Origin of the sequence: Kitasatospora sp. NPDC101183 (assembly GCF_044767945.1) — a bacterium.
Classification (GTDB): domain Bacteria; phylum Actinomycetota; class Actinomycetes; order Streptomycetales; family Streptomycetaceae; genus Kitasatospora.
The window spans coordinates 282,653-340,323 of record NZ_JBIWOW010000001.1; the positions used below are offsets into that span (position 1 = coordinate 282,653).

Below are 57,671 nucleotides of genomic sequence, written 5' to 3' on the forward strand. Positions count from 1 at the left end.
CGGCATCCGTCCGCCGAAGCGCTCCTGACCCCCCGTCGGCGACCGTGTCGGTAAGCGGCCCTATCGTGACTCCCACCCGACCGACCGAGGGAGGACTCCCGGCGATGGCCCTTTCACGCGGCAGCGCGATCCGCGGCTTCTTCACCGACCTCGGCACGGCGCTCTCCTGCACCTTCGAGGTCACCTACCTGGACGGCAGCAGGCGGTGGGAGGCCGTCTGGCAGGACGGCCCCGTCCTGGCGCGGGTGCGCGAGAGCGTCGGGCGGGCCCTGCCGCAGTACACCGGCAGCATCGGGCTGCGCCGCGACTACACCCCGGTGGCCACGGCCCTCGGGGCGCTGCGCGCCTACAGGACGGGCGTGTTGGGGAAGCACCCCTCCGGGGCCGCGCCCTGGGTGCCCGCCGACCTCGGCCGCCGCCTGCTGATGCACGTCCCCGACCCGCTGTCGACCGCCACCGGCGAGGAGCTCGCCCTGATCGGGCACCTCCTCGCCGAGGGGGCCGACCTCGGGCGCGCGCTGGAACTCCTGGGCGGGCGGCCTTCCGACCGCTAGCGGCCTGCCTTCTGTGGAGCCGTGCGCCGGTGGATGGAGCCGCCGGGCGCGTACCAGCCCGCCTTCTTCCGGACGGCCGGGCTCGGGTCCTGGGCCCGGGCCGCCAGCAGCGCGGCTTCGGCGCGCGGGTCGGTGTGGGCGAACTTGCCGACGAGTTCGGCAGCCCTCATCCGCACCTGCGCGTCCGGGTCGGAGGCCAGGTGCTCCAGCGCGGGCTCCAGCACCCGGTCCGCGCCCGGGGCGCAGGCGTCGTCCTTGCAGCGGTCGCAGGCCAGGGCGTGGAACGCGGCGATCCTGACACTGGTGTCGGGGTCGTCGGCCATGGCGATCAGCTGCTCCATGGACTCCGTGTCGACGAGGTGGTCCAGCAGGCGGCAGCAGCCCTCGCGGACGGCCGCGTCCTCGTGGGACAGGCCCGCGCGGATGGCGCCCAGCGCGTCCCCGTCGCGCCGCAGCAGCTCACGGTAGGCGGCCACGGCGCGCTGAGGATCGCCCAGGCAGGAGACGAGGGCGTCGTTGTCGGTCCTGACGAATCCGAGCACGGCCCGAGTATCGGACCGCGAGTCGGCGGCGGGCAACGGGTTTTGCGCCATGGCCTCCCGTCAGGACCGGGCCTCGATCCTCTCCCTGAGACCCGTGATCTGCGGATCCCCGGGGCAGTGCCCGGCCGCCTTCCCGATGAGCACGCGGGCCTCCCCCAGCTCGTTGCGGTTGGCGCGGGCGATGGCGAACGAGGAGTAGACGACGCCGAGTTCCTGGTGCAGCCGCGCACGGGCCCTGTCCGACCGCGCCAGGTCCAAGGCCTCCTCCAGGAGCCGGACGGCCTCGGCGTACCGCCTGGCGCCGTAGTGCGCGGTGGCCTCCGACCGCCACAGGCTCACCATCACCTTGTGGAGGTCGTCGCCGTCCTCGTAGGAGAGGGCCCTGCGGAGCAGCTCCGCCCGTTCGGGGAAGGGGCGGCCGTCGAGGTCGTCCACCACGTGGTTGGCCAGCATCACCGCCACCCTGCGCGGCGCCTCCCGGCGGGCGTCACCGGTGAACTCCGGGTCCGCCCACAGCGCGACGGCCATCCGGCCGAGCGCCCGCTCGTGCTCGTCGGCCAGCGCGGAGGACCGGGCGAGGCGCCGCATGGCGTACGCGTAGCCGGAGGCGTGGTCGGGGGCGTGGTCCAGGCCGCCCTTGAGCGCGATCAGCTCCTTCCACAGCTCCACCGCCTCGGTCAGCTCCTCGTCCGAGGCGCCCGGTCCGCACAACTGGCCCGCCCGGTTGGAGAGGGCCGCGTCCAGGAACTCCGAGGCCGTCGGGTCGCCGGGAGCGAGGGCGAGGCTCCTGCGCAGCAGGCCGACGGCGCGGGCGTAGTCCCCGGTCTCGTTGCTGACCTTCCGGGCCCACTGCGCGTAGCTCGCGCCCAGGTCGCGGCGCAACCCGGCGTCCCCCGGGGCGAGTTCCAGCGCCCGCTCCAGCAGGCGGACCATGCCCTCCTGGTCGTCGGCCGCCACCTGCCCCGCTTTCCCCGGTTCCATCAACCGCTGGATCCGCCCGCGCAGGACGCGCAGCTCCCGGGTGACCTCGCCGAGGTCCGACCGGCTCTCGTCGAGCGCCTCCTCGACGACGCGCGTCCCCGGCGGGGCCGCCTCCGGCTGCCGGCCCGCCGGCTGCCGACCCGCCGGAATCCGGCCCGCCGCCTCGGCCTGCGCCTGGAGGGCGCTGCGCTCCGCCTCGGCAGCGGCGAGCAGGCCCGCGATCCGGGCGGCCTCCCGCGCCGCGAGCGTCTGCTCCGCCACGCGGACGTGCTGCTCGTCCTCCAGCCTGCCGGTCAAGTCCCCGACCATCAGCCGGAGTTCCTGGATCGTCTCCTCCAGGTGGACGATCCGCTCGGCGGGGAGCGGGCTGACGCGCTGCGCCTCGCGGCGCAGCACGTGCAGGGCGGCCCGCGCCTCCTCGTCCGGTCCGTGGCCCTCGGCGTCCAGCACGCCGAGGAAGCCGTCGAGGAACTCCCTGGGCGCCGTCCGCCACCCGAGGAGGTAGTCGGCGACCTCCGCGAGCGGGCGCCCGAGCGCCTCGGCGAGCCGGGCCGGGGCGTCCTCCCATCCGCAGGCCGCCGTGAGTTCGTTCAGCCGGACGACGTAGGGCGAGTCCGACGGGTGCGCGTACGCGGCGTTGCGGGTGAAGGGGAAGTGCTCCGCGGTCTCGGCGTTGCGCTGGTTCGGCTCGGGGAGCCCCAGGTCGTCGAGCCGGCCCCACAGGTGCGGGAACAGGCCGGTGAGGGTGAGCCGCTCCGGCCCGCCGGGCACACCGTCGCGTACGAGGCCCAGCAGTTCGCGGGTGAAGGAGGTGGCCGTCTCCGCCTGCTCCGCGAGCGGGACGACGTGCGCGGCCTGGTCGCTGGCGGTCAGGGTGTAGGTGCCGCGGACGCGGGTGGCGCTGGCCACGTCGGCGGGCGCCAGCGCCTCGATCGCCCGGCCCGAGTAGCAGCAGTCCAGGATGACGATCTTGACCCGGGCCCGGCTGTCGAGCAGCACCTCGCGAAGGCGCGAGTACTCCAGGCTGGTCACGTCCACGTTCTCGCCCAGCACCGTACCGGGCAGGGTCAGGCACAGCCCTCCGCTCGGCAGGGTGAGCCCGTGCCCGACGAAGTAGACGAGGAGCACGTCCTCGACCGTCCTCGCGAGGCGGCGCAGCTCCGGGACGAGGACCGGCACGGCCGGAGGGTCCAGGATCGTGGTGACCCGCTCCTCCGGCCATCCGCACAGCTCCGGGTCGGTCAGGACCTCGCGCATCGCCTTGAGGCTGTTGACCGCCGCCGGCAGATCCGCGAGGCCCTCGTCCTCGTAGGCGCCCGTGCCGATCAGGATCGCCCGGGACCGCCCGAGGGCGGGCTGCTCAGGCGTCACCGTCTCCTGCGTCACCGTCGCCCAGCACCTCCCGCAGCATCGGGACGACGTCCTCCGGCCGCAGGTTCTTGGCGTCCACCGTGACCGACCGGCCCTCGGCCTCCACCTTCACCGCGACGTTCGCGCGGCGCGTCCGCAGCCACGCGGTGAGCGACCCCGCCAGGACGGCAACCGGGCCACCGGCCTCCAGGGCCACCACGAGCGCGTCGGTGGCCCCGCCCATCTCCCCCTCAGCGGGGGGCCGCGCCTCCGCCCGCACCAGCCCGGTCAACCCCCGCTCCCCGCGCAGCCACCCCCACAGCTCCGCCGTCTCCCGCACCTCGTCGTCGCCCCCGGCGACCCGTATCCGGACGTCCATCCCCACACCCCCACGGCACCCCGACCGGGGCGCCAACTCGCTTTTGCCCGGGCGTCCTTCAGGACACCCCAGGGGGATGATGCCAAACACCACCCCCTCGGCGCGCCCCGACCCGCCCTCAGTTCGCCGCCGTTACTGCGCGCAGCCACTCGGAGGTGTGGGAGAAGGCGAAACCCAGGCGCTCGGCACGGGAGTTGTCCATGCCGTAGTACCGGTCGAAGGAGAACGGCGACGCCTCCTCCCCCGGCGCGGGCACGGCCGTCCGGTACGGGCGCCCGTCCGCCAGCAGCTCGCACAGGTCGGTGGCGGTCACCTCGCCGTGGGAGCAGGCGTTGACGACGCCGGTGAACTCCGCGCCGGCCGCCCACCGCAGGACCTCGGCCATCTCCGCCTCGTGCGTGTAGGAGGACGGCAGGTTCTCCGCGTGGACGAGCACGGGCAGCCCCGCCTCGATCCGCTCCCGGTAGGCGGCGAGCCGACCGGTGAAGTCCCCGGCCCCCAGCACGTGCCCGGCCCGTACGGCCACGAACGGGAACGCGCCGCTGCGCGTCAGCACCGCCTCCGCCTGCCGCTTCCTCTCCCCGTACGGGCCTTCCTCATCTTCCGTCACCGGCCAGTGCAGCGGATCGACCGCCTCCTCCGCGAGCGGCGTGGTCGCGGGCCGGCGCTCGCCCGTGTCGTACACCTCGATCGTGGACGTCATCACGTACCGCCCGGCCCGACCGGCGAACGCCCTGGCGGCGACCTGCGCGTCCCGACGGCTGTAACAGACCTGGTCGACCACCACGTCGAAGCTCCGCCCCGCCAGTGCGGCGCCCAGCGCCGCCTCGTCCCCCCGGTCCGCGACCAGATGCTCCACCCCGGGCGGCGGCGCCGACGACCCCCGGTTCAGCACGCTCACCTCCACGCCGGAGTCGCGCAGCAGCGACACCAGCCTCCGCCCGAAGTAGCGGTTACCCCCGATGACCAGCACGTTGTCCATGCCCACAAGTGTTACGGTGCGGGCTCATCCGCTGAAGGGGAGACCATGGGAGTTCCGGCCCTGCCACCGAAAGACCGACGGCAGATCGGCAACTCCGCCGACGATTCCACAGCGCGCCCCGCCAGCACCCTCGACGCCGTCGACCGACGCCTCCTGGAACTCCTCCAGACCGAAGGCCGCATCACCCTCAGCGAACTCGGCCGCCGCGTCAACCTCAGCCCCGCCGCCGTCGGCGAACGCGTCCGCCGCCTCGAATCCGACGGCACCGTCACCGGCTACACCGCCCAGGTCGACCCCACCCGCCTCGGCTACACCCTCCAGGCCTTCGTCCGCATCGCGCCGCACACCCGCATGACCGTCAAACACCTCCGCAGCCGGGAACTCCTCCACCGCCCGGAGATCCTGGAGGTCCACCACGTCATCGGCGAGGACTGCTGGATCTTCAAACTCGCCGCCCGCGACACCACCCACCTGGAGGAGCTCATCGACCTCCTCTCCACCCTCGGCCGCACCACCACCTCCCTCCTCCTCTCCTCCCCCCTCCCCCCTCCCCCACCGCCCCCTCTTGCCGCCACTACCGGCGGCCCGCTGAGGGCGCGGGCCGGCAATCGACCGAGCAAGGCGTCAGGTCAGCGCCTCGGCCCGCCGCTCAGCGGATCGAGCTTGTCACGCGACCTCTGCCGCCTCAGCCGCCAGTGAACGAAGCGGGGGGACTCACAGGCCCAGGCGTCGGTGATGCCGACAGGGCACGGATCGATCAGCTCCAGGAGCTGCCTGATGTCCAGCTCACATGTCATCAATCACTCTCACCGAAGCCCGAGGTTCTACCAGCGGTCTGACTTTGGCCCATATATCGGCTTCGGAGCGACCTCGGCCTTCGCAAACCGGGAACTCCGGCCCTGCTCCCCCAACCTCCCCCGGCCCCACCGCACGATCGGCCACCACCACCGCCACACCCCCTCCGGCGTTGGCCTCCCCGCAGTCGCATCCTCATGGCCCCAGCGCGCCGAGCGAAAGGCGGAGCATGCCATGGGAGTTGAGATCCAGGTCAAGCCATTTAGCGACCGCGAGCCGCCACCGCACCGAGCGGTAGCCCTGGTCTCCGATCCCCTCAACTCCCAGACCGCTCCTCCCCGCCCGGCGTGAATGCCGGACGGGGAGTGCCTGCTGATACGAGGGGGCGGGCCCTATTCGGCCCGCCAGTGGACGAAACGCGGCGGCCGCTCGCCCCAGGTGACGACGGCACCGACGGGGCCCGGGCTGATCTCCCCGGACACCACTCCGTGGAGGAACTCCACCATCCCCATGTCGAACAGCAGCGGAGCACCCCCGTTCCTGTCGAGCACCAGGACCGGCCAGGCATCCGGATCGTCACCGACCGTCAGCCAGGCGAGGGTGTCGGCGGTACAGGAGCCTCCCCAGGCAATGATCTGGTCGGCGGAGCGCACCTCTTCCGTGGGCTCGCCGTCCTCCTCGAACAGCCAGCGTGCTTCCTCCGTCATGCCCCGCATACCGGGCTGCGGAGCGTCCGGCGGCAGCAACTCATCGGGGGCGGCCACGGAAAGGGAGCGGTCGATCTCCCCCTGACCGTACCGGGTGATGAACTCGATGTAGTCGCTCGGGAAGCGCATTCCCCACGCCGCCTCGGCCGCCGCCCAGTTACCGGACTCGCCGCTGCCCTCATCCGGGGGCATGAGTTCGATGAGCCGCTTGATGTCAAATTGGCGCGCCATTGATCACCCCATCCGAACGCCACCGACGCGATTCGCTGCCGGCTGAACTCACCAACACGACAACGCCCCGGCTGAAGTCCTCCGAGCACCTCGGCACACCCATCCACCCTCTCCGTCAGCGCGGGCACGGCCGTGCTGGCCACACGGTCTCGCAGGTCGTCTCCATCACCACCAAGCTGACGCCCCAAGAGCTCCCTTGATCCTCTAAGCCATCTCGGGCCGCCACTCGGTCCTTGCAGCCCACCCTGCCTGCCGGACATTCTGGGAGCCGTCAGAGATCGTCGAAGATCACTAGCCCTCCGTCAGGCAGTCCTTCCTCTAGCTCATTCATTTCGTACAGTTCTTCCAAGTACTCCCACGGGGACTCCGCGGTGACCGGGGTACTCAAGTCCTCCCGCCAGTGGAGGAATCTGGAATTCGGCACCCCATAGAGACGAGGACTCTCCAGCGGCCGCTGTTTCCGCGGCCCGAGCATGCGAAGCAGGAATTCGGCCATGCCACACTCGAACCTGGTGAACTCACCCTCAGCGGACCTCACCACGACCGGCCATGCCTCAGCCTCCGCCCCGATGACGTCCCAATAAAAATCCGCCGCATCCGTACTTCCACCCCACCAGATCAGGCGGCCCGTATACGGCAAGGCGTCTGAGATTTCATCTCCCGTGCCAGTCGGCGCCAGATCCCGCAGACGGGCCGGCCCCCGCTTCGAAGCACTGTAGACCGGTGTCCCAATAACGATGTAGTTGTCGATCGTCCCGGCTCCGAAGAGTGTAGTGAAGTCCCTGAAGTCACCGGGAAATCCGACACCCCAGTCGACCGATACCTCACCCCAATCGACATTGTCCCCTGCAGAACCTATTACCGGCAGAACCCTCGCAAGCTCTTCAACGACCGGATGCATCAAGAAAAGAATCCCTTCCCGCGGTCCATTATCTCACCCCGGGTCGGGGCAACGCTTTTCCGCATTCAGTGACCGGACACGCTTCGATCCCTATGTTAACCCATCGGTCGTACAAAGGACTCCAAACCTCATTCAGGTAGCCTCTTGCCATGGACGTTCCACTGGAGCTCTGTGCGTACATATCGAACCGATAGGGCACAGTTCGATCTCCACGGTAGCGTGGAATGACTTCGTATCTGACAGAGTTTCCCGCATCCGCTTCATTAGCGACCCACGTCTCGACGGTCAACATACTTTCAGGCTTCCCCGGATCGGTAGGATCCTGCTCGAACGCGTTCGTGGAGCGACCGCAGGTAGCCAGGTTCGGTTTTCCGCCAAACCCGCCCAACTGCTTCCCGAAAAGGTGACACGCGTTGATCGAGAGCTTCTCGTCTTGCGCACCCAGATACACGGAGAACTTCTGCGCCCACTGGTATCCGGGCGGGTTCGACGCTGGCTCGTTCCCCGTCTTGCGCATTTTCTTCGTGACGCACGCAGTGATTCCTGTCGCGCGCGATCCGTTCTTCTTGTCCGGCGACCCGTATATGACCCATCCAGTCCCTCCGCAGTCGGGGTCCTGGGAGCCAGCGTCAGCCGGGAGCGAGTCGGGAGCAGAGCTCGGGGCGAATTGAGTGTCGGTGTCCTGGTCGGGGGTGACGTTCTGGTTGGTGGTCAGTTGGTTCTGCAGATCGGCGGCACTGTAGGCGACAGCAATGAGCCTGAGCATGTCGCCGAGGGTTGGTGCTGCCCAGTCGAGACGGGGAACGGGGCGTTCGGGCGCGGCCTTCGTGGGGTCCCAGAGCTTCTCGTTGGGCTTCTGGCCGTTCTTCTCTTCCTTCTTCTTCTGGGGCTCGGGCAAGCGCGGCGGACGTGGGGTCTTGCACCGGGGGCCCTGGCACTTGGGAGGGTCGGGGACGGGGTCCGGGTTGGGGTCGCCGAGGCGTGGGTGAGCGTACGCTGCCTTGTCTTTCAGGAGGTCGGTGAGGTCGGGGAGCGTGACGGGCGGGGCGTACGTCATCGTTCCTGATCCGCCCTGGGATGCCACGTACGCCTTGTAGCGCGCTTCTATGAAGGCCGCAGCGCCGAGTCCGGCGAGAATGCCCCCGAAGGCCTTCGCGGCGGTGGCGGCGCTCGGCAGCCCGGGGTTGATGACAATGGCGCTGCTGCCTCCGGGGCCGGAGCCGCCGCCTCCTTCCTTAGTCGACATGTGCCCAGTCGGGTCGATCCCGTTCATCGGGCTGCCGTTGGCGTAGGTGTAGCGGTTGGCCTGGGCGGAGGACGAGGGGGGCAGGAGGTAGGAGTCGCGGGAGGTGAATCCACCGGTGCCCGGGCGGTACCAGCGGGCGGCCATGTTGACGTCGCCGGTGGTGGGGTCGGTCCAGCCGCTCTGGTAGCCGAGGGTGGTGGAGGCGCCGGTGGTGGCGGTGGGTTTGCCGAAGGGGTCGTAGGTGGTGGTGCCGGTGACGGTGGCGCCGGTGGTGTCGAGGGTGGTGGTGACGTCGGTGTGCTGGTCGGTGCGCAGGCGGAGGCTGGTGGTGGTGTTGGCGGCGCCGAGGAGGTTGCCCTCGGTGTCGCGGGCGTAGGTCCAGGTGCCGTCGCTGGTGAGGTTGTTGGTGCCGCCGTCGTAGGTGAAGCGGGCGGCGTTTCGGGTGGTGACGCGGTCGAGGGCGTCGTAGGTGTAGGTGGTGGTGCCCTCGGTGATGAGGCGGCCGAAGGCGTCGTTGGCGAGGGGGTCCTCCTTGGTGCCGGTGGTGACTCCGGCCAGGGTGCCGCGGGCGGTGTAGCGGTAGGTGCTGGTGCCGTCGGCGAGGAGACGGTTGCGCTCGTCGTAGGTGGAGGAGGAAGTCCCGTTGCCGGTGCGGTTGCCGGCGGCGTCCCAGGTGTAGGCGGTGGCGGTGCCGTCGGCGGTCCAGGAGGTGAGGCGGCCGGCCTGGTCGTAGCCGTAGCGGTTGTCCTTGGCCGGGTCGGTGGCACCGCCGGTGACGGTCTTGCGGGTCATGCGGTTGTCGAGGTCGTACTCGTACGCGGTGCCGGCGAGCGGGGTGCCCGCGCCGCCGACGGCGATGAGCTGGTCGCCGGCGAGGCGGCCGAGCGGGTCGTAGGTGAGGCGCCGCTCGGACATGACCTTGTCCTTGCTGGTGTCCGCCGGGTCGGGCTGGATGTACCACTGCTTGCTGGGGCGGCCGTCGCCGTCGTAGCCGTACCAGTTCTTGGTCTTGAGCTTGGGGTTGTTGGCCCAGTCGAGCTGGCCGTCGGCCTTGTAGCCGAGGACGGTCAGGTCGGTGTCCGCGTCCCAGCGCTTGGTGATGCGCCCGTCGCCGTCGTACTCCCAGGTCTGGGTGGCCGGGGCGAGGGTGGTGCCGGTCTTGGTGAGCAGGCCGCGGTCGTTGTACGCGTAGTTCTGGGCGTTGCCCGCGGTGCCGGTCTGGACCAGGCGGCCGGCCTGGTCGTAGAGCAGGACGCGCGCGGCGGTCTCCTTCTCCGCGCCGCTGCCGGTCTCGCGGACCAGGCGCCCCGCCGGGTCGTACGAGCGCTTGCGGGTGACGCCGCCCGGCTCGGTGAGCGTCTCCGCCTGCCCGCCCGCGTCGTAGACGGTGGTCCAGGTGCGGTCGGCGGCGTTGGGGTGGGCCGTGGTGGCGGGCTCGACGGTGGATTCCGGCAGGCCCCAGGTGGTGAAGGTGTAGACGGTGGAGTTGCCCCGGCCGTCGGTCAGGCGGGTGCGGTGGCCCGCGGCGTCGTAGCCGAAGGTGGTGGTGATGGTCTGGCCCGTCGCGACCGGCTCGGTGAGCTTGACCGGGCGGCCGAGCACGTCGTAGGCGGTGCTGGTGACGGCACCGGTGGTCGGGCTGGTGCTGGTGAGGGGCCGGCCCTCCAGGTCGTACGTGGCCGTGGTGGTGCGCAGGACGGCCCCGGCCGGGTCGAGGGTGTCGGTGGCGGCGGGGTTGCCGAGGGCGTCGAAGCGGGTGCGCACGGATTCGCCGAGGGGGGCGATGGCGCGTACGGCGCGGCCGACGCCGTCGTACTCGGCCTTGCTGACGCGGCCGACGGGATCGGTGCTGGTGACGGTCTGTCCGGCGGCGTTGTAGGTGGCGCTGCTGGTGCTGCCGCCGGGGGTGGTGAGGGCGGTGCGGTTCCCTGCGTCGTCCCAGGTGAACCTGGTGGTCAGGTTCTGAGGGGCGGGCCGGCGTTCGACGACGGTGGCGGTGAGGGTGCGGCCGAGCTGGTCGTAGGTGGCCTCGGTGCGGGCGCCGAGCGGGTCGGTGCCGGAGAGCGGGAGGCCGGTGGGTGTGAACGTCGCGGACCAGGTGGGCGCGGTGTCCCACGTCGGGGTCTGGGGCAGGAGGCCGCCGGGGGTGTTGGGGTCGACGCGCTGGATCTGGTGGCCGAGGCGGTCGTAGGCGAAGGTCGTCCTGCGGTCCAGGCCGTCGGTGGTGGCGGTGACCCGGGAGAGCTTGTCGTACTCGACGGTGCTGGCCGGGGTCAGCGGGGTGTCGCTGCCGGGCCGGGTGTAGCCGGGCAGGCTGATCCGGGTGGTGCGTCCGAGGGCGTCGTACGCGCGGGTGGTCTGGTTGCCGAGCGGGTCCTTCGCCCTCACCGCCTCGCCGAAGGCGTTGTAGCCGACGCTGCTCGTCGGGCGGGCGGTGGTGGCCGCCGCTCCTCCGCTCTCGGTGGCGACCGCCGGGGCGGTGGTGCTGATGCCGCGCCCGAGGGCGTCGTACTGGTAGTTGGTGGTGTACGCGGCCGGGTCGGCCCCGGTGGCGTTGCCGTTGGGCGAGGTGGCGGCAGTGACGAGGCCGCGCTGGTCGTAGCTGAAGGTGCTGACGGCGGTGGCGCCGCCGGCGCTGGAGGCGAGCTGGCTGCGGGTCAGGCGGCCGGCGCCGTCGTAGGTGTTGGTCTGGACGCTGTTCTCGGTGGCGCCGACCTTGACGGTGCTGGTGGTGACGCGGTCGTCGGCGTCGTAGCCGAGGGTGGCGGTGCGGGCGAGGCCGGCCGGGTCGAGGACGGTCTGGGTGACGCGCCCGGACGGGTCGACGGTGCTCACGGTGGTGGTGCGGCCGCCGCCGGTGGTCTGCTTGACGAGGTGTCCGGCGCCGTCGTACTCGTCGGCTTCCAGGACGATCGAGCGGGTGCTGCCGTCGGCCTGGGTGACGTCCTGGGCGGTGGTGGTGGCCGACAGGCCGTCGTCGAAGTAGGTGTAGGCGGTGACGGCGCCCATGGCGTCGGTGCGGGAGGCGAGGCGGCCGGCCGGGTCGTAGGCGCGGGACTCGAGGGTCAGGTTGCGCACGCCCTTGCCGTCGCCGTTCCAGCCTTCGACGACGGTGGTCGCGGGCTGGCTGCGCGGGGTGTACGTGAAGCGGGTGACCTGGCCGAGCGCGTCGGTGACGGTGGTGCGGCGCCCGAGGGCGTCGTAGCCGTAGCGGGTGACGCCGCTCATCGCGTCGGTGTCCGCGTCGACCCGGCCCGCGCTGTCATAGCTGGTGCTGACGGTACGGCTTCCGTCGGTGCCGACGATGTCCGCCGTCGTGTTGCTCGTCACACGGCCGTCGGCGTCGAAGACGACGGTGGCCTTGGTCTGGTGGATGTCGCCGCTGACGGCGTCCGCGACCTTAGGACCGGTCTGGGCTGTCCGACGACCGAGGTTGTCGTATTCGTAGGTCGTCGTGACCCCGGCGGGCTGGGCGTCGGAGGTCTCGGTGGTCGAGGTCCTGCGCCCGGCCGCGTTGTAGCCGTAGGTGAGGGTGAGCCCGCTGGGCTGGGTGGTGCGGGCGAGGTCGCCGTTGGCGTTGTAGCCGTACGCGGTGACGGCTCCGGCGGCGGTGGTCTCGGAGGCGAGGAGGCCGGCCGGGGTGGTGCCGCCGCCGACGGCGGGTTCGGTGCCTGTGGTGTAGGCGGCGCGGGTGGTGCGGCCGTCGGGGCGGGTGGTGGACTCGGGCAGGCCGAGGGCGTTGTAGGCGACGGTGGTGCGGTAGGTGGTGTCGCCGGGCCCGGCGGAGCGGGCGTCGCGGGTCTCGGTGGGCTTGTCGTTGCGCGGGTCGCGGGGGTTGGCGGGGTTGAGGGAGTAGCTGGTGTAGGACGTCCAGCAGGAGTTGACGTCGCGGCAGGTGGTCACGGAGACGGTGTTGCCGCGGGCGTCCTGGCCGCTGACGGTGGAGTGGCCGTTGGGGTCGGTGACGGTGTGGACGAAGCCGCCGGTGTCGTAGGTGTAGCCGGTGGTGTTGCCCGCCTCGTCGGTGCGGGAGACGATCCGGTTGCCGCGGGTCGCGTCGTGGATGTCGGTGGTGGTGTTGCCCGCCGGGTCGGTGAGGGTGACGCGGGAGGCGAGTTCGGTGGCCGAGGAGGCGGAGCGGGCCTGGTAGTGGGCGCCGACGCGTTCGGCGCTCAACGGGTGCTGATAGAAGGCGACTTCGTCGATCTGGCCGGTCAGCCAGGACCACCCGCCGTTGCCGCCCGGCCAGTTGCCGACGTAGCCGCCGCCCAGGTAGGTGCGGGTCATGTTCAGGTGGTTGACGGTGCCGGAGGCCGTGCCGACGAGCACGCCGTCGAGGTAGAGCGACTGGGTTCCCTGGGCGGCGCTGATCGCCGCGTGGTGCCAGGAGCCGTCGGTGACGGAGGCGGCGGAGGTGATCGGGCCGCCGGTGATGCCGTTGAGGGCGCCGCGCAGCTTGCCGTCGCTGCCCGCGTAGAGCACGGGGACAGTGTTGCCGGGGGCCGCGCCCATCGGCTGGTTCTGGACGTTCAGCAGCACGCCGGGGCCGGTGGCGCGGAACCATAGTTCCGCCGCCAGTTCCGTGCCGGTCTGGAGGATAGGGGTGGGCAGTTCGACGTACGAGCTGCTGGTGCCGTTGAACTCGGCGGCGTGGCCGTCGCCGGGCCCGAACACCCCGGTGCCGCCCGGCTTGACGCCGCCCGCGTAGGTGCCGTTGCCCTTGATCGCGGCGACCTCGCTGGCGGCGGTGGTGCCGCCGGTCTCGTCCAGTCGCCAGTACCCGCCGGGCGAGTCGGCGACGACCGAGGCGCGGTAGCCGGTGCCCTGACCGCCGACCTGGGCGCCCCGGGCGCGGTAGTGGGCGACGACGTCGGTGTCGGCCAGCGGGTGCTGGTAGACGGCGACCTCGTCGATGCTGCCGGTGAAGTGGCTGACGTCGGCGGGGCTGGAGGGCCAGTTCCGGGAGAATCCGGCGCCGATGTAGGTGTGGGCATTGGACTGCCGGTCGACGGCCCCGCTCTGGACACCGACGACCTGGCCGTCGAGGTAGAGGGTCTGGGCCGTGCCCTTGGCGGAGAGCACGGCGTGGTGCCAGGCGCCGTCGTTGACGGGCTTGGCCGAGGCGGCGTTGTCCATCGGGCTGGCGAAGAACCGGCCGCGCAGCTTGCCGTCCGCCCCCACGTACAGCACCGGGGCGTAGGTGCCGCCCGGTCCGGCCTGGTCGTCGATGGCGCGGCTCTGGTCACCGAGGAGCACGCCCGGGGTGGTCGTGCTGAACCAGAGCTCGACGGCGAGGTCGGTCCTGCCCTGCAGGACGTCCTGGGGGATCTCGATCTGGGCCTTGGCGGAGCCGTCGAAGCGGGCGGCGGTGTCGTCGGTGGGGGCGAACACGCCGGGGGCCCTCTTGACGACACCGTCGCCGTACGTGCCGGCCAGGCCGGTGCCGACCTCGCTGGCGGCGGAGGCTCCCTCGCGCTCGCCCAGGCGCCAGTAGCCCACCGGGTCGGAGGCCTTGACGGCGTTGCTGTAGAGGAACGAGCCGCCGCTGTAGGTGGGTTCGGAGATCTTCCAGTCGCCGCCGGAGGCGTCGGTGACCTTGGTGACGCGCTCGGTGGTGGCGTCGTAGGCGACCTGGGCGCTGGTGCGGCCGGAGGGCAGGACCGTCTTCGTCAGCTGCGTGCTGCCGGTGCGAAGGGCGTAGTGCTCGGCGACGGTCTGCTCGCTCAGCGGGTAGTCGTAGACGGCCGCCTCGTCGATCTGACCGGTGAACCAGGACCAGCCGCCGTTCCCGGCAGGCCAGTTGGCGGTGTAGCCGCCGCCGAGGTAGGCCCGGTCCATGTTGAGGTGGTCGATGTCGCCGGCGGTGGTGCCGACCAGGGCGCCGTCGAGGAACATCGCGGTGTTGTCACGGGCCCCGGCGAGCACCACGTGGTGCCAGGCGTTGTCGGTGACGTCCTTGGTGGAGGTCACCGGCGGGTTCGGGCTGTTGAACTTGCCGCGCAGCTTGTTGTCCGAGCCCACGTAGAGGGCGGGGACGACGTTGTACGGGTTCTCCCCCATCGCGCGGTTCTGGTAGGTGAGCAGGACACCGGGCGCGGCGGTGCGGAACCACAGCTCGACGCTGCGGTTGGTGGAGGAGCTGATGGCCCGGTTGGGCAGCTCGACGTAGGAGGTGGAGCGTCCGTTGAAGGTGACGGCCTGGTTGCCGCTGCCGGCGAGCGCGCCGTCCGCACCGAAGGCGACGTCCTTCGCCGAGGCCGGGGAGCGGTCGCTGACCTGGGCGTCGTTGACGAGGGTGCTCCCGTCGGCCTGGCCCATGCGCCAGTAGCCGGAGGGGGCGGCGTCGCGCACGGCGGTGCGGTAGCGCGAGCCGGAGCCGTAGCTGTAGACGGTGCAGCCGGTGGCGGCGGCCGGGTCGGCGCCGGGCGGGCAGACCTTGGTGAGGCGGTCGCCGTCGTACTGGTACGTCCAGGTGGCTCCGGCGGCGCTCACCGAGGTGACGTGGGCACCGGTCCAGGTGAGGGCCAGGGTCCGGCCGGAGGCGGTGTCCTTGACCTGGACGGGGTGGCCGCCGTCGTAGACGAGGTCCTGGGTGTGGCCGGCGGTGTCGGTGACGCGGGTGAGGCGGCCGTCGGCGCCGAAGGTGTGGACCTTGCCGGCGCGGTCGGTGAGCGTCCAGCCGCCGCCGTCCGCCTTGCGCAGGTCGGCGGCCACGCCGCTGCCGGGCACGTACACGTTCTTGTTCGGGTCCCAGCCGAAGCGGGCGCGGGTGCCGTTGGAGGCGGTGAGCAGCACGTTGCCGGGCAGGGTGAGCCAGGTGCTGGACTCGACCTGCACGCGCATGTCGAGGCTGGTGGACCAGCCCGCGCCGAAGGCGCCGTCGGTGCGCGGGTCGAGGGAGTTGTAGCTGCGGGTGACGGCAAGTTCGGGGCCGACGACGGGCAGGGCGGCGTCGGTGGCGGCGGTGGTGTAGTTGCCGGCGGCGGTGTTGACGCTGCGTCCTGCGTCGGAGGCGGTGCTGTACTGGCTGGGCTGCGGCACGACGGTACGCAGGTAGGAGGGCGCCGTCCAGGGGCTGGAGCCCGCGCCGTCGCCGGCCTTGGCGTACCAGGCGTACTGCTCGTTCCAGGTCAGCCAGCCGGCCGGGACGACGAAGCGGCCCTGGCGCTTGAGGTAGTCGGTCTCCTTGCAGTCCACCTGCGCGTCGCCGCCGACCACGCGGCAGACCTTGAACTTGTAGTCCAGCTCGGGGTAGGGCGACCGGTCGGGGTCGATGCCCTCGGCGGTGAGGGTGGGCTGGAGCTGGTAGACGGCCGTGCCCGACGGCGGGGCGAGGCGGGTGATGTACGGGGGGACGTTGATCGAGGAGATCTGGATGTTGACGGTCGGTACGCCTGCGTCGTTCCAGAAATTGCTGACCTGGTACTGGTCCATGGTGAACGCGACGGTGTACGTGCCCAGTGGGAGGGTGTGGATGTGCGCGTCGATCACGACGCCGCCGCCCGGCGGGACGTCATAGGGCATCGAGGTCCAGGCGATGTTGTTGCCGTACTGGGTGATGTTGTTGCCCCACTGGTCGAACAGCAGGTACGACATCTTGTAGTTGTTGCCGGGGGTCCAGGTGTCCATGCCCCGGTTCCACGCCCGCAGGCGGACGATGCCCTCCTGGGTGGCGGTCACCGGCTGCTGGAGGCCGACCAGGTCGTAGTCGGCGCCGTAGCGCGACCAGGTGACGTCCAGGGAGGGCTGGCCGTCGCGGTTGTTGACGCTGCCGAACTGCTTCCAGGACATGTTGTCCCGGGTGTCGGTCTTGATGGCGAGGCCGTAGTTCGGCATCCAGTGGTGGGTCCAGTAGTTGACCAGGTTGCGGCCGTCGGCGCCGAGGTCGATCGGCTCCCAGGCCTGCGGGCAGGCCCAGGCGCTGGAGGAGTTGGGCCGCCAGCCGTGGGCGAAGGAGGGAGCGGCCAGGGGCGGGCCCGTGGAGGGGCCGGGCAGGCTGCGCGTGGAGCCGGGCGCCCAGTCCGAGGTGATCTGGTGGATGGTCACGGTGCGCGGGTTGCAGCTGTAGGACCAGCCGTTGAACAGGGAGAGCTTGGCGCCGAGGATGTTGGCGTTGCTGAGGGAGTCCTCGATGCCCCGGAAGCGGATGAACGAGGCAGCCTGGTGCGCGCCGCCGTCGTTGGTTCCGACCTTGAGGACGGTGTCGCCGGAGAAGTCCTGGTTGTACGGGGAGTAGGCGTAGGTGCTCTCGTTGGCCAGGACGCGGGAGACCGTCGGATCGACCTTGACCGGGTAGACGCGCTCGGGTGCGTGCAGCCAGGCCTCGTCCAGCTTGAGCTTGAGGGCCTGGCCGCCGCCGGGCAGCTGGATCAGCTCGTACACCACGCCGCCCGTGATCACGCCCTCCTCGGTGTTGGGCGCGAAGTTGGAGTCCTGCATCCAGCCGGCGGGCATGCGGCCGAGGAGGGCTCCGGCGGCGTCGGTGAAGTGGACGGAGCCGTCCGGGTCGAGGGAGGCGCTCGCGCCCTGGAGACGCAGCGGGAACACCCACTCGGTGGGCGCGGTGGCGTCCTTGAGGACCAGGGTCTCCTTGAAGGAGGAGTTTCCGGCCTGGATCGTCAGGTCGGCCTTGGGGCGGGCCTCGGGGTAGGTGACGACGCTGTCCTGCGCGGTGCCCTGGGCGGAGGAGGCGCCCTGGAGGCTGTAGCCGATGGAGACGCCGTCGGCGAGCTGGAGCTGGACGAGCGGGTCGGCGTCGGCGGTGAGGCCGAGTTTGAGCTGCTGCTCGGTGGAGGTGGTGGTCCAGGAGTTCTGGACGGGGGCGGCGCGGCCGGCGGTGGCGGTGCCGCCGGGTATCAGGGTCGTGTCGATGGCGGACCAGGAGCCGTCGGAGCGGCGGAAGTTGACGGGCTCCGGGTAGCTGCGGGTGGTGAAGGTGCCGTCGGCGTTCTGGAAGGTGCGCTGCTGGGCGGTCCGCTTCTCGGGGAGTTCCTTGCTGGTGGCCGGGTCGAAGCTCTTCGCCGGGTCGACCTTGCTGGCGGGCAGCGCGGAGGGCTTGTCGGCGGGCTTGGCCTCGGAGGGCGGCAGCTGCGCGGGCTTGGGGGTGAGGTCCTGCGCCGGGGGCGCGCCGCCCGTCGCCTCCTCGGGGAGCTCGCCGGGCGCGGGGGCGGCGCCGCCCCGGCCGGAGCCGTCCTTGGCGCTGGTGGATCCGGTGGTCGCGTCGTGGCCGCGACCCTCGGCGCTGCCCTGTTGCTGGTTCGGGCGCGGGCCCGGGTCGGCGGAGGCGGAGCCGGCGCCGCGTCGCGACACGGTTTCGGCGAAGGCGGTCCCTTCGACCGTTCCGAGGGCGACCAGGGTCATGGCGAGCAGCGCTGCCAGGGGGCGACGGAGCACTCCGAGTACCTCACAGAACAGTCAAGAAGTGGCAAATCACCGGGAGTTGGGATCTGTCCGACTTCCAGGGGACGGGGAGGGGGAAATCCCTCCCGGCCCGTGCCCCCACCGCTGGTGAGGCGTGGCAGGCGACGTGCAGGAATGACCGTAGGGGCGGCCGTCAGTGGCCGACAGTGTTTTCAGGACCAGGAGACGGAATCACCAGATCCGGAGACTCTGTGCGGATTTTCCGCGTTCCTGGTGTTCCCTTTAGACGTTCTCGCCCTTCGGCGGTCGGGCGCGGCGCCGGTGGTCGCTCGGGGAGAGGCCGTGGGCCGACTTGAAGGCGCGGCCGAATTCGGAGGCGCCGGGGATGCCGCAGCGGGCGCCGATGGCGTGGATGGGGAGGTCGTCGAGGGCGGGGTCGGCGAGGTCGCGGTGGGCCTTGGCGAGGCGTTGGCGGCGGATGTAGGCGGCGACGGTCTCGCCGTGGAAGTCGCGGGCGAAGAGGCGGTGGAGGTGGCTGACGGAGATGTGGTGGGCGGCGGCGACCACGGCCGGGGAGAGGGCGGGGTCGTGGAGGTTCCTGCGGATGAACTCCCGGATGCCCTCGACCTTGGCGCGCTGGCGGGCGCCCTGCGGGAGCGTCTCCTCGGCGTCGAGCGCCCCGGCGATCCAGACGGACACCAGGTCGGCCACGATCGTGCCGAGGCGGGCGGCCTCGGCGGGCCGCAGGACGTCGGCCTGCTGGTCCAGGCCGATCAGGAACTGGGCCAGCAGCGCCCCCGTACCCTCCCGGCCGGAGAGGCGGCGGCCGAGGAGGTCGCGCAGGCGGTCCGGGGGGACGGGCAGCAGGGAGACGGGCAGGTCGACGCCGACGCCGGAGACCTGGCCGCCGAAGGAGCACATGTCGTAGGGGTGGGAGCTGTCGAGGATGGAGAGGTCCCCGACGCCGAACGTCTCGGCCTGGTCGCGGCCGCGACGGAGTCCGAGGCCTCCGGTGGTCAGCAGCGTGAGGTGGTAGAGCTCCGCGTCGGAGGCGCGGATCATCCGCTCGGTGCGCCGGAAGCGGGCCGAGGGGAAGGACGTCCCGAACAGGATCGCCGGGCCCAGTTCGGCGCGCCGGAGCTGCGCGCGGAAATCGGCCGCGTGCGCGCTCGTCGCGTCGCAGACCCGGGTCTGGCCGACCGCATCGCGCCAGATCTCGAAGGGGAGTTCCCCCACCGCGCCTTGCGGGTCCACGAATTGCCCCACCCCTCAGAATGGGATTTCCCCACCGAAACCGACACCGTCGCCACCCATTATCTTCGGGGCCTGCGAACGCCTCGCCAAGGGGGTTCTCCGTCACACGCCGGCCCGTCCCGGCCTGTCGACGCCGACCCGCGTCGACCGGGCCCGCGCCGGCGGGTGGGACGCCGGCGCGGGCGGTCGTGGGGCGGTCGACGACCGGTCGTGGGACGGTCGTCAGGACCGCCGTGGATCGGTCAGAACTGGACGTCGGTGCAGGAGTAGAAGGCGTTGCCGGTGTCCGCGATCGTCCAGACGGAGACGATCACCTGGTGGCCCGTGCGGCCGCCGGGGAGCGTCCCGGTGTGGGTGGTGGTGGAGTCGGGCTGGCGGCCGTTGTAGGGGACGGTCAGGAACGGGTTGAGGTCGAGCGAGGCCCGGGTGATCGGCTGGGTCGCGTCGTAGCCGGCCTTGGTCAGGTAGTACTTGAAGTTCGTGGTGGAGTGCCGGGCCTCGATCTCCCAGGTGAAGGTGAGCTGCTGCCCCGCCGTCACCGGCGTGGTCGGCCAGGCGCCGTTGTGCGGGTCGTCCAGCGGCGCCCAGCGGCCGTCGGCCCCGGCGCAGATGGTGCCGTCCGCCGGGCCGCGGCTCGGGAAGCCCTTCGGCCCCTCGACGCTCTGCGGCTCCCACTGGATGTCGCCGCAGTCCCACGGGACGGCGTTGGCTCCGCAGAGTGCGGAGCGGCTCGGCGGGAGGTTGATGAAGCCGTGCGACTGGGCCGGTAGGGCCGCCGCGATCGGCAGGACGACCGCGGCCAGCGCGGCCGCGATCAGGTGACGCTTGCGCATGGTGCTCCTCCGTGGGGGTGGATGGAGTGTGTGCCCGGCGCGTTGCGTGCGCGTGGGGGTGCGCACGACGGCGGCCAGCCCGGGGCATGGCATGCCCACGCCAGAGCGGTTGCGGACACCGTAGGATCAGCGTTCCCTCCGCGTCAATGGTCTGAACCATTTGCGCCAAGCCCCGGCAAAGCGCGAACTCCCGGACGGCGCCGGGTGGATGGGGGCGGAACGCGGAAGCGGCCCCACCGCCGAGCGCGGTGGGGCCGCCTCCGTTCCGGGAGGAGCGCGGCGTCAGTGCCGGTGGTTCCGACGGCGGGAGGCGAGGACGAGGGCCGCGCCGCCGAGGACGACGGCGGCGCCGATGCCGCCGATCAGCGCGACCTGGGTGCCCGTCGCGGCGAGGCCACCGCCACCGCTACCGCCGGAGCCGGTGCCGGTGCCCGGCTGCTGGGGCCCCTGGCTGCCGGTCGCCGAGGGCGAGGACGTCGGGGTGGCGGACGGCGACGTGGTCGGGGACGTGGTCACCGTGACCGTGGCGGTGCACTCGCCGGCGGTCGAGCCGGCCGGGCAGTTGCCGCCGGACCGGTCGGACACCACGGTGTTGCGCAGCGTGTGGTCCCCGGCGGCCGGGTCACTCACCTTCACCGTGTACGTCACCCGGGCGCTGCCGCCGACCGGCAGGTCCCCGCTCCAGCCGAGCACCGGCCGGGTGTAGGAGGTCGTGCCGGAGGTGGCGGTGGCGTCGCCGTTGTACGTGGCGTCGTCGAGGACGGCGCTCAGGTCGTCGGTGACGCTCAGCCCGGTGATCGGGGCGTTCCCGGTGTTGGTGATGTCGACCCGGTACGTCACCGTGTCCCCGGGCAGGGCCTGGGCCTTGTCGGCGGTCTTGGCGAGCCGGTAACCGGCGTGCTCGGAGACGGTGTTGCGCACGGTGTTGCTGGTGCGCTGCTGGTCGCGGCCGGTCTGGGCGCCGCGGTAGGCGAGCGAGGAGGTGTTGTCGAGCCTGGTGCCCGGCGCGAGCCCGGCGTCGACCCGGGCGCGGAAGGAGACGGTGGTCTCGGCGCCCGGCTTGAGGTCGGCGGCCGTGCAGGTGACGTTGCGTCCGGCGGCGGTGCAGCCGGGGCCGGAGCCCTCGACGTAGCTGGTGCCGACGGGCAGCGCGTCGGTCAGGGTGACGCCGGTGGCGGTGTCGAGGTCGGCGGTGCTGCCGTCCTCGCGCCGGTTGGCGACGGTGAAGGTGTAGGTGATCTCGGCACCGGGGTCGACGGTGCCGGGCGGGTCGTTCGTGGTGGAGCCGGCCGGCGTGTTGGCCTTGGTGATCCGCAGGTCCGGTTCGAGCGCGTCGACGGCGAGCCAGGCCGCCTGCGGGTGCAGGGCGTCGCCCGCGCCGTTGATCCGGAGGACGGCCCGGGTGCTGCCGGCGGGGATCTTGCCGGTGACGTCGATCATGCGGGCGTCATAGCCGTAGTTGTTGACGGGCGCGGGGTTGCGGGTCGTGAGGTTCGTACCCGTGCCGTCCGCCGCGACGCGGTCGATTCGGCTCGCGAAGGCGTTGTCGGTGGCGACGCCGGCGGGGCCGGATATCGGCAGCAGCGTCAGGTTGTCGGCGGAGGAGCCGACGAGCAGCTGGTCGCCCGCGATCGGCGCGTCGCCGTCGCCGACGGTGACGCCCATGGTGGCCCGCGGGGCGGTGGCGGGCGTGTGGATGCCGTCGAGGGTGAGCGTCGCCAGGTTGTCGGGGGTGCGCAGGAGCTGGAAGCCGTCCCAGACCTGGAGGTAGCGCAGCGGCTCCGCCTGGTTCTCGTACGCCACCACCAGCGACCAGCCGCCCCAGCAGCCCACGTTGTTGCCGCCGAAGTTCTGCGCGGAGGAACGCCCGGCGCAGGCCTGGATGTTCGCGACGGTGTAGTCGCCCGGGCCGGCGGCGCGCACCTGGGCGGTGACGTCCTTCACGCCCGCCCCGGCGAGCAGCGGCTCCGGCGGGGTGCCGCCGACCTTCTGGTCGAACCAGTCGTAGGTGTCGGCGGTGAGCTGCTCGTAGGAGGAGCCGCCCGGGACCTTCCAGGACACCTTGTCACCGGTGTTGATGTCCCCCGAGGTGCCGCCCGCGTTGCTGGTGTTGGTCGGGTTGAACTGCCAGTACAGACGCGCCGACAGCACCTTCGCCCCGGCCGGGATCGCCAGCTGCGCGGAGGACGCGTTGTCGCCGGGCGCGCTCGGGTCGGTCTTCACGTACGTGGTGCGGTTGTTGTTGGTGCCCTCGGTGTCGTTGCAGACCGAGCCGTCGCTGTCGTCGCAGGTCAGGACCGAGTTGGAGGCCATGGTGAGGTTGCCGTGCGCGAGCAGGTCCACCGTCGGGGCCGGGCCGATCGGCCGCTGGGCACCGGCGCCCCGAGCGGCCTTGCCGGCCGGGGCCTTGTCCGCAGCCGGGGCGATCGGGGCGGCCGACGCCGACGGAGCTGCAAGCGCCGCGGACGGGGCGAAGGCGAGCGCCGAGGCGGCGAGAACCCCGAGGACCGCCCTGCCCGGCAGGCGCCGGAACCGGCGTTCGACTGCCGGGCGCTCCCCGCCGACGGCGGATGGTATGCGGTCTCTCATGGGGGACTCCAGGTGGTGCTTCGAGGGTTCAGGAGGGTGTGAGGGTACGACCTCCGGGCCGAATCATGACGATACGTCCGGTTTCGACCGGGCCAATACTATGTCACATTCTTTTGTTCATTGATCAACAGCTTTCGCGGCAACCACTGCCCGAGGGCATGCCGACGGCCCGGACGATCCTGCGGCGGATCGGGCCCGGTGAACTGCGGTGCGCTGTCAGCCCCGTGAGCCTGGGGCGGTCGACAGGGTCCGGGAGAGCCAGGTGCGGATGGCCTCGGCGGTGGTGGAGGCGTGGTCGGTGAGGACGGAGTGGTGGTCGCCCGGGGTGTCGCCGGGGCGGAGGTGGAGGGTCGGCGCGGTGGTGGGCGCCAGGGGGTGGTTGAGGAAGAGGCGGGCGTAGGCGCCCAGGGCGGCGAGGGAGGGTTCGTCCAGGTCGAGGGCCGTGGCGGCCGCCAGGTCGGTGAGGGGTTCCTCGTCGCGGACGGGGTGGGTGTCGAGGAGGATCACCGCTTCGGCGCCGACCCGGTCGGCAACGGCCTGGGCGACGAGACCGCCCGTGGATCGGCCCAACAGGACGACGGGACGGTCGAGTTGGCGGATGGAGGCGGCGTGGGCGCGAACAAGGGCGTCCACGTCCTCGGGGACGGGGCCGCCGTCGTAGCCCGGGTGGGGCAGGAGCCGCAGGCCCGGCAGGTGGCGGGCGAGGGGGCCGTACTCGCCGGGCGGGGAGACGAAGGCGGGGAAGCAGACGATCGCCGGGCCGTCGCCCTCGCTCGCGCTCAGGCGCTGCGGCAGGACGGGCGGGAACGTCGCCGAGGACGGGAGCGCCCAGGAGGCGGAGACGAGCAGGTGCATGGCCTCCCGGGTGCGGCCGAGTTCGCAGAGCCTGCGGTGAAGGGAGGCGAGGGAGGTGGGGGCCGCCGGGGGCTCCGGTGACCGCAGGTGGGCGGCCAGGTCCCTGGGGGTGGCGGAGTCGAACACGACGGTGGCGGGCAGGCGCAGGCCGGTGCGTTCCTCCAGGCGGTTGCGCAGCTCGATGGAGGTCAGGGAGTCGAATCCGAGGTCGGAGATCGGGGTGTCGGGTTCGACGTCGGGGTAGCTGAGCACGGCGGCGACCTCGGCGCAGACCAGCTCCAACGCGCTGGTGGGCAGGGCCTGTTCGCTCTTACGAACGGGCTTCGGCCGGGGCCGGGGCCGGTGGCGGTCGAGGGCGATCGGCACCAGGACCGGCTCGTCGGTGCCGAGCGCCGCCTCCAGGAGTGCGACGCCCTCGGCCGGGGTGAGGGCCGTCAGGTCGGGGCCGGCGCTGCGGCCGGCCATCATCCCGACCGTCCACGGGCCCCAGGCGAGGGAGTGGGCGGGCAGGCCCAAGGTCCGTCGGTAGCGGGCGAGTTCGTCGAGGTAGCTGTTGGCCGCGGCGTAGTTGGCCTGTCCGGCGTGGCCGAGGACACCGGCCGCCGAGGAGAACAGCACGAAGGCGTCCAGGTCGCGGCTGGCGGTCAACTCGTGGAGGTGCCAGGCCGCTTCGGCCTTGGGGCGCCAGACCGTCTCCAGGCGTTCGGGGGTCATCGAGGCCAGGACGCCGTCGTCGAGCACCCCGGCGGTGTGCACGACGGCGCGCAGGTCGTCGATCGAGTCGACCAGGGCGGCGAGGGCCCGCCGGTCGGTGACGTCCAGCCGGGTCTCGCCGCTGCGGCTGGCGAGGACGACGCGTACGCCCTTGGCCCGCAGGTGGTCGGCGACGGCCCGGCCCAGGGCGCCGCCGCCGGTGATCAGGACGGTGCCGCGCCAGGTGAAGGCTCCGCCCGGAACGGGGACGAGGTCGGGCTGTTCAGCCACGATCTCCGTTGCGCCGTCGCGGAGTTCGGCGAGGGTGTACCGCCCGGGGTGCTCCGCCTGGGCGACCCGGACCAGGCCGGCGGCGGCCGCTCCGGCGAGGTCGCCGGGCCGGACCCGTACGGTCAGGTGCTCGTACCCGGCCTGCAGTTCGCGCAGAACGGGCACGAGGGCTTCGGCCGCCTCGCCCGGCGGCACGTCTCCCGGCGGTACGTCGAGGAGGCGGCCCTTCGGCGGGCCGGGGGCTCGACGCCACTCCGGGCGGTACAGCGCTCCCCGGCCGGTGCCGGTCGGCCGGACGGTGAGCGACTCGACGTGCGCCACCGGCCGCCCGGCCTGGTCGGTCACGTCGACCCGCCCCTCGCGGATTCGGACGCGCAGGCCGGTGGCGCCCCGCGCGAGCAGGTGGACGCCGCGCAGGGCGAACGGCACCCCGCCGTCGAGCAGCAGCCGGGCGGGGTGGAGGGCCGCGTCGAACAGGGCGGGGTGCAGCGCGTACCGGCCCGCGTCCGGGAACTCGCCGCGCACCTCGCCGTACAGCTCGTCGCCGCGCCGCCACATCCGGCTCAGCCCTCGGAACGCCGGGCCGTACTCGCCGTGCCGGACGTCCAGTTCCTCGGCGCCGGGCGGCGGCCACGCGCCGAGGTCCACCTCCGGTGCGGGCCGCGAGTCCAGCCGTCCGCTCGCGCAGCGGACCCCGTCCGCGTACACCTCGAACGGCCGCGCGCCGCCGTCCTCGGCGCGGACGACGATCTCGGCGCGCCGGGTCTGCGGCAGGGGCATCGGCGCGTGCAGGAGCAGTTCGTCGATGGCGGTGCAGCCGGCCCGCTCCCCCGCGTACGCGACCAGCTCGACGATCGCCGTGGCAGGCACGACGGCCGCGCCGTCCACGACGTGGTCGAGCAGCCACACCGGGCTGAGGTCGGCGGTGCACACGACCTCGCCGGAGCCGGAGCCTGAGCCCGGGCCTGAGCCGGAACCTGGGCCTGGGCCCGGGCCCGGGCCCGGGACGACGACGGTCGACGCGACGAGCGGGTGCTCGGCGCCGGGGTCGAGCCAGTAGCGCTGCCGCTGGAAGGCGCGGGTCCCGCGCAGCCGGGCCAGCAGCTCCTCGACGGCCTCCACGCCGTCAACCTCGCTCATCTCCACGACAGTTGCGCCTTCGACCGACGGCGCATCCGCTTCGTCCCCCCTCAGCCAGTCCCCGACCCCGTCCGGGCCGACCCCGAGGATCGGCAACGCCGGCGACCCGTACGTCAGCCCCGCCGCCACCTCCGCGAACCGGGGCGACCCGACCGCCGCCGCCAGCCGAGCCGCGTCCGCCAGGGACAGCGCGCCCGCCAGGTGCGCCGCCGCGATCCGCCCCACGCCGCGCCCGGTCAGCGCGTCCGGCCGGTGGCCGCGCGACTCCAGGAGGCGGAACAGCGCCACCTGGAAGGCGAACGGCCCGGGCTCCAGCCCCGAGAGCGCCTCGGCGAACACCGGGTACGCCTCCGCCAACTCCCGTACGGCGCCGGGCCGCTGAGCCCCCTCCCCCGGCAGCAGGAACGCCACCCGCAGCTGCTCGTACTCCTCGACGATCACGTGCGCGTTGGTCCCCGAGATCCCGAAGGCCGACACCCCCGCCCGGCGCGGGCGCCCGCCCGTCGCCGGCCAGGGCGTCGGCTCGGTGACCAGCCGCAGCGCGCCCGCCGACCAGTCGACCTGCGGGCTGGGCTCGCCGACGTGCAGGGTCGCGGGCACGGTGCGGTGCCGCATCGCCATCACGCTCTTGATCACCCCCGCGACGCCGGCCGCCGCCTGGGTGTGCCCGAGGTTGGACTTGACGGTGCCGACCAGCACCGGGCCCGGCCGGTCCTGCCCGTACGTGGCGAGCAGCGCGCCCGCCTCGATCGGGTCGCCCAGCGCGGTGCCCGTCCCGTGCGCCTCGACGACGTCCACCTCCGCGCCGGTCAGCCCGGCGTCGGCCAGCGCCCGCTGGATGACGGCCGCCTGGGCGGGCCCGCTGGGCGCCGTCAGGCCGTTGGAGGCGCCGTCCTGGTTGACCGCCGAGCCGCGCAGCAGCGCGAGGATCGGGTGCCCGTTGCGTACGGCGTCGGACACCCGCTCGAGCACCAGCAGCCCGACGCCCTCCGACCAGGCCGTGCCGTCGGCGTCCGCCGAGAACGGCTTCACCCGCCCGTCCGGGGCGAGTCCGCGCTGGCGGCTGAACACCACGAAGCTGTTCGGGGTGGCCATGACCGTCGCGCCGCCCGCCAGGGCCAGGTCGCACTGGCCGCTGCGCAGGGAGTCCGCCGCGAGGTGCATCGCGACCAGCGAGGAGGAGCAGGCGGTGTCCAGGGTGAGCGCGGGCCCGTGCAGGCCCAGGTGGTAGGAGATCCGCCCGGAGGCGACGCTGCCCGCCGCGCCGAGTGCGATCTGCGACTGGAGCTGGTGCGCGGCGCCGTGGAAGCGGCCGGCATAGTCGTTGTACATCAGTCCGACGAACACACCGGTGTTGCTGCCCCGGGCGGATTCGGGGGCGATGCCCGCCCGCTCGAACGCCTCCCAGGCGGTCTCCAGCAGCAGGCGGTGCTGCGGGTCGGTGGCCAGGGCCTCGCGCGGGGACATCCGGAAGAAGGCGGCGTCGAAGTCGGCCGCGTCGGCGAGGAAGCCGCCGTGCCGGACGTAGCTGGTGCCCGGGTGGTCCGGGTCCGGGTGGTAGAGCTCCTCCAGCGGCCAGCCCCGGTCGGCGGGGAACTCCGTGATGGCGTCCTGCCCGGCGGCGAGCGCCCGCCACAGGTCCTCGGGCCCGGCGATCCCGCCGGGGTAGCGGCAGGCCATGGCGACGATCGCGACCGGCTCGGTGGCCTCCCGTACGGGCGGCGGCGGGGCGGCGGCCGCCCCGCCGGCGAGGTGGTCGGCCAGCGCGCGGGGCGTCGGGTGGTCGAAGACCAGCGAGGGCGACAGCGCGAGGCCCAGCTCCGCGCCGAGGCGGTCGCGCAGCCGTACGGTCCCGAGGGAGTCGAGGCCGGTCTCGGCGAACTGCTGGTCGGGCTCGGGCAGTTGGCCGGTGAGCCGCTCGGCCTCCCGGCGGACGGTGTCGAGCAGGTACTGGAACCGCAGGCGCCGCCGCACCGGCTTGCCCGAGGGGGTCTGCGGAATCCGGCCGACCGTGCGGACCGCCTCCGGCGCCCGGTGGGGCGGCAGTGCGCGGCGGCAGGCGGCGAGCAGCTCCGCCGGGTCCGCCTCGCCGACGACGTACGCGACGGGCACCTCGCCGAGGACGGGGTCGGGCTCCCCCGCGACGGCCACCTCGCGGACGCCCGGGTGGCGGGCGAGGACGCGCTCGATCTCGGCGGGGTGGATGTTCTCCCCGCCCCGGATGATCAGCTCGCTCGCCCGCCCGGTCACCACCAGCCGGCCGGCCTCCTCGCGGCCGAGGTCCCCGGTGGGGCGCCAGCCTTCGGCGCCGGGGGTCCTCACGAGGATCTCGCCCTCGACGAACCGGGTCTCGATCCCGGGCAGCACGACACCGTCGACGGCGATCTTCCCGGCCGCCTCCGTGCTGCCGTAGCCGTCGTGCAGGTCGTGGCCGACGGCGCGGCGGAAGCGCTCCCGCAGCTCCTCCGGGAGCGGGGCTCCGGCCGACAGGCAGAGCGGGGGCAACGGGGCAGCAGCGTCCAGGAGTTGGGAGAAGACCGTCGGTACGCCGCCCAGGGCGGTGAACGCGCCCCCGCGCAGCAGGGCGGCGGCCCCGTCCGCCGTGAACCGGTCCATCAGGTGCGCGCTCGCGCCGAGCGCCAGCACGCCGACCAGGGCCATCGAGTGCCCGAAGGCGTGGAACAGCGGCAGCGGCCAGAGCAGGCGGTCCTCGCCGGACATCCCGAGCCGCCCCCGGTAGGCGTGCTCCGCCGAGCGCAGCCAGGCCTCCTGCGTGGAGAGCACGCCCTTCGGGTCCCCCGTCGTGCCGGAGGTGTAGTGCAGCCAGGCGGGCTCGTCGGGCGCCAGGTCGTCGCGCGGCGCCGTACGGGCGGGGGCGAGCAGGTCCTCGACGGTGACCACATCGACCCCGGCGACCCTCCGGGCCTGTGCGAGGTGCTCACGGTCGGTGACGAGCAGAGCGGCCCCGCTGTCCTCCAGCCGGAAGCGCAACTCCTCGTCCCCGCACCGGGGATCGAGCGGCACCCCGACGGCCGCCGCGCGAGCCGTCCCGAGCGTCGCCACCGCGGCGGGCACCCCGGCGCCCAGGAACAGCGCCACCCGCCCGCCGCGCTCCACCCGCAGGTTCGCGGCCACCCGGGCCGTACGGTCCGCGAGTTCGCCGTAGCCCACCGCCCCCTCGGCATCGGAGAACGCGGCCCTGCCCGTACGCTCCGCCGCATGACGGAGGATCAACTCGTGCACCCTGTACCCCACTGGTCGGTCGGCGGCCCGGCCCGGCCACTGTACCGACGGTGACGATCAAGGCTCAGGCGACGTGCTCCTCCAGCAGCTTCGGCAGCTCGCGCATGTCGTCGAAGAGCACCCGGCCCGGCCCGGCCAGCCGGGCGGCGGAGTTGACCCCGCCGGTGTAGCCGAAGGCGGGGATGCCCGCCGCGTTCGCCGCGCTGAGTCCGTGCGGGCTGTCCTCCACCACCACGCAGCGGGCCGGGTCGGCACCGAGCGTGCGGGCCGCGTGGAGGAAGAGGTCCGGGGCGGGCTTGCCGCGCGGCACGTCCTCGGCGCCGCTGAAGATCCGGCCGGCGAAGCGCTCGTACAGGCCGGTCAGGCCCAGCCCCCGGCGCAGCCAGCGGTGGCTGCTGTTGGAGGCGACGCAGGAGGGCAGGTCGATCCGCTCCAGCGCCTCGGCGATCCCGTCGACCGCCGTCATCCGCTCCTCGGTCAGCCGGGTGTGCAGCGGGCGGTACTCCTCCCACCAGTCGGCGGGCAGCGCGCGGCCGAGCAGCTGCTCCAGCGCCGCCGTCTTCGCTCCCTGCGAGAGGCCGACGAAGCGCTCGACGATCTCCTGCTCGCTCATGGGCAGCCCGAGCGCCGCCATCGCCACCCTGTCCACCTCGACGCCGATCGGCTCGCTGTCGATGAGCACGCCGTCGCAGTCGAAGATCACCAGTTCGATCATTCCTGCACCTTAGCGGTCGGATCGGGACGGCCTTCGGGGGTGTCGGCGCATCGGCGCGATGTGCCGGGTGGGGGCGGTCCGGCCGGGAGGCCGGGTGGGGGCGGTCCGGCCGGGAGGCCGGGTGGGGGCGGTCCGGCCGGGAGGCCGGGTGGGGGCGGCCCGGCCGGGAGGCCGGGTGGGGGCCACCCGGCCGGGCGGGGTGGCTCAGACCTGCGCCATGCCACCGTCCGCGAAGAGTTCGACGCCGGTGACGAAGCTGGAGGCGTCGCTGGAGAGGAAGACAGCGACCCTGCCCATCTCGCGCGGGTCGGCGATCCGTCCGGTCGGATTGCCCTCTCCCATGGCCCTGACGGCGGCGTCGACGTGGTCGGCGCCCTGGGCCATGGCCAGTGCGCTGCGCAGGGAGTCGGTGTCGACCGCGCCCGGGCTGAGGATGTTCATCCGGATGCCCGATCCCTTGATGTCCTGGATCCAGGCCCGGACGAAGGTGCGCACGGCGGCCTTCGAGCCGCCGTACAGGCTCATCCCGCGCGGCGGCTGGATGGACCCCGTGGAACCGATGACGACGACGGTGCCGCCGGGCGGCAGCAGCGCGAGCGCGGGCTGGACGGTGAAGAGGACGCCCTTGGCGTTGACGCCGAACGTCCGGTCGAACTGCTCCTCGGTGATCGCGCCCAGCGGGGCGTGCGCGCCGATCCCGGCGTTGGCCACGACCGCGTCGAGCCGCCCGTACCGCTCCATCACCTGCCGGTAGACGGCCTCCATGTCCGCGAGCCTGGTGACGTCGGCCACGATCCCCGAGCAGTTCGGCCCGATCGCCGCGACCGCCTCGTCGAGCGCCTCCCGGCGCAGGTCGGTGATGACCACCCGGGCGCCGTTGGCGACGAACTCCTGGGCGATGCCCAGGCCGACACCGGACGCACCGCCCGTGACGACGGCGACCTTTTCCGCGAGCGGGAAACTCATCTGCTTCTCCTCCGAGATGAAGGGACGGCCACGTTCGGCGTTCGCGCCGGGAGCGCGGGAGGGAGGCCCGCGTGCGAGGCCGCATGCCCTAGAGTGAAAGTGGAGGCGCCTCCAGTTCCTTCACTGCAAGTGGAGGCGTCGCCGGTTAGCAAGCCCGAGACGACAGGAGACCGTGGATGACCAGGGAGACGGGGCGCCCGCTGCGGGCCGACGCGCAGCGCAACCGGGAGAAGATCCTCTCGGCCGCGGTGCGCGTCTTCGCCGAGGACGGGCTGGAGGCACACCTGGAGCGCATCGCCAAGGAGGCCGGCGTCGGCTCCGGCACGCTCTACCGCAACTTCCCCACCCGGGAGGTCCTCATCGAGGCCGCCTACCGCAACGAGCTGATCCGACTGTGCGACGCGGCCCCCGACCTCCTGGCCGAACTCGCCCCGCGCGAGGCCCTGCGCGCCTGGACGGGCCGCTTCATCGACTACGCGACCGCCAAGCTCGGCATGGCCGACGCCCTGCGCTCCCTCGTCGAGTCCGGCGTCAACCCCTACGCCCAGAGCCACGAGATGATGATGGCCGCCCTGACCTCACTCCTGGCCGCCGGCGTCGAAGCCGGTACCGTCCGCTCCGACATCGGCGCCACCGACCTGTTCGCGGCCCTCACCGGCATCGCTCTCACCTCGGGGAAGCCGGAGCAGCGAGAGCAGGCCGAACGCCTCCTCGACCTCACCCTGGACGGCCTGAGCATCGGCCGACGGACGAACGCCGGGGAATGTCGTTGAAATGTGATCGATTCTGGTCAGCGGCGTGCTCGGACGGTGATTTTATGGAGTGATGACCAACCCTTTGCCTTCGCCCGTGTCGGCGCCCGCCCGCCCGTGGTGGCGCCGACCCGTGGTGATCGTCCTCGCCCTGCTGTTCCTGCCGCCGGTGGGTCTGGTCCTGCTGTGGCTGTCCCCGTGGCGACGACCGGCGAAGGTGGCCGTGAGCGTGATCGGCGGCTTCTACAGCCTGTTCTGGCTCGCGGGCGTGCTGGCGGACCCCAAGCCGAAGGCCGTCCAGCCGATCGCCGCGGCCACCTCGGCCGCCACCTCCGCCGCCTCGCCCACGGCGTCGCCGAGCACGGAGACCCCGGCACCGAGCCCGACGCCGACCCCGACTCCCACGCCGACGCCGACGCAGGCCCCCGTGCCGACGCAGGAGCCGGTGGCCCCGGCCGCTCCCCCGACGACCAAGGCGGCCGTGTACTACGCGAACTGCGAGGCCGCCTGGACCGACGGCGCGGCCCCGCTGCACCGCGGCGACCCCGGCTACCGCGCGGGCCTGGACGCCGACGGCGACGGCACCGCCTGCGAGACGCGCCCCGGCCACGGCTCCTCGGGCGGCTCGTCCACCAGCGGGGGCACCTCCACCACCGGGGGCTCGTCCACCACCGGCGGCGGGTCCGGTTCGTCCACCACCGGCGGTAGCGGCGGCGGCAGCGCCTACTACGCCAACTGCGCCGCCGCCCGCGCCGCCGGAGCCGCCCCGCTGCACCGCGGCCAGCCCGGCTACCGCGCGGGCCTCGACCGCGACGGTGACGGCGTCGCCTGCGAGTAACCGTCCCGCCCCGGCCCGGCGCAAACTCCTGACGGACGGTCAACTTCCTTCTACCATCCCCTTGGAACGCAACGGCGCGTGGAAGCGTGAGGGGACATGCAGCCGCTCGAGGAGGGGGACCCGGTCTCCGTCGGGCCGTACCGGCTGACGGCCCGGCTCGGCGAGGGCGGGATGGGCGTCGTCTACCTCGCCCGGACGGCGACCGGCCGTTCCGTCGCGGTGAAGACGATCCGGGCCGAGCTGGGCACCCGCGCGGAGTTCCGCCGACGCTTCCGGGCCGAGGTCGCCGCCGCCCGGCGGGTCGGCGGCTTCCACACCGCCCCGGTGGTCGACGCCGACCCGGACGGCTCGCCGCCCTGGCTCGCGACCGTGTACGTCGACGGCCGCCCCCTGCACCGCGCCGCGCCGCTGCCACCCGACGAACTGCGCACCCTGGCCGTCGGGTTGGCCGAGGCCCTCGCCTCCATCCACGCGGCCGGCGTGGTGCACCGCGACCTCAAGCCCTCCAACGTCCTGATGACCGACGACGGCCCCCGGGTGATCGACTTCGGGATCGCCCGCGCGGTGGAGAGCACCCTCCTCACCGTGGCCGGCGCCGTCCTCGGCTCCCCCGGCTACATGTCCCCCGAGCAGGCCCTCGGATGCCCGGTCGGCCCGCCCGGCGACGTCTTCTCCCTCGGCGCCGTCCTGGCCTTCGCGGCCGGCGCGCGCGGATTCGGCGACGGCCCCGTGCCCGCGCTCCTCTACCGCGTCGTCCACGACGAGCCCGACCTCGACGGCGTCCCGGCCGACCTGCTGCCCGTCGTCCGGGCCTGCCTCGCCAAGGACCCGGCCGGGCGCCCCACCCCGGAGGACCTGCTCGCCCGGCTGACCCGGGACGGGCCTCCCACCGCCCCCGCGACCGTCCTCGACCTCCCGCGCCCCGCGCCCCCACGCCCGTTCCGGCGCCGGCTCCCCCTCGGCCTGGCCCTCGCCGTCGCCCTCACGGCCGTCCTCGCGGTCCCCTTCCTCCTCGACCCCGCCCACCCGACCACCTCCGGCACCGCCCCGCCGCCGACCCCGGCCTCGGCTCCGCGCCTGAGCCCGCCCGCCCTCCCCGCGAACACCCTCCTGACCCCGGTCATCGACGTGCCCGATCCACCGGCCACCGCCGAGTTGGTGTTCAGCGCGGACGGCTCCAAACTCGCGGCCCGGGGCGACGACCTGGTCCGCGTCACCGACCTGAGGACCGGCAGCACCACCACCCTCCCCCACGCCGACCACTACCTCAGCCTCGCGTTCAGCCCCGACGGCGCCGTCCTCGCCACCGGCCGGGGCCCGGCCGAACCGAGGGACAGGTCCGCCCCGGACTCCTACTCCACCCTGCTCTGGGACACCGCCACCGGCACGGTGCTGCGCACCTTCACCCAGACCGACCCGGCCGCCGCCGTCGCCTTCAGCCCGGACGGCTCCTGGCTGGCCATCGGCACCCTCGACGGGGTCATCCGCCTGTGGGACCGCACCACCTGGCGCCTCTCGTACCCCCTGAGCGGCCACGCCGGCGCCGTCACCGTCCTGCTGTTCGCCCCGGACGGGAAGACCCTCGCCTCCGTCGACCAGTTCAACGCCCTCCGCCTCTGGAACGTCGCCGACCACACCTCCGACCGCCACGACACCCTCCTCGCCGTCCCCGCCCCCGAACGCCCGACCGCCGGCTCCGTCGACGAGGCCCTCATCGACGTGAAGCGCCTGGCCTTCACCCCGGACGGCCGCACCCTCGTCGCGGCCCAGGAGAACGGCGACCTCCGCCGCGTCCTCGTCGCCTCGGGCGCCGAGACCCGCCAGCCCCGCCTCGGCTTCACCCGCGCCCTGAGCGCGGACGCCCGCGTCATGGTGGTCAACGGCCACGACGACGACCTGACGATCCGGCTCCCCGACACCGGCCGCACCCTCCTCGACCTCCCCGGCTACCAGCCCGGCTCCGTCACCCTCAGCCCCGACGGCCACCGCCTCGCCGCCTTCGCCCGCCGCGCCGACGACAACGCCCGCGGCCCCCTCCAGGTCTGGGACGTCCACGCCTGAGAATCAAGCTCGGCCCGCTTCCGGCCAAGGGGGGCCGCTCGATGTCCTGCACCTACCCGCCGTGCCGGTACAGCGGCATGACGCGGAAGCGGGCGCCCGTCACCTGACACGCAGAGGGGGGGCTTTCCCCACCGGCCTTGCTCCCGGTGTCCGGATGGCCCGGTGGATCGTGAAGGGAAAGGCTGGGGGCATCCGGAAACTCCGGTTCCGAGGAGGAACTCTGATGCTCAGCCACCTTCCCGTACGCCGCCGCCTGACCCGCGCGGCGACGGTCTCCGTGCTCGCCGCCGGTCTCGCCGTCGCGACGGCCGGCAGTGCCGGGGCCATCGTCAACGGGACGGACGCCACGCAGCGCTACGCGTTCATGGCCTCCGTCCCGGTGTCGGCCCCGGGGCTGCCGGACGGGGTCTGCGGCGCCTCGCTGATCGACGCCCGGTGGGTGCTGACGGCGGCGCACTGCGTCGACCCGAACCTGGTCGCGCCGGCCGGCACGGTCCGGATCGGCAGCGGGGAGCGCAAGACCGGCGGCACGGTGCGCGGGATCGGCGCCACGTTCACCCACCCCGGCTATCGACAGGGCGGGGGCGCAGGACCGAACGTGGACGACGTCGCGCTGATCCGCCTCGACCGGCCGGTCGGCGAGCGGCCCATCCGCATCGCCGACCGGCCGGGCGTTCCCGGCACCCCGACCCGGCTGCTCGGGTTCGGGACGGTCGTCGACACCGGTGAGCTCGGCGGCCTGCGCTTCCCCGACCGTCTCCAGCAGCTGGACACCCGCCGGGCGGCCGGGTCGGAGTGCGACCCCGGCTACGCGGGCCCGACCCGGCTGTGCACCGTCAGCCTGACGCCCGGGGCGATGGCCTGTTTCGGCGATTCCGGCGGGCCGCAGATCCAGCGCGGCCGGGGCGGGCGGTGGGAACTCGTCGGCGTGACCTCGGGCCCGGGCGTCGGCGGGCACGTGCCGTGCTCCTCCGGCCCGGGCCTGTACAGCAGCGCCCCCGCGTACGCGGACTGGATCCGCGCGACGATCCGCGCCAACGGCTGACCTGACGGCCCTCCCTGCGTCAACGGGCGCTGCCGAGGCCGCGGTCGGCGGCGGCGCCCTCCAGCAGGAGGGTGGTCTCCTCGATGCGGCGGAAGCGGCCGTCGGGGGCGAGCTCGGCGAAGACGTACACCTCCATGCGGACGGTGGAGCCGTCGGTCTTGCGGACGTCGACGATGTGGCGGTCCGCGTAGAGGTCGCCCTGCGCGAGTTCCTCCAGGACGTGGACCTCGCCGCCCGCGACGACCTCCCGCAGGTGGGCGATGTGGGCGGTGAACTCCTCGCGGTCCGCCCACTCGCCGTCGGTGCGCTGACGGTAGTCGGGCGCGAAGTGCCGGTCGACGGCCTCGGACAGCTCCAGGCCGGGGGTGAGGAGGAGGTCGGTGAGGGCGATGGCGATGTCGGTGCTCATGGGTGTCCCCTGGGGTTCGGAGCCGAAGATGCGTGCGATCCGCACGCTTCTGCACTGTACGCCAAACCGCGTGCGCCGCGCACGCTAAGCTGGGGGCATGCCGGAGGACGTGGGACGCGAGATCGCCGACGCACTGGGGACGCTGCTCAAGCGCGGCACCCGGGTGCGGCTTCACCGACGCCTGACGGAGGGCCTCGGGGAGGCGGTGGACGAGACCACCTACCCCGTCCTCAGCGGCCTCGCCCGCACCGGCCCCCGCAGCGCCGCCGACCTCGCGGGCGAGATCGGCCTCGACCGCTCCGGCGTCACCCGCCGCGCCACCCGCCTGGAGGAGGCCGGCCTGCTGCGCCGCGAACCCGACCCCCACGACCGGCGCGCCACCCTGCTCGCCCTCACCGACGCCGGGCGCCGGACGGTCGACACCACCCGCCACCGCCTCGCCGCCCACATCGAGGCCTCCCTCGCCTCCTGGCCTCCCGAGGAGGCCCGCGCCTTCGCCCGGCAGCTCCACCGCTTCGTCACCGACGGCCCGTTCACCGACTCCTGACTCCACCTCCTGACTCCACCTCCTGGCTCCACGACTTCCGCGAACCGGTTAACGTTTCGACTCCCTCCGGCCTCTTGGTCATGGAAGTGTCGAACGAGATCCGAGGAGCGCACGTGGACCCCGTCACGGGTTCGATCGCAACGGCCGTACTGGGACTGCTGGGGACTCTGGCCACCCTCCTGGGGCAGTCACGGCGCCGCCGCCTGCCCTCGCCGCCCCCGCCCCCGCCCCCGCCCCCGCCCGCCACGGTCGTGGTCGTCCTGGCGCTCCCCGCCGGGGCCCGCCCGCAGGAGCGGGGTCGCGGCGCGCATGAGTGACATCGGTCCGGACGGGGAGGCCACCTCGGCGGCCTCCCTCGGACACCTGCCGGACTCCGACGGCGGCAGCGAACTGCGGACCAGGAACGGCGAGTTCGCGTACTTCTACCGGAGGTTCATCGGCCGGCTGACCGCCTTCCTGATGTGGCAGGGCGCCTCGGCGGCCCTGGCCGCGGACCTCGCCCAGGACACCATGATCAAGGCCTACGAACGATGGGACCGCATCCAGTCCCCCGAGGCCTGGAGCAGAAGGGTCGCCTCCCGCGAACTCGTCCGGGCGTTCAGCCAGGTCGAGGAGAGCATCGACGACCTCTCCCTCGAACCGACCTCCCTGCTCCCCGCCCCGAACGACGCGGCCGAGTGGGAGAAGGAGCAGGAGATCCTGCACCTGCTCCGCGACCTCCCGGCCCGCCAGAGACAGATCTTCGCCTGGACCCTGGACGGCTACAAGCCCGCCGAGATCGCGGCCGAACTGGGCCTCAAAGCCACCGCCGTCCGGGCCAGCCTGTTCAAGGCGCGGTTGGCGCTTTCCAGCAGAATGAGCGATCGGGAGGGGGATTGATGGGCGAGCACGGTCTTCCCGCGCGGCGCACGCACGCGTTCCCGGAGTGGCTCACGGCCATGCCGGCGGCGTTCCTGAAGGGACTCGGCGGCCACCTGGACGTCGAGGCCGGGCTGCGCGAGGTACTGCTCTCGGGCCGCCACCGGGCCGTCGTCGAGGGCCTGGACGAGGTGCTCGACGTCGAGGCCGGACTGGCGGCGATCATCTCCCGGACCAGCGCCCGGACGGACTTCGAGGAATCGGCCGAACCCCTGTACGACATCGGCCTGTTGCACCAGCGCTTCGAGCTGATCGGCCCCGGGCGGCGCCTCGAACTGCGCGAGCACCCGCTGGTCACCTCGGCGATCCTGGCCGACCTCCTGATCCGTACGGTCGTCCTGGCCCAGGACCTCGCCTTCGGCCTCGGGTTCGGCCGCTACCACGGCATGCCCCTGAAGCGGGCCGCGTTCGCCGCCCAGGGAGTCGCCGAGGACATCGCCCACGGCCTCGACGGCCGGGCCGCGCGCGACTGGGAACTGCGGGACATGGCCCACGAGATCGTGGCGCTGCTCGAACCCCACTACCCGGCCATAGACCAGGCCGGCAGGGTCGGGCAGGTCCTCGTCCGGGAGATGGCCTCGACGATCGACCAGCGCGTGCGCAGCACCGACCACCCGGCGATCGCCGAACTCCTGCGCTCCTGCCAGGTGTTCATGCGCGCCGTCCGCGGCGGCGACCTGACCGGCGCCGTCGAGCAGGTCGAGCACCTCACCCGGGCGCTGGCCACCCAGGTCGGCGAACTCCTCGACCTCGGCGAACCGGCCTCGCTCGACCTGGAGTTCCTCTCCGAGATCCTGGACGACTTCACCACCGCGGACCTCAGCTCCACCGACCTCACCCGCGTCGACCTCGCCGGGGTCCGCTGGTCGGAGGTCCGCACCCGCTGGCCCGCCGCCATCAGCATCGACCAGCTCCGGGAGGACTCGCGGGAGACGCTCCCCGGCTCCGGCATCTACATCATCCGGCCGGGGACGGAGGCCCGGGATGTGACCACGGTCTGAACGAGCCACGGGGGGCGGCCCGGCGGGCCGCCCCCTACCGATCAAGAACGGTCACATGAGAACACGCAAAGAACATCATCAGACCAAAGGAAGTCATGTGATGAGTCATCAAAGATGACGTGAATAGCATGAGTTGAACCGGAGCGACGAACTCCGGTCATCCCCCCGAGAGGTGGAACCCATGCCACTGGCCCTTGGCAGACGCACCGTGCCCGAAGGGCGCCTGCGGCGCGGCCTCGCAGCCGCGCTGACGACCGCGGTCCTCGGCGCCGTCGGCGCGGTGCTGCCCGCCGTGCCCGCGCACGCGGCCGGCCCCGCTCCGCTGCTCTACGTCACCAACTTCGGGGTCAGCACGGTCACCGCCGTCGACCCGGCGACCGGGGCGACGGTCGCCACCATTCCGGTCGACGGCGCGCCCCGGAACCTGGCTGCCACCCCGGACGGCTCGCAGGTGTGGGTCAGCAGCGCCGGCGTCGACCACATCTCGGTGATCGACACCGCCACCAACACCGTCACCGGGACCGTCGGCCTCAACTGCACACCGACGCCCACGGCCTTCTCGCCGGACGGCAGGCGCGCCTACGTCGGCTGCCAGCAGAGCGGTGTCGAGGTGATCGACACGGCCACCCGCACGGTCACCGCCACCATCGGAACCGGCACCGACGTGCAGGGGATCGCGACCTCCCCGGACGGCGGCCGGGTCTACGTCGCCAACACCGGCTCCGCCACGGTGTCCGTGGTCGACACCGCCACCAACGCCGTCGCCTCCACCGTCGCCGTCCCGACCGGGGGCGCGTACCGGCTCGCGGTCAGCCCCGACGGCGCACGCGTGTACGTCACCAACAACAGGCGGGTCGACCTCACGGTGATCGACACCGCCACCGCGACGGTCACGGCGGACGTCAGGGTCGGCGTCTACCCGCAGGGCGTGGCCGTCTCGCCGGACGGCCGGTACGTCTACACGTCCAACGCCGTCAAGACGGTGTCGGTGGTCGACACGGCCACCAACACCACGGTCGCCACCGTCCCCAGCGGCGGATGGTCCACCGGCATCGCGGTCTCTCCGGACAGCACCCGCGTCTACGTCAGCAGTGCCTCCGACGACCCGATGACGGTGATCGACGCCGCGACGAACACCGTCGCCTACACCGCCTCCATAGGCCAGGGCGGTTACGACCTGGTCCTGGTCGCCCCCGTCCCGCCCGCCGTCACCGGCCTGACCCCCGACCACGGCCTCACCACCGGCGGGACCACCGTCACCCTGACGGGCAGCCACCTGTACGGCACCACCGGCGTCTCCTTCGGCGGCGTCCCCGCGAGCGGCTTCACGGTCGTCAACGACACCACCGTCACCGCGACCGCCCCGGCGCACGCGGCCGGAGCCGTCACCGTCTCCCTGACCGCCAGGGGCCGCACCGCCACCGCCGGGACGTACACCTACCAGGTCCCCGCGCCCGAGCTGACCGGCCTCTCCCCCGCCACCGGACCGGCCGCGGGCGGCACCACCGTCACTCTCACCGGCAGCCACTTCACCGGCGCGACCGCCGTCGCCTTCGGCACCGTCCCCGCCGCCTCGTTCACCGTCGTCAACGACACCACCGTCACCGCGACCGCGCCCGCCGCGAGCGCCGCCGGAGCCGTCGACGTCACCGTCACCACCCCCGGCGGCACCAGCACCACGGGCCCGGCCGACCGGTACGCGTACACCAAGGACGCCACCGGGCTCACCGCGAACCCGCTGCTGCTCTCCATCGCCCCGGGGCAGTTGAGCGTCAACCTCAACCTGTCCGCCACCCTCACCGACACCGTCACCGGCAGGCCCGTGCCCGGCGCGACCGTCACCTTCAGGGTCGGCGCCACCACCGTGTGCACCGCCGTCACCGACGCCGGCGGCACGGCGACCTGCGGCGGGCCCTGCCCCGTCCTCGCCGTCCTGCTGAACCTCGGCTACACCGCCACCTACAGCGGCGGCCCGGCCCTGGGGGCGTCCAGCGCCTCCGCCGGCCTGATCCGCATCGGCTGACCTCCACCGGCTGACCTGCACCGGCTGACCTGCACCGGGGACGCAACCGCTCCTCACTCGTTCGGGTGAGGAGCGGTTGCCCCGGACGTCCGCGGGCAGACGTTGATCCGGGTGACGACGAAGGGAACAGTATGAAGAGGTCTCGGATCGGGGCACTCGCCCGGCGGGTGGCGGCAACGGGCTCGGCCCTGGCGGCGCTCTGCGCGCTCGCGCTGGGCTCGGCACCGCAGGCCTCCGCGATCTACCACGGGACGGCGGCGAGCGACGGGCAGTTCCCGTACGCCGCGTTCGTCCTCGCCGACGACGGCGCCAACCCGCCCCACGCGTACCGGTGTTCGGGCGCGCTGATCGGCAACGCGTGGGTCGTGACCGCCGCACACTGCCTGACCGGGACGGCGGCAAGGGCCAGGGTGATCCTCGGCGCCGCCGACGAGAGCGGGAGCACGGGCGCCCGGGCGATCTCCACCACGCGGGGCAACTGGATCGTCCACCCGCAGTACGACCCGGCCACCCTGGCGAACGACATCGCGCTGATCCACCTCCCCTACCCGGTCACGCCGGACTCCAGGACCTCTCCGGTCACGCGCTCCACCTCCACCGCCGACTACGCCAACAGCCGTATCGTCGTGGCCGGTTGGGGACTGCTGGACGACAGCACGACGTCACCCGTCCTGCACTACGTCCAGACGACGGTCATGCCCGTCGCCGACTGCTCGCGGTACTACGGGCTCACGTCCTCCATGCTCTGCATGGACGCGCACCCCGGCGGCTCCTGCCAAGGGGACTCCGGCGGCCCCGTCACGATCTACGACGTCTACGGCAAGCCCCTCCTGATCGGCATCGTCTCCTTCGGCGGCGGGGGCTGCGCGAACACCCTGCCCCGTGTCGCCACCCGGATCGGCGCCTTCGACTCCTGGATCCACCAGCAGACCTGGACGTGATCCCGACCGTCAGGCCCCGACGGCCACCCGCGCCCGGCAGGCCGCGCAGGCATGGACACCCCGGTGCCCGTAGCGGTGGACCGGCGCCCCGCACCCGGCGCACGGGCCGACCTGCCAGGCCTCGCAGCCCAACGTACGGGCGGCGGCCAGCCGTTGGGGCTCGGTGACCTCCAGCCCCCAGCCCTGCCTCGGGACGCGGAACAGCCGCTCGGGGACGTCGTCGAAGGTGTGCAGCCCCGTCCCGGCGGAGTCGCCCCGCCGGGGGCGGGTGTCGTCGAAGGCGAAGGTCTCCTCGCCGTAGCGGCAGGACGGGTCGAGTTCCCGGCGCGTGTACGTGACGGCCCCATCCGTGCCCGGGGCCTCGTCCTCCTCCTCGGGGCCGAAGGTCTCGTGCCAGCGGTCCCGGTCGGCGGCGGGCACCCACATCCGGGAGACGGAACGGGGGTCGCGCTGCCGGGGGACGCGCATCGGCACGTACTCGCCGTCGGCGCTGGCGACGACGAGCCGGTCGACCTCGGTGGGCGGCTTCTTCGGCAGGCAGAGCGCGGGCAGGTACCACCCGAAGTGGAAGCGGTTGCAGTGGCTGCCGTTCTCCGGGCAGGTGCGCTCGCTGCTCGGCAGGCACTTCCACCGCTGGAGGTGCCGCACCCCGGCGCGCACCACCATGGCGAGCGGGGACAGGATCTCCCTCCAGCCGAAGTCGTCGACGCGGGCCCACGGAGCCCGCTCGACTACGGCGGAGCGGTCGGAGTTCGTCACCCACAGCGGCACGATGCCGTGCGCGGCGGCCGCCCGGGAGCGGCGGCGCACCGTCTCGGCGCTGATCGGCGCGTACTGGGCCTCCCAGCCGATCCGCCGCCCGCCCTCGCCGGTGACGAGCACGTCGGTGCGGGTGCGCCCGTCCGTCGCCCGCGCCTCGACCTCCGCGCGCAGGCCGTGCCGCTCGGCGACGCGGGCGATGCGCTCCTTCATCGCCCGGTGCTTCGCGCTCTCCTCGGGGGTGGGGGTGTGACGCACCGGCAGGTGGGCGGCGACCCAGTGCGTGCGCCCACCGACGGTTCGCCGACGGATCGCCATCCACGGGGAGTGGCCGTCCTCCTCGGCCTGGCAGGCTCCGTCGCGGTGGTGTTCCAGGCATTCCAGGAGTTCGCGTTCGCGCCGACCGGTCGGAGTGGTGATCTCCTCCAGGAGACCGGGCAGGTCGGGGTGGCCTAGGTCGGGGAGGGTCAGGTTGATCTCGATGTCGTACGCGGTGTGGAAAACGCCGTTCGCCATATCCGGAGAATAGGAGCGGAATTCGGCGAATCACATACCGCCGCAGAGGTTTGAGTTCACCGAATAACGCCTCCGGAATACCGTGACCCCCGGGATTCACACGGCCGGTCCCTCCGCGCGGGCGCGAAGCTGGTAGTGGAGGTCCTCGAGGCGGCCCGCGCCCCGGCTGTTGCGGTTCCTGATGCCGCGACGGACTTCGTCGAGGACCGGGGTGGCGCGTTCGTCGCCCCGCAGGGCCAGAGCGGCGGCGGCTTCGAGCCGGGCGTCGAACGCGGGGTCGGCGAGGTGGACCGCGAGCACGGCGCGCAGGGCGGGGGTGTCGACGGAGGTGCGGCTGAGGGCCTCGAAGGCGCTCGTCCGGACGGCCGGGTACGGGTCGTCGGCCAGGCGCAGGAGGACGGCGAGTGTGTCGGGCCGCACGTCCAGGAGGCCGGGGAACGCCCGCGCGACGCCGTGGCGGACGCGCGGATCGGGATGGTCGACGTGGGGCAGGACAGCCGGGAGGTCCTCGCGGGTGCAGTAGCCGGTGAAGGCCGCGACGACGGTGCGCAGCGCGTACGGGTCCTGCTCGGTGGCCAGCCGGGGCCGGAGGAGTTCGACGGCCTCCTCGGTGAAGGGCGGTTCGTCCTCGTTGTCGGGGTTGAAGCCGAAGCCGAGGAAGTTGACCGCGTCGAGCCCGAACCGCCGCCGCTCCAACGAGTCGGCCCTCTCGACCACGGACCGCGCCCAGTCGAACCTCTCCTGGCTCTCCGGCCAGGTGATCCGGAGCAGCGAGGCCAACCAGTCCTCGTGCTCGGGGTCCGCGTGGACGAGGGCGCGGGCCATCAGCTCGTCCGGCGTGCGGTCGATGCCGAGCTTCTCCTCCAGGTCGGTGATGATCCCCCGGTGTGCCGGGGGCGGCACGGCGCCGCCCCCGGAGTCCAGCGCCGCCTGTGCCACCCGCAACGCCCGACGGTGCGGGCTGTCGGCGCGCAGCGGGTCGTTCTCGCGGGACAGCAGCGCGCTCAGCACCCAGTACGCGCCGTTCGCCGCGGCCCAGTCGACCGGGTCGACGCCGCCCGCCCAGGGGCGGGTCGGGTCGACGCACGCGACCAGGCGGTTGACGACCTCGTGCCGTCCGGCGTACGCAGCGGCGGCCAGCAGGGCGACGCCGTCCTCGCCGGCGACCCCGCCGTACGACGTCTCCGCGAGGTGTTCGAGGACGGTCGTGTCGTCGCCGCGCTCGACGGCGGCCAGCAGGAAGGGCAGATCCATCCCGCGATCATGCCCGCCGCCCGAGCGCTGTCGCGAACGGTTATCCACCGCACCCCCTCTGCAACAAGCCCAGCGGCGCGGGCCGGCGACAGGGCCGCGACCGCGCTACCGCTCCTCGGCCGGGAGGAACTGCACGTACTCGATGATCGCGCCGCCCGGGTGCAGGAGCGTCGCGTTGCGGCCGGTGGGCACGACGTTGGGGCCGTCGAGGACGGTGCCGGTGCCGAGGACGGCGTCGAGGGAGTCGACCAGCACGGTGGCGTGGGTGGCCCGGTACGGCGCGAGTGCCTCGGGTGTGCCGGCGATCAGCAGGAAGCTGCCGACGCCGGCCAGTTGGAGGTCGCGGTACTCGAACCGCAGCCGGGGTTCCTCCCCGGCGAGGGCGGTGAAGGTGGGCAGGGCGGCGTCCAGATCGTCCACGTAGACGCGGGCGAGGGTGGCGAGTGCGGGCACGGCGATCACTCCCGGGGCAGGCGACGGCAGGGTCAAAGATCATTTCGACTTTCCCGAAACGTCGAAACGATCGGCATACTACTGCCATGGCAGACGATCTGGAACTGGCCGCCGTGCTCCACGCCCTCGGCGACCCGGTGCGCCTCGCCCTCGTCCGCCACATGGCCGCCGAGGGCGAGAGCGCCTGCAGCCCCGACTGGCTCACCGTCCCGCGCTCGACCCTCTCCAACCACTGGCGCATCCTCCGCGAAGCCGGCCTCACCACCACCCGCCAGGAAGGCAAGAGCCGCATCATGGCCCTGCGCCGCCCCGAACTCGACGCCGGCTTCCCGGGGTTGATGGACTCGGTGCTCGGGACGCGCTGAGCCGCCGCCACCGTCTGCGAGAATCCGCCGGTGAACACCGTGGCACACCCCTCCCGTCAGACCCTGATCCGCCGGGGTTTCGCCCTCGAGTACGCGACGCTGGGCTGGAACGTGATCGGCATCGTGGTGCTCGCGATCGCCGCGATCGGCGCCCGCTCGGTCGCGCTGGCCGGTTTCGGGCTGGACTCGCTGATCGAGATCGGCGCCTCCACGGTGGTGGTCCGGGAGCTGTCCGGCACCGGCGAGGAGCGGCAGCAGCGGGCGCTGAAGCTGATCGGGGCGGGCTTCGCGCTGCTCGGGCTCTACCTCCTCGTGCAGTCGACGGTCGTCCTGGTGGGCGGGTTCCGCCCGCACCACTCGCCGCTGGGGATCGCCTGGACGGCCGTCACGGCCGCCGTGATGTTCGCGCTCGCCGTCGGAAAGGCCCGGACCGGCGCCGCCCTGGACAACCCCGTCCTCAGGACGGAGGGCCGCGTCACCCTCGTCGACGGCCTGCTCGCCGCGGCCGTCCTGCTCGGGCTGGTGCTCAACAGCGCCCTGGGCTGGTGGTGGGCGGACCCGGCGGCCGGTTACGTGCTGGTGTACTACGCGGCGCGCGAGGTCCGCGAGATCTTCTTCGGCGGGCACTGAGCCGCGACTCTCCCGGGGACCGCACGAGATTCATTCGATCCGGTGATCAGTCCGTCCGGAAGGCCTACCGGAGGACGCCGTTCCGGCACGGTCGATCACATGACATACCTCTTTGATTCCCGGTACCCGGCCGAGACCGTCGGCCTCCCCGGACGTCCGACCGGCCCGATCCCGCCCGGTCACCGGACGGTGTGCGACCTCGGCGTGCTCGCGCCGCTGGCGGAGCGCGTCCACGCCCCGCGCCCTGCCGGGGCCTCCGGCCTCCCCACCGGGCCGACGGGGCTCGGCACCTCGGCCGCCCGACTGTTCCAACCCGCCGCCGAACCCGAGGCGCCGCCGCGCCTGGACGTGCTGTGGACCCGCAAGCGGGCGGCCGGCTCCCCGCTGGCGGAGCACGTCGCCGCCGTGCGCCGCCGACTGGCCGACAGCCCGGGGTCGCACCGCCCCGGCGGCTGGGTGTACCAGCCGGAGGAGACCCTGGCGGCGATGAGGAGCGACCCGACCGCCTGGGGGCGGCAGTTCGCGTCCTGGACGGCCGAGTGCGCCGAGATGGTCGACAACGGGCTGGCCCTGCTCGGCGAGGTCCGCGAAGTCCGCGGCCAGGGGCTCGGGTTCACCCCGTCGGGCCGGGTCGGGCTCGTCCCCGTCGCCGTCGGCGCGGACCCGGTGGGCGCGCTGCTCGCCCGGGCCAGGCTCGGGGAGAACGCGGGCCGCTCTACCAAGTCGCACCTGTCGACCTGCGGTTCGCCGGAGTGGGCGGCCGTCATGGAGGAGTTCGGGCTCCAAGGCGTGGGCGCGTACCCGAACTTCGCGGCGGGCGCCTGGGGCGGCGGCCTGATGCCCGAGGTCTACCCGGACTGGCGGCAGGACTACGTCGTCATCCTCATCTACGGGTTCTACCTGGAGTACAACATCGACACCGCGTACGGGGAGGCGAGCGGCAACGGCCTGACGCACGCGATCCTCTCGCTGTGGGACATGCCCGCGCTCCCCGCCGACCTGGAGGCCCGGCGGGCGCACGTGGCCGCCGACCTCGCCTTCTTCGACGTCAAGCGGCGCGACGAGGCCGACGCCCACGAGACCCCCACGAGCGGCCTGGCCGCCTGGGTCTACCGCGACCGCGACACCTGGCGCGACATGAAGGCGGCGGACAGCGGCTACTTCACCTATTACCTGTCCTGCGTGCCCGGCCCCGCCGGCCGCGACGACATGATGCTGACCGGCCTGGTCGCCGACTGGGCCGACATCGGCCCCGACCTGCGCTTCCAGGAGTGCGGCCAGTCCGTGCTCGCCCTGACCCGCGGCTCGGTCGTCATGGCGGACCTGCTGGCCTGCTACGAGCGCACGGTGTGGATGTTCAACGCCCACTGGACGGAGACCGGCGGCATCCGCCCCGAGCGCTACGCCGCCTGCACGGCCGTCCTGGCCGTCGGCCCGTGGCTGCTCAGCAACCACCGGCACGACGCGTGGCGCTACTACGCGCTCGCGCCGGAACTCTCCCTCGTCGCCCAGCAGCGGGACCTGTACGCCTCCGGCCGGCTCGCCGACTGCTACGCCGAGGACCTCACCCCGACCGCGCCGGTCGGCACGCCCCGGGTCGCCGTCCCCCGGCGGGCCCTGCCCTTCGACGTCGAGGTCGAGGGCGTGCGGCACACCGGAACCGTCCTGCTGCACACCGTGATCTGCGACGCCGTCGCCGAGGGCGTCCTGCCCATGGACGTCGTGGAGTACGAGTTCGTCGTCCCCTGGCTGCTGCGGGAGGGCAGGCTCTCCCCCGCCGCCTTCCTCGCGCACATGGACCGCGCCTACTGCCACCACTTCGCCCTGCTGATGCGGGCCGGCCACCGGACCGACTTCCGGCGCCCGTTCAGCGAGCCGATGTCGGCCCTGATCATGGAGCAGTGGTGGCACGGCATGTACTTCGCGATCGGCGCGGGCAGCCTGGTCGAGGCCCAGACCGACCGGATCGCCGGGGACCGCGCCCACGAGGACCCCCCCGGGGCCTGAGGGCGGTAGCACCAACCGTCCGTGAGCAAACGTTCCTTCAGCTCGACCTGGCACAGTGGGCGACGCACTGTTCCACGACCCTTCGAACGAGGATGGCAACCGCACCATGGCCTACTACGCCGTCGAGTACCTCTTCACCCCCGACAAGCGCCACCACGAGGTGCGGCCCGCGCACCGCGAGTACCTCACGGACCTGCAGAAGGCGGGCAGCCTCGTCCTCTCCGGGCCGCTGACCAGCGACACCGGTGGCCTGCTGATCTTCCAGGCCGCCGACGAGGCCGAGATCCGCGAACTCCTCGCCGCGGACCCGTACGCCCACGCCCAGGTGCTGGCCGACACCCGCGTCCAGGAGTGGAACCCGCTGCTCGGCTACCTCGCCGAGCACCTGAAGGGCTGAGTCCGGGGGGCCGCTCAGGCCACCGGCCAGCCGGCCGCCGCCGCCAGGACGCCGAGGGCGGCGGCGGCCAGGAGCGCGGGGACGACGCCCCGGCGGGTGGGGAGGAGCCAGAGGGCGGCGAGGGCCAGGACGCCGTACTGCCACAGGTGTTGGAGGGCCAGGGCCAGGGGGACGGCGGAGCCGGCGATCGCGCCGATGACGGCGGGCGTGGCGCCGCCGAAGAAGGCCTGGACGGCCGGGGCGGCGCGCAGCGCGTCGAAGCGGGGGCCGCCGAGGATCACGAACAGGAACGAGGGCGCGAAGGCCACGGCGGCGGCGAGGAGGCCTCCGGGAACGCCCGCGGCCGCGTAGCCGACGACGGCGACGGTCTGGACGACCGGGCCGGGGGTGATCTGGCCGAGGGCGACGGCGTTGAGGAACTGGCCGTCCGTCATCCAGTGGTACTGGTGGACGGCGTCGGCCTGCATCAGCGGGATGATGACGAACCCGCCGCCGTAGGAGAGGGCGCCGACCTTGAAGGCGACCCACGCGAGGGAGAGCAGGCCCCCGACGGCCGGAGCCGCGACCGCCAAGGGCAGGGGCAGGGGCCACACGGCGAGCCGCTCCCGGCGGGTGTGCCGGGCGACCTCCAGGAGTCCTGCGGCGACGAGCACCAGGACCATCCACGGGCCGATCAGCACCGCCGCCACGGCCCCGGCCAGCAGGTAGAGGACCCACCGCGCCCGGCCCTCACCCGCGCGCTGCCAACTCGCCGGCACCAGCGAGACCGCCGCCTGCACGGCCACCGCCGCCACCGCCGCCCCGGCCCCGGCGGCGGCCCCGCGCACCCACAGCGGCGGGCTGCCCTCCAGGAACAGGGCGGCCAGGGCGAGGATCAGCACCAGGCCCGGCAGGATGAACAGCGCCCCGCCGACCAGCGCGCCCGGCACACCCCGCAGCCGCCAGGCGGTCAGGATCGCCAGCTGGGTGGAGGCCGGGCCGGGCAGCAGGTTGGTCGCCGCGATGCCGTCCTCGAACTCGGCGGCCGGGATCCACTTCCTCCGCTCCACGCAGAGGCGCCGCAGCAGGGCGATGTGGGTGGGCGGCCCGCCGAAGCCGGTGCACCCGATCCGGCCCCACTCCCACGCGATCGTCCCCAGGCCGACCTTCTCCGCCGCCACCGCTTCTCCGTACGCCTCGTCGTCCAGGCCCGACCGGGCTCTCTGCGGGGCGTGACCCTACCGGGTCGACATGACGGCCATGTGCCTTCACCCGTTCGGGTGTAGCTGACGGTCATTCAGTTTCGCCGACCCCGATGCCGTCCATGCTCCGCCTGGACGGCGCCCGATCGGGTACCCACACGCACCAGGAAAGGTTGGTTCGTATGACTACTGAAGGCGGAGAGCCGACAGCGGCGATCACCGACGCGACACTCGCCGACATCGCGGACAACGGCCTGTGGCGCGGCGCGAGCTTCGACATCAACCCGTCCGTCCTCGCCGTCGCCCGGGCGGTGCTCGCGGCGCTCCAGGGCGCGGCCCCGGCCGCCGCGCTCCCGGACGGGCTGCGGGAGCTGGTGGAGCGCGTCCTGCGGGACGCGGGGGTCACCTTCCCGCGCATCCAGGTGACGCCCGAGATCGGGCTCTCCGCGTTCGCGATCCAGCAGAAGACCTCGGAGCCGCGCCCGGTCGTCATCCTGCCCGCCGGGTGGAACCCGTACGGCTGGATGCCGTTCCTCGTCGGGTACCTCTCGCTGGCGGCGCGCGGCTACCACGTGCTGGCGTACACGCCCCGGGGGTTCTGCGCGCCGGACTCGCCCTTCGCCTCGGACGGGTTCATCGACGTCGCCGGGCCGGACGACTGGTCGGACGGTTCGGCGGTGATCACCCACGCGGAGGGGCTGTTCTCGCCGAGCAAGGTCGGGTTCATGGGCGTGTCCTACGGCTCGGGGATCAGCCAGCTGGTCGCCGCCAACGACAAGGAGAACCGGGTCGCCGCCGTGGCGGCCCTGAGCACCTGGGGCAACCTCGCCACCAGCCTCTACGACCACGGCACCCGGCACCTGGAGGCCGTCGAACTGCTCATCAAGTTCACCGGCGCCGAGAAGGGCAAGGAGGAGGAGAAGTTCTCCGAGGACACCTGGCGCATCCTGCAGAACTTCCTGGCCGGGGAGGGGATGACGGAGGTGGTGTCCTGGGGCACCGCGCGCTCCCCGCACTCGTACGTCCACGAGACCAACAACCGGCGCGTCCCCACCTTCTTCTCGAACACCTGGCACGAGAGCCTGTTCCCGCCCGGCGAGGCGATCGAGACCTTCGAGAAGCTCACCGTCCCCAAGCACCTGAACCTGTGGATCGGCGACCACGGCGCGCCCGAGGGCGCGGGCATCACCGGCGTGCCGAGCAGCCTGCCCTTCCCCGGCTTCCTGACACCGGCGCTGGAGGCGTACGCCTGGCTGGACCACCACCTGCTCGACGCGCCCAACGACGTGCCGGACTGGCCCGTGGTCAACAGCCAGGTCATGTTCACCTACGAGACCGAGAAGATCATCGGCGGCGGCGGCCGCCGCCGGATCACCAAGGCCGCCCGGCGTGAACCGCTCGGCTCCTGGTCGGAGGCGACCACCGGGCGGGAGAGCTGGTACCTGAGCGGCACCAACGGCGGCGGCGACGGCGCCCTGTCCGACAAGCCGTCCGCCGGCTGGAGCCGCGGGTTCACCGCCGGCCACCTGACCACCGCCACGGCGATGGACGGCATCATGGACACCGGCCAGAAGGAGTGGACGGGCAACCCCAAGGCCTACGACACCGAGGGCTTCGACCGCGCCCACCTGCTGGTCTGGAACACCGAGGAACTGCCGGCCGGCCGCCGGATCCGCGGCGCGGCCAAGCTCCGCCTCGGCGTCCGCGTCGACGAGGGCACCGCCGCGACGCTCGTCGCCTACCTCCTCGACACCGCCCCGGACGGCACTGCCCGGATCGTCACCCACGAGCCCCTCACCGTCACCGGCCTGACCCCGGGCGCGAGCCGGACGGTCGAGTGGACGCTCCAGCCCGCCGCCTACGACCTGCCGGCGGGGAACCGCCTCACCCTGGTCGTCAACAGCCGCGACGCGCTGTACTCCTTCGCCAACGAGGAGGACGGCGACACCGTCGTCACCGTCACCTCCCCCACCGGTGAGGAGGCCGTCCTGGACCTGCCCCTCGGCTGAGCACGCGCGCCGACGGGCCTCTCAGCCCCGGGAGAGGCCCGTCACGGTGCCGCTGCTGTCGGTGTCGAGGGTGACCAGCTGCCAGCTGTCCCCGTTCAGGGCGACGGTCCGGAAGGGCCTGCCCGCGTTGTCCAGGCGGTAGGAACCGGTCGACCCGTTGCTGGTCCACTCGATGTCCAGGTACCAGGTGCGGTCGCCCTCCTTGGTGCGCACCAGGAAATGGAACACCTCGGGCTCGGTGGTGGAGATCTCGTACGGGAAGTCGACGATCCTCGGCGACTCCCCGGCGCCCCCGTCCGGGGGGACGGCGACGGCCGTGGGCGTGCCGGTGTCGAGATCGACGGCGAAGGAGCGGATCGGCACGCCGCCGCCGCAGCCGCCCGTGCCGTAGACCTCCGCCGGGGGCGGGCCCGGCGTCCCGGCGGAGACCACACGGACGGCGCTGATCACCACCGCGCTCTGCGTCCGCCCCTGGAGGGTGACGGTGAGGTCGGTCTGCCCGCCGTCCGCCTCGCCGTGCGCCGCCAGGACGGCCGTGCCCTCCTCGACCGTCTTCCCGACCACCTCCTTCTGCAGCTCGCTCGGGAAGTGCGTCCAGACCGCCGGGCAGGACTCGTCCCGGAAGACGGCGGTGAAGGGGGCGTGATCGGGCCCGAACTCGTTCAGCACCTTGGTGCCGGCCGACTGGAAGAGGTGCTGGAGGAACCCGCCGAGGGCGGTGGCCAGGGCCGTCGCCACCACGGTGACCAGCCAGGCCCAGGGCCGCTTCCAGACCGGCTTGCGCGCCTTGTCGGGCGGCGGCCCTTCGTCGGCGGGCTTCCCTCCCGGAGAGTTGGCATCCACGACGGCACCCTTCGGCAGGGGATCTCGGACGGCCCCCGCGGCCATGCTCACCCGCCCCGGCACGCCCCGCCACCCCGGCGGCTCGCGCCTCCTGACGGCGAGTGAACATCTAGTGCAATTTCACATTGCCATGTTACATTTCATTCACGCGCCCGCCCCTCCCCTCCCGGGCGCGCCCCGCCCCCACCGCCACCCCCTCCCCCCTCAACTCCCGTACGGGGACGCCGCTACCCGCTTCCGCCGCGTCCCCGTACGGGCTCGTCTCCGCGCCCCCAGGCGCGGCCACCTGGTCCAGGGCTGCCCGTTCCCCCACGTCCCGGAGCCGGTTCCACCGGCGCGCCCGCCTCTCTCCTCCCCCGGCGCGCCCGTTCGCAGCACCGACCGACCACACCCCCACGCCCCCGAGGAGAACCCGGTGCCCCCAGCCACCGTGCGCAACACCCTGCTCTCGGCCGCCCTGGCCGCCACGCTCGCCGTCCCGCTGGTGCACGGCGTCCAGGAGGCCACCGCCCCCGCGGCGGCCGTGGCCGCGCCGCAGCAGGCCGGCGACCACCTCGCCCACGCGGGCGCCCCCGGCGGCGCCTCCGCCGGCCCCCAGGGCTGGTCCGGCACGGCCTCGCGCCAGCCGACCACCGGCGCGAAGCCCGGCGACCAGACCGACGCCGCCGCCCCGGAGTCCGCCGTGGCCGCGACGAGAGCGGCCTGCACCCCGGAGGCGTTCACCTCCCTCTCCCCCGCCGCGCTCGCCGACTTCCTCGCCGACCGCGCCCACACCTACCAGGACTGCCTGCGCCCGCTGCTCGTCACCTGGAACCCGCTGACGGCCAAGGTGATGACGCCCGAGCACGTCCGCGCCGTCGCCGCCCGGGTGAGCTCCCTGGCGCCGTCCTTCGACGGTGCGAACAACCACAACCAGCAGGAACTCTGGTACTACCTGCACATCGCCGTCTACTTCGACTTCTACCACTCCGAGATCGACCTCGGCGACGCCACCACCGTCGCCGCCCTCGACCGCGCCGTGCGTGACTACACCGCCAACCCCCGCGTGTTCGCGCCCACCACCGCCAACGGCGACGCCATGGGCGAACTGCTGCAGGCCGCCACCGCCCCCGGCCTGCGGGTGGCCCGCCTGCCCCTGGTGAAGCAGGTCCTGCGGATGCTGGCGCCCGGCTCCCCCGCCGTCGGCGACCGGGGCTGGAACTGGGCCGTCCAGGGCGCCCTCCAGCTCAACTTCCAGGGCATCGGCAACGTCGGCGAGGACCCGCAGGGCCTCTTCCGAGCCGCCGTCGCCTCCGACCCCGACTACCGCGAGGCCTTCCGCGCCTTCGCCGGCTACGCCCACCTCAAGGGCACGGACAGCGAGTGGGCCGCCGGCGACGCCATGCTGGAGTACGGCCGCTTCGCCCAGATCGACTCCCTCAAGCCCGAGTTGACGCAGCGGATCGGCTCCCAGCTGGACCTCGCCGCGGCGACCTTCGGCCGGATGAGCAGGCCCTGGGCCAACCTCGTCGGCCCGGTCAACGACCTCGGGCTCTGCGGCCGGTACGGCGTCTGCCGCGCCGACCTGGACCGCCAGGTCTTCCCCTACACGTACAGCTACGACAACGGCACCCTGATCGTGCGCACCGCGCTCGACAAGGCCACCGCCGACCAGCTCTACTACGCCACCAAGCAGGTCAAGGCCCAGTTCTTCCGGACGATCGGCACCGACCAGCCGCTGGCCGACGACAAGCACCCGGTGCTGACCGTCCAGCTGTACGACACCAAGACCAACTACCAGGCCCTCCAGTACGTGCTGTCCGGCATCGGGGACGTCCAGAACGGCGGGATGTTCATCGAGGAGCGCTCCACCTTCTACACCTACCAACGCACGCCCCAGGAGTCGTACTTCAGCCTGGAGGAGCTGTTCCGGCACGAGTACACCCACTACCTCAACGCCCGCTGGGCGATCCCCGGGGAGGGCTACACCACCCGTTGGCCCGCCGACGCCACCTTCGCCATGAACGAGGGCACCGCCGAGTACTTCGCGGGCGCCACCCGCGACGGCGGGGTCAAGGCGCGCAAGTACATGGTGCGCCAGATCGGTTGGGACGACCAGGCCCGCACCCCGCGCCTGACCGTCGACGAGATCCTGCACGCCACGCAGAGCGCGCTGGGCTTCCGCGCCTACCCCTACGCCGCAACCTTCTTCAACCTGCTCGGCGAGCGGCACCCCGAGCAACTCGCCGAGATGTACCGCCTGTTGCGCGCCGACGACCGCGCGGGCTACGACGCCTGGCGCGACCGCCTGGGCCACGACGCCGCCCTCCAACGCGAGTACACCGCCTACCTGGACGCCGAGATCCCGCTCGCGGACGGCCTGTTCGTTCCCGACACCACCTACACGCCCAACGGGCGCCTGGCGTACGCCTGGGCCTCCGAGGTCCGTACCGCCTTCGCCGCCGCCACGCAGAACACGCCGGACTGCAAGGACAACGGCGACTGGAACAACACGATGCGCTTCACCTGCACCGGCCGCGTCAGCGCCAACCTCACCAACTCCGCCGACGCCGGGCAGATCCGCAAGGACATGGCCGCCACCGTCGACCGGTTCCTCCTCGACCGGGGCGGCGCCGGCGCCAACAACCTGGCCGACATGAACTGCTGGTTCGGCAAGGTCGACGTCTGGCCCTCGGGCCGGGCCGGGAGCGCGGACTACTCCTGCGAGGGCCCGCTGCGCCGCTGACGGTACCGGGAACGCGAGACGCCCGGCCGGGGAGCCCCGGCCGGGCGTCGTGCCGTTCTGTCCTCCGGGCGGACCGGGGATCAGAACTCGGTGCTGACCGTGACCCCGCTGAAGTCGGTCACGGCGTACAGGCTGATGTAGCGGTAGCCGGCCGTCGGGTTCGTGACGGTGAGGGACTGCGTGGTCCCGGCGGCCGTGGAGGACGCGGTGTGGGCGCTCGGCGAGGCCCAGACGCCCCCGTTGTAGTACAGGTGCGCCGTGCCGGTGCCGCCGGAGGTGGTGACCTTCAGGGTCGTCGTCCCGGCGGGCAGGTAGACGTACAGGTAGTCGGTGTTCCCGGCGGTCGCGGCGCGGCCGGCGCGCGAGCAGTTGCGGCCCATCGCGTCGGTGCGCAGCTCGGTGCAGGCCGGCAGGGTGGCCGGACCGGCCGTCACGGTGACCGTGGTCGGGGTGGTGGCGATCCGTCCGCTGTCGTCCTTCGCGGTCAGGGCGACGGTGTAGCTGCCGGCCTTCGCGTAGGTGTGGCTCGGGTTCTGCTCGTCCGAGGAGGTGCCGTCGCCGAAGGTCCAGTGCCAGGAGGTGATCCGGCCGGGCCCGGTCTGCACGGACCGGTCCTTCACGCTGACGGTCGCGCCGCTCACCGAGGTGTCGAACAGCGCGGTCGGGCCCTGCGCGTAGCAGGCCCCGGCGGCGCAGGCGGTGAGCCAGGCGTCGAAGTCCGCGTCGTAGGAGGTGCCGAGGTCGTTGTAGACCGCGTAGCCGCCGGTGTAGTCGCCGACGCGGAACCGCTCCAGCATCGCCTGGACGTCGGCCGGGTGCTTCTCCAGCATGTAGCGGACGGCCAGGTAGCCCCACGGGTAGACCCGGGTGGTGTCCGAGTTGTCGTAGGTGTTCTGGAAGAGGGTGCTGAGCTTGTAGGTGTGCTTGGCCGCCTGGGTCATCGCGTCGGTGTCGGTGATGCCGCGGTAGCTGTACGACATGTACTCGGCGATGCCCTCGACCCACCAGATGTCCGGGACGGACATCTGGGTCTTGAAGCTGCCCTTCATGTCGTAGATGCCGTCGAGGTAGTGGGTGTACTCGTGGTTGAGGTTCCACACCCGGGCGGGGTCGTTGTTGTTCCACGACTTCCGGTACATCACGGTCACGGCCTGCTTGTTCGGGTCGGTCGCGTCCATGAGGGTCTCGCCACCGTTGTCGGTGTCGTTGCCGAAGATCGCCCAGGAGTAGGTGATGTAGTCGGCCCTGTTGGCGAAGATCCCGAAGGTGACGGTCTTGGCGTACTGGTTCGGGATCGGGCCGCTGTCCTTGACCACGCGGTGGAAGTCGGCGTCCTGGTTGCGCAGGCTGGCGCAGACGGCGGCCAGCTCCTCCGTCGTCAGCGTCTGGGTCTGGAGGGTGCGGTTGTCACAGACCAGCCGGTTCGGCAGGACGACCGAGGCGAGCTTGGTGGGCAGGTCACAGATGCCGTAGTACGAGCACTGGCCGGGGTTGTAGTAGGCGGCCTGGACGGCCGTGTTCACGTACAGCGCCGCCGCCGGCGTCAGCAGGGGCGCGGAGTCCAGCACCTTCTTCACCAGCGGCTTGACCTTCGCCTCGACGGCCGGACCGCCGCCGGCCATCCGGGCCAGGTCGTTGCCCGCGTTGGTGTCGAGGGTCTCGTTCGGGCCGCCGATCAGGTCCTTGTGCTTGATCGCGAACTCGGCGAGGGAGTGGGCCAGGGCCGGGTCGGCGGCGAGGGCCCGGACGAAGTCCGGGTTCGCGTTGCCCGTCCACAGCGGGTACTGGAGAACGGAGTTGACCGCGTCGACCATCGCCGGGAAGGCGTTGTACGAGTCGTCGTAGCCGTCCAGGAGCCGCTTGTAGACGCGCAGGTACCCGGCCTGGAGACCGGCGCTGTCGGTGAGCCGCACCACGTCCTTGAGCACGGCGCCGTTGGCCTCGGTGACGTCGTGCCAGCGGGCGCCCGCGAAGAACACGTCCAGGGCGACCCGGACGGTGGCGGTCAGCTCCCGGGTGTACGGGCCGGTGCCGTCGGCGTGCTTGGCGTGGACGTCGAAGCCCGCCTGGAGGTAGATCGCCAGCTGGTCGATCCCGGTGGAGTCGTCGCCGGTGTAGCGGGCCGCGAGCTCCGCGAAGGCGGCGGCCACGGTCAGCATCCGGGGCTGCCGGAAGATGCCCGGGTCGGTGGCGCCGCTGTCGGCCAGGCCCCGGACGCACTCCGGGGTGCGGCTCTTGATGAACGCGACGAGGTCGGCGCCGGTGCGGGCCGCGAAGTCGGCCGGGGCGCAGGCCTCGGCGGCGATCTTCGCAAGGGGCGCCGCGGGCCGGGACGGGGCCGCGTCGGCCGCCGCCCTGCCCATGTGCCGCTCGCCGATCAGCGCCGCCGGCTGCGGTGCGGCGGGCGGCGCCGGGTCCTCGGGCCCCCTGAGGGCGGGTGCGGTGAGAGCGGTCGGAGCCGAGGCGACGGTGCCGGCGGCGGGTGCCGCGAACGCCTGGGCGGGTAGCACGGCGGTGGCCGTGGCGCAGCAGGCGATGACGCCGGCCGCGAGGGTGGACAGTCGGGTACGCAGGAGCACGCCGGGTCCTTCTTCCGTTGGGGCAGCCCGCCGTGAGGGCGGACTGGGTGAAGGAGAGTGGCGTGGATCCTGTCATCGACCGAAGATGAGAACAATGTCACAGGTTATATTGCACGCATGTTTCGGCCACTTCGCCGATGACCGCCTCCCCCGTCGCTGACCTGCGACGCAGAGCCGCGAACCGGCTCCCGCGCCGCTCTCCGGCATGGTCGACCCCTCTGCCGCCCGGGCCGACGGATGATGCGGAGTGGCCGATCCTCGACGGCCGCCCACCCGGACCGGGCCGCTCGACGGTCACACGGTCGGCCCCGTGTCGCGGCACGGCGGGGCGCCGCCGCGCTCCCCCGATGTGCACGACCGACCGTCGGCGCGGTCCCGTTCGCGGCCGTCGGGCCCAGCGGTCCCTGCGCCCGCCACCCGAGCACGAGGGACACCGTAAGAACACCCTCACCCCGAAGAAGCCGCTCCCGGCCGGGGTCGTCCTCGGCGAGAGCACCGAACTGTCCGCGGGCGACATCGCCACCGTCAAGGCGATGGACAAGTAGGCCCGCCGTTCCCGCTCCCGGCCGGGGTCAGCGAGGGACTTCGGCCACGGAGCGGAACCTGGCCAGGTCGTCGGCGACCTTGACGAGGCTCATGCCGGAGAGCACCTCGCTCTCGTTGAGCTCCAACTCCGTGTTGTACCCGATCGAGATGCACTGCACGTTGCTGTACATCGTGCCGCCCAGGGCGTCCGGCTGGCTGAGCTTCGTGATCGCCGTCGCGCACTGGATGGTGCCGCCGGCGAGGGACTGGACGGGCCCGTAGACGG

At 72.9% G+C, this 57,671-nt stretch carries 40 protein-coding genes (2 of these 40 running past the window's edge); 19 read left to right on the plus strand and 21 right to left on the minus strand.

Annotation, left to right across the window (positions count from 1 at the left end; genetic code table 11):
• Positions 1–28, plus strand: partial view of a fumarylacetoacetate hydrolase family protein gene (locus tag ACIRRS_RS01180; RefSeq protein WP_402963005.1) — the final stretch only. It extends 821 nt beyond the left edge of the window; the window shows 28 of its 849 coding nt (coding positions 822–849); its start codon lies beyond the left edge, outside the window; the stop codon is at positions 26–28.
• Positions 29–104: 76 nt separating this feature from the next.
• Positions 105–554: a hypothetical protein gene (locus tag ACIRRS_RS01185; protein WP_402963008.1), complete on the plus strand. Its 450-nt coding sequence runs from the start codon at positions 105–107 to the stop codon at positions 552–554.
• On the opposite strand, the gene ACIRRS_RS01190 is transcribed toward ACIRRS_RS01185, so the two are convergent.
• From ACIRRS_RS01190 to ACIRRS_RS01205, 4 genes are all read right to left on the minus strand, one after another.
• Positions 551–1,096 carry a HEAT repeat domain-containing protein gene (locus tag ACIRRS_RS01190; protein WP_402963010.1) on the minus strand — a complete coding sequence of 182 codons (546 nt, stop codon included), beginning with the start codon at positions 1,094–1,096 and terminating at the stop codon, positions 551–553. The genes ACIRRS_RS01185 and ACIRRS_RS01190 overlap by 4 nt on opposite strands.
• Positions 1,097–1,156: 60 nt before the next feature.
• Entirely contained in the window at positions 1,157–3,463 is a 2,307-nt protein-coding gene (locus tag ACIRRS_RS01195; protein WP_402963013.1) for a caspase family protein, read from the minus strand.
• The gene (locus tag ACIRRS_RS01200) at positions 3,438–3,806 is read right to left on the minus strand and encodes a hypothetical protein (protein WP_402963016.1); all 369 of its coding nucleotides are present in this window, start codon (positions 3,804–3,806) and stop codon (positions 3,438–3,440) included. The genes ACIRRS_RS01195 and ACIRRS_RS01200 overlap by 26 nt, the downstream gene beginning before the upstream one ends.
• A gap of 118 nt (positions 3,807–3,924) precedes the next feature.
• On the minus strand, positions 3,925–4,788 hold the full coding sequence (locus ACIRRS_RS01205) for an NAD-dependent epimerase/dehydratase family protein (RefSeq protein WP_402963018.1): 864 nt from the start codon (positions 4,786–4,788) through the stop codon (positions 3,925–3,927).
• Between the two features lie 45 nt (positions 4,789–4,833).
• Here ACIRRS_RS01205 and ACIRRS_RS01210 point away from each other — a divergent pair, with 45 nt between their 5' ends.
• Positions 4,834–5,487: an Lrp/AsnC family transcriptional regulator gene (locus ACIRRS_RS01210; protein ID WP_402963021.1), complete on the plus strand. Its 654-nt coding sequence runs from the start codon at positions 4,834–4,836 to the stop codon at positions 5,485–5,487.
• A gap of 488 nt (positions 5,488–5,975) precedes the next feature.
• Here ACIRRS_RS01210 and ACIRRS_RS01215 read toward each other — a convergent pair whose 3' ends face one another.
• The 9 genes from ACIRRS_RS01215 to ACIRRS_RS01255 form a co-directional block, all read right to left on the minus strand.
• On the minus strand, positions 5,976–6,521 hold the full coding sequence (locus tag ACIRRS_RS01215) for an SMI1/KNR4 family protein (RefSeq protein WP_402963024.1): 546 nt from the start codon (positions 6,519–6,521) through the stop codon (positions 5,976–5,978).
• 271 nt (positions 6,522–6,792) lie between these two features.
• The gene (locus ACIRRS_RS01220; RefSeq protein WP_402963026.1) at positions 6,793–7,422 is read right to left on the minus strand and encodes a hypothetical protein; all 630 of its coding nucleotides are present in this window, start codon (positions 7,420–7,422) and stop codon (positions 6,793–6,795) included.
• Positions 7,423–7,450: 28 nt separating this feature from the next.
• A complete protein-coding gene (locus tag ACIRRS_RS01225; RefSeq protein WP_402963029.1) occupies positions 7,451–18,061 on the minus strand; it encodes a LamG-like jellyroll fold domain-containing protein in 10,611 nt (3,536 codons plus the stop codon).
• 249 nt (positions 18,062–18,310) lie between these two features.
• Positions 18,311–19,282: a helix-turn-helix domain-containing protein gene (locus ACIRRS_RS01230; protein WP_402963032.1), complete on the minus strand. Its 972-nt coding sequence runs from the start codon at positions 19,280–19,282 to the stop codon at positions 18,311–18,313.
• A 242-nt stretch (positions 19,283–19,524) separates the two neighbouring features.
• Positions 19,525–20,115 carry a lytic polysaccharide monooxygenase gene (locus ACIRRS_RS01235; protein WP_402963034.1) on the minus strand — a complete coding sequence of 197 codons (591 nt, stop codon included), beginning with the start codon at positions 20,113–20,115 and terminating at the stop codon, positions 19,525–19,527.
• A gap of 282 nt (positions 20,116–20,397) precedes the next feature.
• Complete coding sequence (locus ACIRRS_RS01240; protein WP_402963037.1) at positions 20,398–22,704, minus strand: hypothetical protein; 2,307 nt, start codon at positions 22,702–22,704, stop codon at positions 20,398–20,400.
• A 216-nt stretch (positions 22,705–22,920) separates the two neighbouring features.
• Entirely contained in the window at positions 22,921–28,917 is a 5,997-nt protein-coding gene (locus tag ACIRRS_RS01245; protein ID WP_402963039.1) for a beta-ketoacyl synthase N-terminal-like domain-containing protein, read from the minus strand.
• Positions 28,918–28,990: 73 nt separating this feature from the next.
• Positions 28,991–29,641: an HAD family hydrolase gene (locus ACIRRS_RS01250; protein ID WP_402963041.1), complete on the minus strand. Its 651-nt coding sequence runs from the start codon at positions 29,639–29,641 to the stop codon at positions 28,991–28,993.
• A 204-nt stretch (positions 29,642–29,845) separates the two neighbouring features.
• Positions 29,846–30,607 carry an SDR family NAD(P)-dependent oxidoreductase gene (locus ACIRRS_RS01255; RefSeq protein WP_402963044.1) on the minus strand — a complete coding sequence of 254 codons (762 nt, stop codon included), beginning with the start codon at positions 30,605–30,607 and terminating at the stop codon, positions 29,846–29,848.
• A gap of 176 nt (positions 30,608–30,783) precedes the next feature.
• Between ACIRRS_RS01255 and ACIRRS_RS01260 the strand changes: the two genes are divergently transcribed.
• The 4 genes from ACIRRS_RS01260 (at position 30,784) to ACIRRS_RS01275 (ending at position 35,303) form a co-directional block, all read left to right on the plus strand.
• Entirely contained in the window at positions 30,784–31,380 is a 597-nt protein-coding gene (locus ACIRRS_RS01260; RefSeq protein WP_402963047.1) for a TetR/AcrR family transcriptional regulator, read from the plus strand.
• A gap of 52 nt (positions 31,381–31,432) precedes the next feature.
• The gene (locus ACIRRS_RS01265; protein ID WP_402963049.1) at positions 31,433–32,197 is read left to right on the plus strand and encodes an excalibur calcium-binding domain-containing protein; all 765 of its coding nucleotides are present in this window, start codon (positions 31,433–31,435) and stop codon (positions 32,195–32,197) included.
• Positions 32,198–32,293: 96 nt separating this feature from the next.
• Positions 32,294–34,258 (plus strand): WD40 repeat domain-containing serine/threonine protein kinase, encoded by a 1,965-nt coding sequence (locus ACIRRS_RS01270; protein WP_402963052.1) that lies wholly within the window; start codon positions 32,294–32,296, stop codon positions 34,256–34,258.
• Between the two features lie 223 nt (positions 34,259–34,481).
• Positions 34,482–35,303 (plus strand): S1 family peptidase, encoded by an 822-nt coding sequence (locus ACIRRS_RS01275; protein ID WP_402963054.1) that lies wholly within the window; start codon positions 34,482–34,484, stop codon positions 35,301–35,303.
• Positions 35,304–35,322: 19 nt separating this feature from the next.
• Here ACIRRS_RS01275 and ACIRRS_RS01280 read toward each other — a convergent pair whose 3' ends face one another.
• Positions 35,323–35,712, minus strand: a complete 390-nt coding sequence (locus ACIRRS_RS01280; RefSeq protein WP_402963057.1) for a nuclear transport factor 2 family protein — start codon at positions 35,710–35,712, stop codon at positions 35,323–35,325.
• Positions 35,713–35,809: 97 nt separating this feature from the next.
• On the opposite strand from ACIRRS_RS01280, the gene ACIRRS_RS01285 reads away from it, so the two are divergent.
• From ACIRRS_RS01285 to ACIRRS_RS01305, 5 genes are all read left to right on the plus strand, one after another.
• Positions 35,810–36,259: a MarR family winged helix-turn-helix transcriptional regulator gene (locus ACIRRS_RS01285; protein WP_402963060.1), complete on the plus strand. Its 450-nt coding sequence runs from the start codon at positions 35,810–35,812 to the stop codon at positions 36,257–36,259.
• Between the two features lie 309 nt (positions 36,260–36,568).
• A complete protein-coding gene (locus ACIRRS_RS01290) occupies positions 36,569–37,138 on the plus strand; it encodes an RNA polymerase sigma factor (RefSeq protein ID WP_402963063.1) in 570 nt (189 codons plus the stop codon).
• The gene (locus ACIRRS_RS01295; protein ID WP_402963066.1) at positions 37,138–38,178 is read left to right on the plus strand and encodes a hypothetical protein; all 1,041 of its coding nucleotides are present in this window, start codon (positions 37,138–37,140) and stop codon (positions 38,176–38,178) included. Before ACIRRS_RS01290 ends, ACIRRS_RS01295 begins: the two co-directional genes overlap by 1 nt.
• A 181-nt stretch (positions 38,179–38,359) precedes the next feature.
• Positions 38,360–40,201 carry an IPT/TIG domain-containing protein gene (locus tag ACIRRS_RS01300; RefSeq protein ID WP_402963068.1) on the plus strand — a complete coding sequence of 614 codons (1,842 nt, stop codon included), beginning with the start codon at positions 38,360–38,362 and terminating at the stop codon, positions 40,199–40,201.
• A 131-nt stretch (positions 40,202–40,332) separates the two neighbouring features.
• On the plus strand, positions 40,333–41,142 hold the full coding sequence (locus tag ACIRRS_RS01305; protein WP_402963071.1) for a serine protease: 810 nt from the start codon (positions 40,333–40,335) through the stop codon (positions 41,140–41,142).
• A 9-nt stretch (positions 41,143–41,151) separates the two neighbouring features.
• On the opposite strand, the gene ACIRRS_RS01310 is transcribed toward ACIRRS_RS01305, so the two are convergent.
• From ACIRRS_RS01310 to ACIRRS_RS01320, 3 genes are all read right to left on the minus strand, one after another.
• Complete coding sequence (locus tag ACIRRS_RS01310; RefSeq protein WP_402963073.1) at positions 41,152–42,417, minus strand: hypothetical protein; 1,266 nt, start codon at positions 42,415–42,417, stop codon at positions 41,152–41,154.
• A gap of 96 nt (positions 42,418–42,513) precedes the next feature.
• Positions 42,514–43,671 carry a HEAT repeat domain-containing protein gene (locus ACIRRS_RS01315; RefSeq protein WP_402963076.1) on the minus strand — a complete coding sequence of 386 codons (1,158 nt, stop codon included), beginning with the start codon at positions 43,669–43,671 and terminating at the stop codon, positions 42,514–42,516.
• 105 nt (positions 43,672–43,776) lie between these two features.
• Positions 43,777–44,124, minus strand: a complete 348-nt coding sequence (locus tag ACIRRS_RS01320) for a hypothetical protein (protein WP_402963079.1) — start codon at positions 44,122–44,124, stop codon at positions 43,777–43,779.
• Positions 44,125–44,210: 86 nt separating this feature from the next.
• Here ACIRRS_RS01320 and ACIRRS_RS01325 point away from each other — a divergent pair, with 86 nt between their 5' ends.
• From ACIRRS_RS01325 to ACIRRS_RS01340, 4 genes are all read left to right on the plus strand, one after another.
• Entirely contained in the window at positions 44,211–44,489 is a 279-nt protein-coding gene (locus ACIRRS_RS01325; protein WP_402963082.1) for an ArsR/SmtB family transcription factor, read from the plus strand.
• 30 nt (positions 44,490–44,519) lie between these two features.
• Positions 44,520–45,119 (plus strand): cation transporter, encoded by a 600-nt coding sequence (locus ACIRRS_RS01330; protein ID WP_402963084.1) that lies wholly within the window; start codon positions 44,520–44,522, stop codon positions 45,117–45,119.
• Between the two features lie 99 nt (positions 45,120–45,218).
• The gene (locus tag ACIRRS_RS01335; RefSeq protein ID WP_402963087.1) at positions 45,219–47,126 is read left to right on the plus strand and encodes a hypothetical protein; all 1,908 of its coding nucleotides are present in this window, start codon (positions 45,219–45,221) and stop codon (positions 47,124–47,126) included.
• A 106-nt stretch (positions 47,127–47,232) separates the two neighbouring features.
• Complete coding sequence (locus ACIRRS_RS01340) at positions 47,233–47,523, plus strand: YciI family protein (RefSeq protein ID WP_402963090.1); 291 nt, start codon at positions 47,233–47,235, stop codon at positions 47,521–47,523.
• 14 nt (positions 47,524–47,537) lie between these two features.
• On the opposite strand, the gene chrA is transcribed toward ACIRRS_RS01340, so the two are convergent.
• The gene (gene chrA / locus ACIRRS_RS01345) at positions 47,538–48,683 is read right to left on the minus strand and encodes a chromate efflux transporter (RefSeq protein WP_402963092.1); all 1,146 of its coding nucleotides are present in this window, start codon (positions 48,681–48,683) and stop codon (positions 47,538–47,540) included.
• Positions 48,684–48,886: 203 nt separating this feature from the next.
• Here chrA and ACIRRS_RS01350 point away from each other — a divergent pair, with 203 nt between their 5' ends.
• Entirely contained in the window at positions 48,887–50,713 is a 1,827-nt protein-coding gene (locus ACIRRS_RS01350; protein ID WP_402963095.1) for a CocE/NonD family hydrolase, read from the plus strand.
• 21 nt (positions 50,714–50,734) lie between these two features.
• Here the strand turns inward: ACIRRS_RS01350 and ACIRRS_RS01355 are convergent, their stop codons facing one another.
• Positions 50,735–51,556: a hypothetical protein gene (locus tag ACIRRS_RS01355; RefSeq protein WP_402963098.1), complete on the minus strand. Its 822-nt coding sequence runs from the start codon at positions 51,554–51,556 to the stop codon at positions 50,735–50,737.
• Between the two features lie 415 nt (positions 51,557–51,971).
• On the opposite strand from ACIRRS_RS01355, the gene ACIRRS_RS01360 reads away from it, so the two are divergent.
• Positions 51,972–54,281 carry a collagenase gene (locus ACIRRS_RS01360; RefSeq protein WP_402963100.1) on the plus strand — a complete coding sequence of 770 codons (2,310 nt, stop codon included), beginning with the start codon at positions 51,972–51,974 and terminating at the stop codon, positions 54,279–54,281.
• 80 nt (positions 54,282–54,361) lie between these two features.
• Here ACIRRS_RS01360 and ACIRRS_RS01365 read toward each other — a convergent pair whose 3' ends face one another.
• Entirely contained in the window at positions 54,362–56,860 is a 2,499-nt protein-coding gene (locus tag ACIRRS_RS01365; RefSeq protein WP_402963103.1) for a collagenase, read from the minus strand.
• Between the two features lie 347 nt (positions 56,861–57,207).
• Between ACIRRS_RS01365 and ACIRRS_RS01370 the strand changes: the two genes are divergently transcribed.
• Positions 57,208–57,405, plus strand: coding sequence for a hypothetical protein (locus tag ACIRRS_RS01370; RefSeq protein ID WP_402963106.1), 198 nt, complete (start codon positions 57,208–57,210; stop codon positions 57,403–57,405).
• A 27-nt stretch (positions 57,406–57,432) separates the two neighbouring features.
• Here ACIRRS_RS01370 and ACIRRS_RS01375 read toward each other — a convergent pair whose 3' ends face one another.
• Positions 57,433–57,671, minus strand: the 3' portion of a protein-coding gene (locus tag ACIRRS_RS01375; protein WP_402963109.1) for a hypothetical protein. Its footprint extends 223 nt past the window's final position; 239 of the gene's 462 nt are visible here — the last part of the coding sequence; its start codon lies off the right edge, out of view — the gene reads right to left on this strand; its stop codon occupies positions 57,433–57,435.

Bases quoted from the DNA above. Each gene is read 5' to 3' on its own strand.
- ACIRRS_RS01205 (WP_402963018.1), bottom strand. From the start codon at position 4,788: ATGGACAACGTGCTGGTCATCGGGGGTAACCGCTACTTCGGGCGGAGG.
- ACIRRS_RS01240 (WP_402963037.1), bottom strand. From the start codon at position 22,704: ATGAGAGACCGCATACCATCCGCCGTCGGCGGGGAGCGCCCGGCAGTC.
- ACIRRS_RS01255 (WP_402963044.1), bottom strand. From the start codon at position 30,607: ATGAGTTTCCCGCTCGCGGAAAAGGTCGCCGTCGTCACGGGCGGTGCG.
- ACIRRS_RS01315 (WP_402963076.1), bottom strand. From the start codon at position 43,671: ATGGATCTGCCCTTCCTGCTGGCCGCCGTCGAGCGCGGCGACGACACG.
- ACIRRS_RS01285 (WP_402963060.1), top strand. From the start codon at position 35,810: ATGCCGGAGGACGTGGGACGCGAGATCGCCGACGCACTGGGGACGCTG.
- ACIRRS_RS01350 (WP_402963095.1), top strand. From the start codon at position 48,887: ATGACTACTGAAGGCGGAGAGCCGACAGCGGCGATCACCGACGCGACA.
- ACIRRS_RS01200 (WP_402963016.1), bottom strand. From the start codon at position 3,806: ATGGACGTCCGGATACGGGTCGCCGGGGGCGACGACGAGGTGCGGGAG.
- ACIRRS_RS01235 (WP_402963034.1), bottom strand. From the start codon at position 20,115: ATGCGCAAGCGTCACCTGATCGCGGCCGCGCTGGCCGCGGTCGTCCTG.
- ACIRRS_RS01295 (WP_402963066.1), top strand. From the start codon at position 37,138: ATGGGCGAGCACGGTCTTCCCGCGCGGCGCACGCACGCGTTCCCGGAG.
- ACIRRS_RS01275 (WP_402963054.1), top strand. From the start codon at position 34,482: ATGCTCAGCCACCTTCCCGTACGCCGCCGCCTGACCCGCGCGGCGACG.
- ACIRRS_RS01280 (WP_402963057.1), bottom strand. From the start codon at position 35,712: ATGAGCACCGACATCGCCATCGCCCTCACCGACCTCCTCCTCACCCCC.
- ACIRRS_RS01210 (WP_402963021.1), top strand. From the start codon at position 4,834: ATGGGAGTTCCGGCCCTGCCACCGAAAGACCGACGGCAGATCGGCAAC.
- ACIRRS_RS01335 (WP_402963087.1), top strand. From the start codon at position 45,219: ATGACATACCTCTTTGATTCCCGGTACCCGGCCGAGACCGTCGGCCTC.
- ACIRRS_RS01185 (WP_402963008.1), top strand. From the start codon at position 105: ATGGCCCTTTCACGCGGCAGCGCGATCCGCGGCTTCTTCACCGACCTC.
- ACIRRS_RS01250 (WP_402963041.1), bottom strand. From the start codon at position 29,641: ATGATCGAACTGGTGATCTTCGACTGCGACGGCGTGCTCATCGACAGC.
- ACIRRS_RS01265 (WP_402963049.1), top strand. From the start codon at position 31,433: ATGACCAACCCTTTGCCTTCGCCCGTGTCGGCGCCCGCCCGCCCGTGG.
- ACIRRS_RS01300 (WP_402963068.1), top strand. From the start codon at position 38,360: ATGCCACTGGCCCTTGGCAGACGCACCGTGCCCGAAGGGCGCCTGCGG.
- ACIRRS_RS01370 (WP_402963106.1), top strand. From the start codon at position 57,208: ATGTGCACGACCGACCGTCGGCGCGGTCCCGTTCGCGGCCGTCGGGCC.
- ACIRRS_RS01260 (WP_402963047.1), top strand. From the start codon at position 30,784: ATGACCAGGGAGACGGGGCGCCCGCTGCGGGCCGACGCGCAGCGCAAC.
- ACIRRS_RS01270 (WP_402963052.1), top strand. From the start codon at position 32,294: ATGCAGCCGCTCGAGGAGGGGGACCCGGTCTCCGTCGGGCCGTACCGG.
- ACIRRS_RS01325 (WP_402963082.1), top strand. From the start codon at position 44,211: ATGGCAGACGATCTGGAACTGGCCGCCGTGCTCCACGCCCTCGGCGAC.
- ACIRRS_RS01215 (WP_402963024.1), bottom strand. From the start codon at position 6,521: ATGGCGCGCCAATTTGACATCAAGCGGCTCATCGAACTCATGCCCCCG.
- ACIRRS_RS01290 (WP_402963063.1), top strand. From the start codon at position 36,569: ATGAGTGACATCGGTCCGGACGGGGAGGCCACCTCGGCGGCCTCCCTC.
- ACIRRS_RS01305 (WP_402963071.1), top strand. From the start codon at position 40,333: ATGAAGAGGTCTCGGATCGGGGCACTCGCCCGGCGGGTGGCGGCAACG.
- ACIRRS_RS01220 (WP_402963026.1), bottom strand. From the start codon at position 7,422: ATGCATCCGGTCGTTGAAGAGCTTGCGAGGGTTCTGCCGGTAATAGGT.
- ACIRRS_RS01340 (WP_402963090.1), top strand. From the start codon at position 47,233: ATGGCCTACTACGCCGTCGAGTACCTCTTCACCCCCGACAAGCGCCAC.
- ACIRRS_RS01310 (WP_402963073.1), bottom strand. From the start codon at position 42,417: ATGGCGAACGGCGTTTTCCACACCGCGTACGACATCGAGATCAACCTG.